Here is a 55,332-nt window from a genome sequence, read left to right on the forward strand (position 1 = left end):
CGGGGCAGTGGCGTACGGTCCGGGGGCGCGATCATGCCCTCCGAGGGTAGTCCAGAGGGCGTACCGGCCCGGCGGAACCGGTCATGGGCGGATCGCGTTCGTACCGGTCGAGGATTCTTTCGTTAAGGGAGTGCCATGGCGTTCAAGAAGCTGCTCGCGAGCCTGGGGGCCGGCGGCGCGTCGGTCGAGACGGTGCTGACCGAGGTCAACGTGGTGCCGGGCGGTGTCGTCCAGGGTGAGGTGCGGATCCAGGGCGGTTCGGTGAACCAGGCCATCGAGGGGCTGTCCGTCGGTCTCCAGGCCAAGGTCGAGGTGGAGAACGGCGACCAGGAGTACAAGCAGGACATCGAGTTCACCAAGGTGCGGCTCGGCGGTGCCTTCGAGCTCCAGGCGGGTGCCGTGCACGCGGTGCCGTTCGGGCTGGAGATCCCCTGGGAGACGCCCGTCACCATGATCGACGGGCAGGCGCTGCACGGGATGCACATCGGTGTGACCACCGAGCTGGCGATCGCGCGGGCCGTGGACTCCGGCGACCTGGACCCGGTCAACGTGCATCCGCTGCCGGCGCAGAAGGCCATCCTGGACGCCTTCGTCCAGCTGGGCTTCCGCTTCAAGAACGCGGACATGGAGCGCGGCCACATCCGCGGTACGCGGCAGAAGCTGCCGTTCTACCAGGAGATCGAGTTCCTCCCGCCGGCGCAGTACCGGGGCCTGAACCAGGTCGAGCTGAGCTTCGTGGCGGACGAGCACGCGATGGACGTCGTGCTGGAGATGGACAAGAAGCCGGGGCTGTTCAGCGAGGGCTCGGACACCTACCGGTCCTTCCAGGTGGGCCTGAACGACTGGCAGGGGACCGACTGGGCGGCTTACCTCAACCAGTGGCTGTCCGAGGTCGGCAGCAAGCGCAACTGGTTCTAGGCTCGGAGCTGCTGGTTCCAGCTCATCGATCAGGAGGTACCGAGGTGACCGAGCTCAAGCGGCGGCCGCTCCCCCATGACTTCCATCCGCCCGTGCCGTCGTTCACGGTGACGAGCGAGGAGGTCCGGGAGGGTGCCACGCTGGGAAGCGCCCAGGTGTACGCGGAGGGCAACACCTCGCCGCAGCTGCGCTGGGAGGGCTTTCCGGCGGAGACCAAGAGCTTCGCCGTGACGTGTTACGACCCGGACGCGCCGACCGGCAGCGGGTTCTGGCACTGGGTCCTGTTCGACATCCCGGCCTCGGTGACCGAGTTGCCCGCGGGTGCGGGCAGCGGCAAGTTCGAGGGCCTGCCCGAGGGTGCCGTGCACGCGCGGAACGACTACGGGACGAAGGACTTCGGCGGTGCCGCGCCGCCGCCCGGGGACGGCCCGCACCGGTACGTCTTCACGGTGTACGCGGTGGACCAGGAGAAGCTGGGTCCGGACGCGGACGCCTCGCCGGCCGTGGTCGGCTTCAACCTCCGGTTCCACACGCTCGCGCGCGCGCAGCTGATCGGCGAGTACGAGATCCCCGCCGAGAGCTGAGCGCCGTACCGCGATCCAGTTCGGCGTTCACTGAACGTTTGCCCGCCTCCGGTCTTGGAAGTGATCGGAGGCGGGCATTTTTATTGCGTTGTCCATCTCGGCGTGCCCGTCCAGAGTTGATCCAAGCCCGCCGGGGGGTGGGCAGGCGCACACGGGAGGTGGGCTGGATGCGTGACACGTTGGTCCTGAACGCGAGTTTCGAGCCGCTGTCGACGGTGTCCCTGAACCGAGCCGTGGTCCTGGTGCTCCAGGACAAGGCCGTGGTCGAACAGGCCCACCCCGAACTGCGGATGCGCGGTGCGGATGTGGACATCCCCGTGCCCCGGGTGATCCGGCTGTGCCGGTATGTACGGGTGCCGTTCCGAAGACGAGCCCCGTGGTCGCGGCGGGGGGTGCTGGTGCGGGACCGGCACCGGTGCGCGTACTGCGGGCGCCGGGCCACGACCGTGGACCATGTGGTGCCGCGGGCGCAGGGCGGGCAGGACACGTGGCTGAACACGGTGGCCGCGTGCGCGGAGGACAACCACCGCAAGGCGAACCGGACTCCGGAGGAGGCCGGGATGACGCTGCTGCGGCAGCCGTTCGAACCCACGCCTGCCGACGCGATGTTGCTGTCGCTGGGGCAGGAGGAGATCGCCGCGCTCCCCGAGTGGCTCGCCAGGGACGCGGCCTAGGCGTCTGCCGGGTTGCTCCGGGTGCGCGGCCGCGGGTCCCCGCGCCCTTTGGGGGCGCGGGGTGCACGGGGTCAGTCGATCGGGGGCTTCTCCCGGCGTTCCGTACCGCCGTTGCCGCCGCTGTTGCCCGAACCGCCGCCCAGGGAGCCGAAGTTGCCGACGGCTCCGGAGAGGCCCTTGAGGGCGTCGCCGATTTCGCTGGGGACGATCCAGAGCTTGTTGGCGTCGCCCTCGGCGATCTTGGGGAGCATCTGGAGGTACTGGTAGGAGAGCAGCTTCTGGTCCGGGTCGCCGGCGTGGATGGCCTCGAAGACCGTACGGACGGCCTGGGCCTCGCCCTCGGCGCGCAGGGCCGCGGCCTTGGCCTCACCCTCGGCGCGCAGGATCTGGGACTGCTTCTCGCCCTCCGCGCGCAGGATCTCCGACTGCCGGACACCCTCCGCCTGGAGGATGGCGGCGCGCTTGTCGCGGTCGGCGCGCATCTGCTTCTCCATCGAGTCCTGGATGGAGGTGGGCGGTTCGATGGCCTTCAGCTCCACGCGGTTGACGCGGATGCCCCACTTGCCGGTGGCCTCGTCCAGGACGCCGCGCAGGGCCGCGTTGATCTCCTCGCGGGAGGTCAGGGTCCGTTCGAGGTCCATGCCGCCGATGATGTTGCGCAGGGTGGTGACGGTGAGCTGCTCGATCGCCTGGATGTAGCTGGCGACCTCGTAGGTGGCGGCCCGGGCGTCGGTGACCTGGTAGTAGATGACCGTGTCGATGTTCACGACCAGGTTGTCCTGGGTGATCACCGGCTGCGGCGGGAACGGTACGACCTGTTCCCGCAGGTCGATGCGGTTGCGGATGGTGTCGATGAACGGGACCACGATGTTGAGGCCCGCGTTCAGCGTCCGTGTGTAACGGCCGAAGCGCTCGACGATGGCGGCGCTGGCCTGTGGGATGACTTGGATCGTCTTGATCAGGGCGATGAAGACCAACACCACCAGGATGATCAGGACGATGATGACCGGTTCCATCGTCGCTCCCCGTACCCTTCTCCGCCTCGGCGCCTTCGGCAGATCTCATGTCTGTTGAGGATCTTGCTGGTCGAGTCTGTCAGACCGTCGCGCAACTCGTCTGCCGTTCCCGGTGAGTTGTCCTCACAGGACGATCGCGGTGGCCCCTTCGATGTCCACGACGTCCACCTCCTGGCCCGCCTCGTAGGTCCGGCCGGTGTCGAGGGCGCGGGCCGACCAGACCTCTCCGGCGAGCTTGATCCGGCCGCCGGATGCGTCGACCCGTTCCAGGACGACGGCTTGCCGGCCCTTCAACGCATCGACGCCGGTGGCCAGTTGCGGTCGTTGTGCGCTGTGCCGGGCGGCGATGGGCCGCACGACGGCGATGAGGGCGACGGAGACGACGACGAACGCCAGGACCTGGACGACGGCGTCGAAGCCGAGGGCGGAGGCGACCGCCGCCGCGACGGCTCCCACCGCGAGCATGCCGAACTCCGGCATGGCGGTGACCACGAGCGGGATACCGAGCGCCGCCGCGCCGACGAGCCACCACACCCATGCGTCGATGTTCACATGGTCATGGTAGGGCCGCAGGCGGGCGGCGGACAGGGCGCGCAGGGGGGAGCGGCGGGGTCAGGACAGGGGCAGACCCTGGGCGGTCCAGCGATCGCCGACCTGCTCCACGACGAGCGGGAGGCCGAAGCACAGGGAGAGGTTGCGGGAGGTCAGTTCCAGCTCGACGGGGCCGGCGGCGAGGACCTTGCCCTGGCGGATCATGAGGACGTGGGTGAAGCCGGGGGCGATCTCCTCGACGTGGTGCGTGACCATGATCATCGAGGGGGCGATGGGGTCGCGGGCCAGCCGGCCGAGACGGCGCACCAGGTCCTCGCGGCCGCCGAGGTCCAGGCCGGCGGCGGGCTCGTCCAGAAGGAGCAGCTCGGGGTCGGTCATCAGGGCGCGGGCGATCAGGGTGCGCTTGCGCTCGCCCTCGGAGAGGGTGCCGAACTTCCGGTCCAGGTAGTCGCTCATGCCGAGGCGGTCGAGGAAGGCGCGGGCGCGCTGCTCGTCGACGTCCTCGTACTCCTCCTGCCAGCCGGCGGTCATGCCGTAGGCGGCGGTGAGGACGGTCTGCAGGACGGTCTGGCGCTTGGGGAGCTTGTCGGCCATGGCCATGCCGGCCATGCCGATGCGGGGGCGCAGCTCGAAGACGTCGGTGCCGGGCTTGCCGAGGGTCTCGCCGAGGATGGTGGCGGTGCCGGTGCTGGGGTAGAGGTAGCTGGACGCGACGTTCAGGAGGGTGGTCTTGCCGGCGCCGTTGGGGCCGAGGATGACCCAGCGCTCGCCCTCCTTCACCGACCAGGAGACCTGGTCCACCAGAGCCCGGCCCTCGCGGACCACGGATACGTCCTGAAGCTCCAGAACATCGCTCATGAGCGCGTTGTCTCCCCTTGCAGTGTGGCCGGTCTCGGCTGTCGCGTACGCCTGTGACGGGGTCTCGCGCCGGTGGGCGCAGCCCTTATGAAATCTACGCCACGAGTGCCCCGCTCCATTCCATCGGTCCGGTCCTTAGGGTGGGGGCATGCTCTCGGAACCGCGTTCAGGACGCCTCGCAGCTTGGGGAAATGCCCTTTTGGCCGGACTTGTCTCTCCGGACGACGCCGTCCTCGCCATCGTGGGCGAGGACACGGTGCACCGGGTGGACGGGCTGCCCGGTGAGGCGGCGCCGGTCGGGCTGACGCTCGCACTGGGGCGGCTGCGCGCGCTGGGGGTGACTGGGCTGCGGGTGGCGCTGCCGGCGCCGGGGCATCCGCTGGGGCTGAGCGGGCCGCCGGAGTTCAACACGCGGGCGCTGGAGGCCGGGGAGGCGGTGGTCTGTCACGGCGCCGCGTTCGGGCTGGTGCCGGAGGCGTACGAGGCCGGGCCCGAGGGCGATGTGCACGCCGAGGTGGTCTGGCGGGTGCTGCCGGTGCGGGAGGCGCCGCCGGCCGACGTGCCGTCGCTCGGTGAGGCCGAGCGGGAGCTGGCGGAGGCGCTGCGGGAGGCGACCGAGGTGCTGTCGAAGCTGGACGTCGCCGGGTCGGGGCCGGTGGCGGAGGCGGCGATCGACGCGTACCGGGCGCGGGCCGAGCGGGGCCGGGAGGTACTGGCGCCGGGCTATCCGCCGCGCGCGGTGCGGGTGCTGGAGCTGGCGCAGCGGGTGGGCCTGCTGGTGTCCCTGGCGTACGGCAACGGGCACGGGGGCGCGGTCAGCTCCGCCGAGATGCGAGCGAGGACCGAGGCACTCCGACCGGTGGAACGAACGGCACGGCGGGCCCAGGTGGCGGCGTACAACGCGTATGTGGAGGAGCGGGAGCGCGGGGGGCGGTGACCGGTCGCGGAGCGACGGTGACGGGGGCGGTGCTACGGAGGGGTGGGAGCGCCGGGCGCGGCGACCGGTCGCGAGGGCTCGGCTGCGGGCGGCGGGGGCCCGTACGGGGGGGGCGGTCTGCGGGGCCCGGCCGCCCGGCGGGCGCGGCGGCCTCGGTGGCGGGCGGATGCCGGGGGCGAGGACGCGGGACCGCGGGAACGCGGCCGCGAAGAAGCCGGAGCGCGGCACGCCGTGACCGACCGCCCGGGGCGCTGCTGCGGAATCAGCTGGACGCCGTGACCGTCCGCCGAGGAGGGCTACGGAACGGGAGCGCAGGGGCCGTGACCGCCTGCGGAGGCACGGCTGCGGGCGGCGGCGGGCCCATAAGGGATCGGCCGACGGGGCCCGGCCGCCCGGCGGGGCCGGCGGCCTCGGCGGCGGGCGGATGCCGGGGGGCCAAGGCGCGGGAACGCGGCCGCGAAGAACCCGGAACGCGGCACACCGTGACCGACCACCCGGGGCGCTGCTACGGAAACAGCTGGACGCCGTGATCCCGTGCGGGGGCTCGGCTGCGGGTGTCGGCGGGGCCCGTAAGGGAGCGGTCGGCGGGTGGGCGCCTGGGTGGTGCGTTTCTCGGTGTCCGGGTGGGGAACCGGCGAGGCCTCCCGGTGGGGCCGGGAGGCCTGGGGTGCTGTGCGGTCCCGGGTCAGCTGTTGACGCCGAGGTTGCCGAACGCCGGGTTCAGCACGCCGATGACGTTCACGCTGTTGCCGACCGCGTTCACCGGGACGTGCACCGGCACCTGGGCGACGTTGCCCGAGGCAACACCCGGGGACCCGGCGGCCTGGCCGGCGGCGCCGCTGTCGGCGGAGGCGAGCCCCGCGCCGGCGGCCACCAGGCCACCCGCCACCATCGTCACGGCCGCCGCCTTCTTCAGGTTCTTCATGGTCTACCCCTCCTGGATGTCCACCGCGGCGATCACCGCGGCACGCACTGGAGAACGGCGGAGATCACCGGAGGATGCGCCGTCCGGGTGACATTCCCACTACGGTATGAATCTCAGTCCGGTCCGTGACGCTCCGTGTTGCCGGGGCGGGTCAGCCGGCGACACCGTGGCGTACGGCCCACAGCGCGGCCTGGGTGCGGTCGGCGAGGTCGAGCTTCATCAGGATGTTGGAGACGTGCGTCTTGACGGTCTTCTCGGACAGGACGAGGGCGCGGGCTATCTCCCGGTTGGAGCGGCCGTCCGCGATCAGGCCGAGCACCTCGCGCTCCCGCTCGGTGAGCGAGCCTCCCCTGCCCTGTCCGCCGCCCGCCTCCTCCCGGGCGAGCAGGGCGTCGGCGACCTCCGGCTGGAGCAGGACGTGCCCGGCGTGCACGGAGCGGATGGCACCGGCGAGGGCGTCGGGGTCCACGTCCTTGTAGACGTACCCGGCGGCGCCCGCGCGCAGGGCCGGGACGACCGTGCGCTGCTCGGTGAAGCTCGTGACGATCAGCACGCGCGCGGGGTTGCCGAGTTCGCGGAGTCTGCGCAGCGCGTCGATGCCGTCCATGCCCGGCATCTTGATGTCCATGAGGACGATGTCGGGCCGCAGCTCCTCGGCGCGGGCGACTCCCTCGGCGCCGTCGGCGGCCTCGCCGACGACCTCTATGTCGTCCTGCACCTCCAGGAAAGTGCGCAGGCCCCGGCGGACGACCTGGTGGTCGTCGACCAGCAGCACCTTGACCGGTTCACCCACCGGGGACCTCCATCTCGATCGTGGTGCCCTTGCCGGGCGCCGATTCCACGGTCAGCGAGCCGCCGACCCCGCCGGCCCGGTCCCGCATGGAGACGAGGCCGAGGTGGCGTCCGGCGCGGCGGACCGCCGTGGGGTCGAAGCCGCTGCCGTCGTCGGTGACGCGCAGGACGGCGCCGCTGCCGCGCCGCTTCACGCTCACGTCCACGTGTGCCGCGCCGGAGTGCCGCAGGGCGTTGTGCAGGGCCTCCTGGGCGACCCGGAGCATGGCCTCCTCCTGGGCCGCGGGCAGGGCGCGCAGTCCGGCGCCGGTGAAGGTGACGCGGGCGGTGTGGGCGCGGTCGAGGACCTGTATCTGGGTGCGCAGGGTGGCGACCAGGCCGTCCTCCTCCAGCGCGGCGGGCCGCAGCTCCACGACGGCGGCGCGCAGTTCGTCGGCGGCCTCGGCGGCGAGCGAGGCCACCTGGTGCAGCTCGTCCTTGGCGCGGGCGGGGTCGCGGTCGACGAGCGCCGCCGCGGCCTGGGCGGTCAGGCGCAGCGAGAACAGTTTCTGGCTGACCGCGTCGTGCAGTTCGTGGGCGAGGCGGGACCGTTCCTCGGCGATGGTCAGTTCGCGGCTGCGCTCGTAGAGCCGGGCGTTGGTGAGGGCGATGGCGGCGTGCTGGGCGAGGATGGAGAGCAGTTCCTCGTCCTCCTGGGTGAAGCCGCAGCTTCCCTCCGGCTTGGGGCAGCGTTTGTTCGCGAGGAAGAGCGCCCCGATGATCTCCTCGCCGTCCCTGATCGGCAGGCCCAGGAAGTCGACCAGGTCGGGGTGGGCGTCCGGCCAGCCCTCGAAGCGGGGGTCCTTGCGCACGTCGGCGAGGCGCTCGGCCTTCGCCTCGTGCAGCATCGCGGCGAGGATGCCGTGCTGGCGCGGGAGCGGGCCGATGGCACGCCACTGCTCCTCGCTGACGCCGTCGACGACGAACTGGGCGAAGCCGCCGTGGTCGTCGGGGACGCCGAGGGCGGCGTACTGGGCGTCGAGCAGTTCGCGGGCGGAGGCGACGATCGTCTTGAGGACGTCACGCACCTCCAGATGCCTGCTCATGGCCAGCAGCGCGGAGCTGACCGCGGCGAGGCCGGACCGGGGGCCTTGACTCATGTCCTCACGGTACCGGCGGGGTCCGACAGTGCGGATCGGGCCGGTGACGGCGGGGCCTGGTCCCCTGGTCCTAGGCCCTGGCGGCTGTCTCATACCTGGGGAGGAGGAGCCTCACGCTGGGCGTTGCGATGGCAACTGACCGTGAGGACGGCTGGTATTCCATGTGAGCCCGCGCATAGGGCCTACATCACGTACGAACGCGCATAGGAGAGGCACCCGCCCGCATGGCCGGGATCGACGGTCCCGTCTGTCCTATTTTGCCCTTCCCTGATCCACTACCCAGCATCGTATTGGGCACCTTTGCCTGGGCTTTTTGCGCCCGCTAAGAATTGCCTCGTCGCTCAGCGCCGCGGGTTCCCACCGCGGCGTTCGTGCGGGAGGAGCCGATTCCCCCGGCGGACGCAGGAGCGACCTCCGCGCTATCGAAGAGGTCCATCAGCCATGCCCAAGAACATGCTCAACCGCGCTCATAGTCGTCCGCTGACCAAGCAGCGCAAGATCGCCGCCGTCGCGGGTGTCGCCGCGTTCGGCACCGCCGCCCTCGCCCTCTCGGCCACCGTCGGTCACGACGGCACCGTCACCACGGGCGCCCCGGCCACGACCGCGCAGGTCTCCTCCGGCACCGTGCTGAAGAACGTCAAGGGCTCCGTCACCGGCCGGCTCGCCGCCGACAACGTCAAGCTGGACACCCTCGCGGCGCGGAAGAAGGCCGCGGACGCCGCTGCCGCCGCCAAGGCCGACAAGGCTGCCGCGCAGAAGCAGGCCGCCGCCCGCCAGGCCGCGCGGCAGCACTCCGCCGTCCAGGCCGCCACCCGCTCCACCCAGCGTCTGGACATCCAGCCGGTCGCCGCCAAGACGTACGCCAACAACCTCGACGGCTGGATCCGGCAGGCCCTGTCGATCATGAAGGCCAAGGGCATCCCGGGCAGCTACAGCGGTCTGCACCGCAACATCATGCGGGAGTCCTCCGGCAACCCCCTCGCCATCAACAACTGGGACATCAACGCCGTCAACGGCATCCCGTCCAAGGGTCTGCTCCAGGTCATCCCGCCGACCTTCAGCGCCTACCACGTCCCCGGCACGTCCTGGAACATCTACGACCCGGTCGCCAACATCACCGCCGCCGCCAACTACGCGGCCCACCGGTACGGCTCGATCGACAACGTCAACAGCGCGTACTGAGGCCCTGGCGCGGGACCTCAGCGACGTGACGCCGAAGGGCGGCACCCCGGTCACGGGGCGCCGCCCTTCGGCGTCACGCGGGCGCGTACGTACGAGGCCCGGTTACTTGCGCATGACCTCCGGCTCGTGGCGGCGCAGGAAGCGGGAGACGAAGAAGCCGCAGACCGCGCCGAGCGCGAGCAGCGCGAGAATGTCCAGGCCCCAGGCCGAGGCGGCGTGGTCCCACAGCGGGTCGGTGCTGCCCGGGTCGTCGGTGTTCGGGGCGATGTTGTTGAAGTCCAGCGTGGTGCCGGCCGCGGCCACCGCCCAGCGGGACGGCATCAGGTACGAGAACTCGTTCACGCCGAGCGTGCCGTGCAGGGTGAACAGGCAGCCGGTGAAGACGACCTGGACGATCGCGAACATCACCAGCAGCGGCATGGTCTTCTCGGCGGTCTTCACCAGCGAGGAGATCACCAGGCCGACCATCATCGAGGTGAAGCCAAGCGCCATGATCGGCAGGCACAGCTCGACCAGGGTGGAGCCGCCGAGCACCAGGCCCTCGCCGGGGATCTCACGGCTGGTGAAGCCGATGACGCCGACCAGCAGGCCCTGGAACATGGTGACGGCGCCGAGCACGACCACCTTGGACATCAGGTACGCCGAGCGGGACAGGCCGGTCGCGCGCTCCCGCTCGTAGATCACCCGCTCCTTGATCAGCTCTCGGACCGAGTTCGCGGCGCCCGCGAAGCACGCGCCGACGGCGAGGATCAGCAGGACGGTGGTGGCGGTGCCGTTCGGGGCGGGCAGGTGGGTCTTGGGGTTGACCGGGTTCGGCAGCAGTCCGCGGTCGGGCTGGATCAGCAGGCTGACCGCGCCGATGACCGCCGGCAGCAGCACCGTCAGCGCCAGGAAGCCCTTGTCGGAGGCGATGACCGAGACATAGCGCCGGACCAGGGTCGTCAACTGCGAGCCCCAGCTCTGCGGCTTGGGCGGCCGCAGCGCCTGTGGCAGGGGTATGGGGCCGGTCTGCGGGGCTCCGGCGTCGATCTCCGCCGCGTACATCTGGTAGTGCTGCGAGCCCTTCCAGCGGCCCGCCCAGTCGTAGTCGCGGTAGTTCTCGAAGGCGGAGAAGACATCGGCCCAGCTGTCGTAGCCGAAGAAGTTCAGCGCCTCCTCGGGCGGGCCGAAGTAGGCGACCGCGCCGCCCGGGGCCATCACCAGGAGCTTGTCGCACAACGCCAGCTCGGCCACCGAGTGGGTGACGACGAGGACCGTACGGCCGTCGTCGGCGAGACCGCGCAGCAGCTGCATGACGTCCCGGTCCATGCCCGGGTCGAGGCCGGAGGTCGGCTCGTCGAGGAAGATCAGCGACGGCTTGGTGAGCAGCTCCAGGGCGACCGAGACGCGCTTGCGCTGGCCGCCGGAGAGCGAGGTGACCTTCTTGTCCTTGTGGATGTCGAGCTTCAGTTCGCGCAGCACCTCGTCGATGCGGGCGTCGCGCTCCTTCGCCGTGGTGTCGGCGGGGAAGCGGAGCTTGGCCGCGTACTTCAGGGCCTTCTTCACGGTCAGCTCGCGGTGCAGGATGTCGTCCTGCGGCACCAGGCCGATGCGCTGGCGCAGCTCGGCGAACTGCTTGTACAGGTTCCGGTTGTCGTACAGCACCTCGCCCTGGTTGGCGGGCCGGTAGCCGGTGAGCGCCTTGAGCAGGGTGGACTTGCCGGAGCCGGACGGGCCGATCACGGCGATCAGCGACTTCTCGGGCACGCCGAAGGAGACGTCCTTCAGGATCTGCTTGCCGCCGTCGACCGTGACGGTCAGGTGGCGGGCCGAGAAGGAGACCTCGCCGGTGTCGACGAACTCCTCCAGCCGGTCGCCGACGATCCGGAAGGCGGAGTGGCCGACGCCGACGATGTCGGCCGGTCCCAGCTGTACGGAGCCGCCCTTGGGGATCGGCTGGCCGTTGACGTAGGTGCCGTTGTGGGAGCCGAGGTCGCGGATCTCGAAGCGGCCGTCGGGCGTGGCGTGGAACTCGGCGTGCTGGCGGGAGACCTGGAGGTCGGAGACGACCAGGTCGTTCTCCAGGGCACGGCCGATGCGCATCACGCGGCCGAGCGCGAACTGGTGGAACGTGGTCGGGCTGCGGTCGCCGTAGACCGGCGGCGCCCCCGCGCCACCACCGGGCGTCTTCTGCGCGTACTGCTCGGCGGGCCCGGTCTGCTGCCAGTCCGCGTGCGGGGCCTGCTGGTGGGCCGGGGCCTGGTGGGGTACGCCCTGCTGGGGCATGGCCTGCTGGGCCCAGTCGGGGGCGGCGGGGCTCTGGGGCGCGTACGGTGTGGCCGCCTGCGGCTGGGGCTGCGGCTGTGAGTACGGCTGCGGCTGCGGCTCGTGGGCCGGGCCGCCGACCGGTACGGCGGTCGCCGAGAAGTTCACCCGCGGGCCGTCGGTCGCGTTGCCGAGGTGCAGAGACGAGCCGGGGGCTATCTCCGTGTACTGGACGCGCTGACCTTGCACATACGTGCCGTTGGTGCTGCCGTGGTCCTCGATGACCCAGCTGTGGCCGTTGAAGCTGACCGTGGCGTGCCGCCAGGAGACCCTGGCGTCGTCGAAGACGATGTCACCCTGCGGATCACGGCCGAGGGTGTAGGGCCTGGACGGGTCGAGCGTCCAGGTCCGTCCGTTTGATTCCAGTACGAGTTCCGGCACTCCATGCCCCACTGAGTTGTCCCCCGAATTGCCCCCGTGGCGGGGAGTCTAGGGATGTCGAACATCGTGGGGAACTATTCCAGGCGCGGCCCCCTGACCGAAACCCGGGCCTTGCCGAGCGGTCCCGGGCGCGGTCTACTTCGCCCTGGTGACGGGGGTGAAACCGGGCCGGACGGTGGCAATCGCGGCGAGGGGCGCAAGCGGGGCCGACGGTTTCGCGTGACCGGTGGGAAGCCTGTGACGGGAGGGGCTGCCGCAGGCCGGTCCGGCAGCTCATTGAAGGCCGCCGATACCCGCAGGGCCGTCGGGATCACGCCACCGGGCGCGATCGGGCGGGCGCCCCGTTCCGGTCGTGGTTCTGTCCGGTCGTGGTTCTGCTGGTCGCGGTTTTGGTGGTCGTGGTTCTGCTGGTCATGGTTCTGATGGAGGCGAGCTGCGGATCGCCCTTCGCGGGCCGGCGTGGCACGCTCGGGATGGGGGCCGGGCGATGTCCGGGGCCCGCGCGCCGCGCCGGCCGGCCGGCCGCAAGGTCCCCGACACCGGGGCGTCGGCCATTGTTCCGTGTCCGTCAGGCGGACCTCGGCGGCGCGAGGCACTGGGTGCCGGATACGGTGGTGACACCATGAGCGCTTCGCAGACCTCAGCTTCGCAGACCTCCGAGGCCCCCACCCTCCTTGTCAAGATCTTCGGCAAGGACCAGCCGGGCATCACCGCGGGTCTCTTCGACACCCTCGCCGCCTACCTCGTCGACGTCGTCGACATCGAGCAGGTCGTCACCCGGGGCCGGCTGGTGCTGTGCGTCCTGGTGACCCAGCCGCCGGCCGGTCTGGAGGGCGACCTGCGGGCCACCGTGCACAGCTGGGCCGAGTCGATGAAGATGCAGGCCGAGATCATCTCCGGACACGGCGACAACCGTCCGCGCGGCCTCGGGCGCTCCCTGGTGACCGTGCTGGGCCACCCGCTCACCGCCGAGTCGACGGCCGCGATCGCCGCCCGGATCGCGAAGGCCGGCGGCAACATCGACCGTATCTTCCGGCTCGCCAAGTACCCGGTGACGGCGGTGGAGTTCGCCGTCTCCGGCGTGGAGACCGGGCCGCTGCGCACGGCCCTGGCCTCCGATGCCGCGGCACTGGGTGTCGACATCGCCGTGGTCTCGGCGGGCCTGCACCGGCGGGCTCAGCGGCTGGTGGTCATGGACGTGGACTCGACCCTGATCCAGGACGAGGTCATCGAGCTGTTCGCCGCGCACGCCGGCTGTGAGGACCAGGTCGCCGAGGTGACGGCCGCGGCGATGCGCGGGGAGCTGGACTTCGAGCAGTCGCTGCACGCGCGCGTGGCGCTGCTGAAGGGGCTGGACGCGTCGGTGGTGGAGAAGGTGCGCGAGCAGGTCCGGCTGACGCCGGGCGCGCGCACCCTGATCCGCACCCTGAAGCGGCTCGGCTACCAGGTGGGGGTCGTCTCCGGCGGCTTCACCCAGGTCACCGACGATCTCAAGGAGCGGCTGGGTCTGGACTTCGCCCAGGCCAACACGCTGGAGATCGTCGACGGCAAGCTGACCGGCCGGGTCGTCGGCGAGGTCGTGGACCGGGCGGGCAAGGCGCGGCTGCTGCGCCGGTTCGCCGCGGAGGCCGGGGTGCCGCTGTCGCAGACGGTGGCGATCGGCGACGGCGCCAACGACCTGGACATGCTGAACGCGGCGGGGCTGGGCGTGGCCTTCAACGCCAAGCCGGTGGTACGGGAGGCGGCGCACACCGCGGTGAACTTCCCCTTCCTGGACACGGTCCTCTACCTCCTCGGCATCACCCGGGAAGAGGTCGAGGCGGCGGACACCCACGACGAGGGCTGAATCGGGCCGGGAGGGCAGGGCCGGGTGGTGCCGGGCCGGGTCGGCCTGCGGGTGGCCGCAGGCGATCCGTCTACCGAGGGGTCGGCGCCCGGTGAGGTCGGCCACCGACGGATTCGCCCACCCACGGGTCGGCCCCCAGTCACGCCGCCACCGGCGCATTTCGCCCACCCACGGGTCGGCCCCAGTGACGCCGCCACCGGCGCGTCCGCCCGGTGACGCCGACCCACCGACGCATTCGCCCACCCACGGGTCGGCCCCCAGTAACGCCGCCACCGGCGCGTCCGCCCGGTGACGCCGACCCACCGACGCATTCGCCCACCCACGGGTCGGCCCCCAGTAACGCCGGCACCGGCGCGTCCGCCCGGTGACGCCGACCACCGCCGCGTCGGCCCCCGTGAGGCCGGCCACCAGCAGAGCGGCCCCCAGTGACGCCGACCCACCGACGCATTCGTCCACCCACGGGTCGGCCCCCGGTGAGGTCGGCCACCGGCGGAATTCGTCCACCGGAGGGGGCGGCCCCCGGTGACGCCGACCACCGCCGCGTCGACCCCGTGAGACCGACTACCAGCGGAGCGGCTCCCAGTGACGCCGACCACCGGCGGATTCGCCCACCGGCGGGTCGGCCCCCAGTGACGCCGCCACGGGCGCGTCCGCCCGATGACGCCGACCACCGCCGCGTCGACCCCCGTGAGGCCGGCCACCAGCAGAGCGGCCCCCAGCGACGCCGACCACCGACGCATTCGCCCACCCACGGGGCGGCCCCCAGTGACGCCGCCACCGGCGCGTCCGCCCGGTGACGCCGACCACCGCCGCGTCGACCCCCGTGAGGCCGGCCACCAGCAGAGCGGCCCCCGTGAGGTCGGCCGCCGGTGAGTCGGTCGCGGAGGGCTTGGGCGCCCACAGCCGCGTTGTCGGCAGGGCCCGGCGTCCCGCCCGGGTTCCGGGCCCTCCCGCCTACGGCGTGCCGGGGCGGCGGCGGGTCACTCGGAGGGGGCCCAGTAGTCCGTGAGCGTGGCCACGCCGGGCTCGACGCCCTTCCAGTGGCCGTCGTAGGAGAGCAGGGCGAAGGCGGCTGCGGGGAAGCCACGGCGGTTCATCCGGGCGCGCGCGTCGCCCTCGGCCGAGCCGGCCAGGATGTCGGCCAGGCCGTGCACGCCCGGGTTGTGGCCGATGAGGATCACGCTCCGCACCTCGTCGGGCAGCTCGTTGAGCACGGCGATCAGCTCGCCCGGCGATGCCTCGTAGATCCGCTCCTCATAGACGGTCCTCGGCCGGTGCGACAGCTCCTGGACGGCGAGCTTCCAGGTCTCGCGGGTGCGGACCGCCGTGGAGCACAGGGCCTGGTCGAAGGTGATGCCGGTGTCGGCCAGCTTGCGTCCGGCGACAGGGGCGTCCTTGCGGCCCCGCTCGGCGAGTGGGCGCTCGTGGTCGGGAACCTGGGGCCAGTCGGCTTTCGCATGCCGGAAGAGGACGATCCTGCGGGGTTCTGCGACGCTCATGAGATCCAGCTTCGCATGAAACGGGCCACCCGGCGCAGGGAGTTGACCATGCGGATTCATCGCGTGAGGGGGCTTGCCGTCAGCGGGCGACGAGCTGCTGGACGCGCTCCAGCAACCGCGCGATCGCCGGGTCACCGCCGGCCGCGTGGGCGTCCGACGGGTTGAGTATCAGCGCGAGCAGCGCCACGAAGGCGAGGGCGGGCAGGGCGAGCGCCCACCAGGGCAGTCGGGTGCCGGCGCCGCCCGTGGTCGCCGGGTGGGGCCGGGAGTGGGTGCGGGCCGGCATGGTCGCCTCCGGGAGTGAGTCTTCGAGGGTGCCGTGACCGCCTCGCGCGGTCACATCTCGAAGCTACGGAATCCAGGGCCGCCAACCCATCCGGATTCCCACCCAGTTGACCCTGACCCTGGCCCCCTAGGGGATGGGGGGGCCAGCACCACCATCCGCCCCGGAGCAGGACCAGGAAGGGCCCCGCCCGGAGCAGGACGGGAGGGAGCTCGGTGTCACGGGGACGCGATGGTCGCCACCACGGCGATGATCACGAAGATGGCGAGGAACGAGCCGAAGACGAGCAGCATCTTCTTCTGGCCGTTCTTCGGGTTCGGGTCGAGCACAGGCTGCATGCGTCCAGTCTCGCACCTCGCCTCCCCCGCGACGGCGCCGGGGCACCCCGGTCGGGTCAGTTCGTCGCCTCGTCCTCGACCGTCCGGTCACGCCCGGCGATGAAGCCCACCACCATCTGCGGCACCATCAGCGCCGCCATCAGGGCGATCGGCAGTCCCCAGCCGCCGCTCTGCTGGTAGAGCACGCCGACCAGCAGCGGGCCGGGGATGGAGATCAGGTAGCCCGTGCTCTGGGCGAACGCGGACAGCTGGGCCACGCCCGGACCGCTGCGGGCGCGCATGCCGACCATGGTCAGGGCGAGCGGGAAGGAGCAGTTGGACACGCCGAGCAGCAGGGCCCAGGCCCAGGCGCCGCCGGACGGCGCGAGGTACAGCCCGGCGTATCCGGCGAGGCCGCAGACGCCCAGCACCAGCACGATCGGCCCCTGGTGGGACAGGCGGGTGGCGACCCGGGGGATGACGAAGGCCAGCGGCACGCCCATGACCATGATGACGGCGAGCAGCACACCGGCGGTGCCGGCCGGGACACCGGCGTCCCGGAAGATCTGCGGCATCCAGCCCATCGTGATGTAGGCGGCCGTGGCCTGGAGGCCGAAGAAGACGGCGAGCGACCAGGCCGTGCGGCTGCGGGTGATGCGCAGCGGGGCCTGCGCTTCCGCGGTCTCGGGCGCCGGCTCCTGGGGCCGGGCGTCGGCCGGGCCCCGGTCGCGGAGCAGCGGGAGCCAGGGCAGGACGGCGGCGGCGGCGATGGTCGCCCACACGACGAGGCCGGACTTCCAGTTGCCGCCCATGGCGTCGGTGAGGGGGACGGTCAGCGCGGCGGCGAGGGAGGTGCCGGCGGCGAGGGCCATCGAGTACAGGCCGGTCATGGAACCGACCCGGTCGGGGAACCAGCGCTTGACGATGACCGGCATCAGGACGTTGCTGACGGCGATGCCCATCAGGGCGAGCGCGCTGGCGGCCAGGAATCCGGCCGTGTTCCCGACGTAGGGCCGTACGACCAGGCCGACGGCGATGGCGGCCATGCCGGCGCACACCACGGCGGCCGGTCCGAAGCGGCGGGCCAGGCGGGGCGCCATCACGCCGAAGACGGCGAAGCACAGCGGGGGCACGGAGGTGAGCAGTCCGGCCACGCTGCCGCTCATGCCGAGCCCGTCGCGGACCTCTTCGAGGAGGGCGCCGAGGCTCGTGATGGCCGGCCGGAGGTTCAGGGCGGAGAGCATGATGCCCACGACCACCAGCCGGGTGGCCCACGCACGCGTGCGGCCCGCGCCGGGGGTCGTCTCTGGGGTGTTCGTCGCGGCGCCCGCACCGCGTGGGGTCGGTGACATCGCCGTACGGGTCTCCACTGTCCGGATTTCCTCACTAGCCATAAGACCCATCATAGAATCATAGGATGATTGCCTGTCCATCCCCGGAGCGTCCCCGCCCGGTCCTCTCGTGCGAAGGTGAGCCATGCCCTTGAGCCACCCGCGTCGTTCGGCGCTGTCCGAGCAGGTCATCGCCGAACTGCGCAACCAGATCGCCTCCGGCGAGTGGCCGGTCGGCTCCCGCATCCCGACCGAGCCGGAACTGGTCGAGCAGCTCGGTGTCGCCCGCAACACCGTCCGCGAGGCCGTCCGCGCGCTCGCGCACAACGGTCTGCTGGACATCCGCCAGGGCTCGGGCACGTACGTCGTGGCCACGAGCGAGCTGGCCGGCGTGATGCACCGCCGCTTCGCCGACGCCGATCCGCGGCACATCGCCGAGCTGCGCTCCACGCTGGAGTCGGCCGCGGCCAAGCTGGCCGCCGAGAGGCGCACCGAGAAGGACCTCAAGCAGCTGGACGCGCTGATCGTCCGGCGCGAGCAGGCGTGGGAGACGGGCGACACGGAGGCATTCGTGGCGGCCGACGCCACCTTCCATCTGGCGGTGGTGGCCGCGTCCCACAACGACGTGATGACGGCGATGTACGCCGATCTGGGCGAGGTGCTGCGCGACTGGCTGCGCGCGGACGTCGGGGCGGAGCTGACCCCGGAGACCCACATGGACCACGCGCGCCTGGTGGACGCGATCCGCGCGGGGGACGCCGAGGCGGCGGCCGTGGAGGCCGCGAGCTATCCGTACCTGTGCAATCCGGGCCGGTTCAGCGCGCCTTCTGGTGGCTGATCCACACCGAGCGGATCTCCTTCCAGCACCGGCCGGTGAGCCGTACGGTCATGGCCGGCCAGGCGTCCGCCGGGGCGCTGTCGGTGTCGATGTCCCACCAGCGGGCGCACTCTATGTGCAGCCGTACGCGGTCGATGTCGACATAGGGGTTGTGGCAGTAGGCCACCACCTGGGAGCCGTGGACGGAGGTGCGGCAGGAGGCTCCGAACCGGGCCGACGAGGGTGACGCACCGGCCTCCACGCGCGCGTGCGCGGGCACGTCGTGGCGCAGCGCGTCGTACGGCAGCGCGTCGTACGGCAGTGACAGTACGAGGGCCAGGGCCACCGACAGCGGGGCCGGGCCGCGGGACAGGCGCACGAGCGGGACCTCCTCGGCCGGGCTGCGGAGGGGCGTGCGAGCGAACGCGTCGTCCGAAGGCGTACTCCCAGGGTGCGCCGCCGGCCCGGCGGCGGCCCGGCCGGTGGGCCGGACGGGTGACATCCCGGCACGCGTGCCCGGCGTACGGCGACGCCCCGCTCCCCGCGCACGGCGGGAAACGGGGCGTCGTAAGGCTCAGCAGAGCCTCTTGAGGGTCTGGAGGACCTCAGGCGCCGATGGCGTGCAGGCCGCCGTCGACGTGGATGATCTCGCCCGTGGTCTTCGGGAACCAGTCGCTCAGCAGGGCGACGATGCCGCGGCCGGCCGGCTCCGGGTCCTTCAGGTCCCACTCCAGCGGGGAACGGGTGTCCCACACGGAGGCCAGGTCGCTGAAGCCCGGGATGGACTTGGCGGCCATGGAGCCGATCGGGCCCGCCGAGATCAGGTTGCAGCGGATGTTCTGCTTGCCCAGGTCGCGCGCCATGTAGCGGTTGACGGCCTCCAGGGCGGCCTTGGCCGGGCCCATCCAGTCGTACTGCGGCCAGGCGTACTGCGCGTCGAAGGTGAGGCCGACGACCGAGCCGCCGTTCTGCATCAGCGGCAGGCAGGCCATGGTCAGCGACTTCAGGGAGAACGCCGAGACGTGCATGGCGGTGGAGACGGACTCGAACGGCGTGTTGAGGAAGTTGCCGCCGAGCGCGTCCTGCGGCGCGAAGCCGATGGAGTGCACGACGCCGTCCAGGCCGCCCAGCTCCTCGCCGACGACGTCCGCCAGCCGCCCGAGGTGCTCGTCGTTGGTGACGTCCAGCTCGATGACCTTGGTCGGCTTCGGCAGCTTCTTGGCGATGCGCTCGGTCAGCGTGGGCCGCGGGAACGCGGTCAGGATGATCTCGGCACCCTGCTCCTGGGCCAGCTTGGCGGCGTGGAAGGCGATGGAGGACTCCATCAGCACACCGGTGATCAGGACGCGCTTGCCCTCGAGGATTCCGCTCATGGTGATCAGTGACCCATTCCCAGTCCGCCGTCAACCGGGATGACGGCTCCAGTGATGTACGAGGCGTCGTCGGACGCGAGGAAGCGCACCGTCGCGGCGATCTCCTCGGGCTGCGCGTACCGGCCGAGCGGCACCTGGGCGACGATGTTCTGGCGCTGCTCGTCGCTGAGCACCTTGGTCATGTCGGTGTCGACGAAACCGGGCGCGACGACGTTGAACGTGATGTTGCGCGAGCCCAGCTCCCGGGCCAGGGAACGCGCGAAGCCGACCAGCGCGGCCTTGGAGGCGGCGTAGTTCGCCTGTCCGGCCGAGCCGAGCAGACCGACCACGGACGAGATGAGGACGACGCGGCCCTTCTTGGCCCGCAGCATGCCGCGGTTGGCGCGCTTGACGACGCGGAAGGTGCCGGTGAGGTTGGTGTCGATGACCGAGGTGAAGTCGTCCTCGGACATGCGCATCAGGAGCTGGTCCTTGGTGACGCCGGCGTTGGCGACCAGGACCTCGACCGGACCGTGCCGGTCCTCGATCTCCTTGTAGGCCTGCTCCACCTGCTCCGGGTCGGTGATGTCGCACTTGACGGCCAGGAAGCCGGCCGGCGGCTCACCCGAGCGGTACGTGATCGCGACCTTGTCGCCGGCGTCGGCGAAAGCGCGGGCGATGGCGAGGCCGATGCCCCGGTTGCCTCCGGTGACGAGAACCGAGCGGCTCAACAGATCACCCTTTCGATAGCGGTCTTACATATCCGCCCGGACTCCTGGGCGGCAGGCGGCTTCATCGGAAACCTATCGGTACCGCCGCGTCCGCGGGCAATCGGGCACCGACAGTGCCTCATGCCGCACACTGTGGGGTCCCTACAGTCGGCGCACCGCCGAACACCCTCGGACTCGGTCCGCCGTACCGGGCGCGCGGGCGGAAAGCGCGGCCGCCCGGGGAGTCGAGGAAGATCAACGGTCGCGATCTCGCCTTGGGCCCGGCCCGCCCCCGCTGTCAGCACCCGCCGGCGGCACCTCGCACTCCGCCCACACCGTCTTGCCCGGCCCCCGCCGCTCTCCGACACCCCAGCGGGCGGCGACGGCCGCCACGAGGAGCAGCCCCCTGCCGCCCTCGGCGTCCGGAGGGCCGCACGGGGTTTCCGGCCCAGGAGGCTCGGGCCGCCCGGGGTGGGTGTCGGACACCTCCACGCGTACGACACCGGCGGCGCGGTCGAAACTGAGGCGCAGCTCGAAGTCACGGCCCGGGACGCGGCCGTGGAGCACGGCGTTGGCGGCGAGTTCGGCGACGACGAGAGTGACGGCGTCCGAAGCGGGGCCGCCGTACGGCATGCCCCAGAGGTGGAGACGGTGTGCGGCGAGCCTGCGGGCGAGGCGGGCCCCTCGGCGAGTGGCGGAGAAGCGCTGGACGAACACACTTACGGTTACGGCCACTTGGGCCTCTGGTGCTGACATGGGGCCAGCGTTCTGCTCACGTCCGCGCCGCCAACAGGTACGACGCCCATACAGTCGCGGCTGTATCAGTGCACACTCTGGACTGGGTGGGTAACTCCCCGTGACCCTGGGTGGGCGGGCGGGGTTTCGGTGAGAGCACGGAGACGTGAGCACAGGAGGCACGTGGCGATGACGGTGGACCACGGCGGAGGCACTGCGAACAACACTGAAGCCGAACTTTCCGACAGCCTCAAGACCTTCGGCGCGGTTCTGAAGGCGCTACGGGAGGAAGCCGGCCTGACCCAGGAGGAGTTCGCGCCGCGCGTACGGTACTCGGCCGCGTACATCGCCAAGATCGAGCAAGGGAAGCGGTTCCCTCCGGCGGATCTGCCGGCACGGGCGGGTGAGGTGCTGGGGCCGGTCGGGGCGAAGGTCCTTACTGCGGCGGCGGAGAGTCTGACGAGGAAGACGCTGCTGGCGTCCTGGTTCCGGCAATGGGCCGGGATCGAGGAGGAGGCGATCACCCTGTACGCCTATGAATGCCGGGCGGTTCCGGGGTTGTTGCAACCGGAGGCGTACATTCGGGCGATTTTCGACCGGCGGCTTCCGCCAGCATCCGAGGAGCAGATCGAACGCCAGGTCGCATCCCGGTTGGACCGACAGCACATCATTTCCGCCAACCAGAACACCGCGGTTTCGTCATCGAGCAGGCCGTGCTGGAGCGCCGCATGGGAGGACGCGGTGTCACCAGGCAAGTGATCACTCATCTCCTTGAGATGAGCACGCGTCGCAACGTGGAGATCCAGATCATGCCCGCCGTCCAGGAGGACCACTGCGGTATCGACGGTCAGATGTACCTGGCCGAAACGCCTGCTCACCAGTGGATCGGCTACACGGAAGGACAGCGATCGAGCAACCTGATCTCCGCGCCGAAGGACGTGAGTGTCCTGCTCCAGCGCTATGGCAAGCTGCGTTCCCAGGCATTGGACTGCCAGGCGACCGTAAAGCTGCTGGAACAGATGCGAGGAGCGCTATGAGCACCACCGACGAGCTGAGCTGGTTCAAGAGCAGCTACAGCGGCAGCGAGAACGACAACTGCGTCGAGGTCGCCATGCTCCCCGCAGCGGTCCACATCCGCGACTCCAAGGACAAGGGCATCCGTCCTCTGGTCGTCACCTCGGCCGCCTGGACAGCCTTCACCGCGCTCGCAACGGGCGACTGGTTCAAGAGCAGTTACAGCGGCAGCGAGGGCGACAACTGCGTCGAGGTCGCCCTGCGTCCCGAGGCCGTCCACGTCCGCGACTCCAAGGACAAGGACATCCGCCCCCTCACCGTCACCCCCGCCGCCTGGACGGCCTTCACCGCGCTCCTGGACGGCTGAGTTCGCGGCTAGGGATTCTCCCGGGAGTGTGACCTGCGCGGCATGATTCACTGCCTGCGAAGGTCACCACAGGCAAGCGCCCGAAGGGTTCCTACCGATGCCCCACGAAATCGATCATTCTTTCCTGGCGCTCCCCCTACGCGCCCTCGCCGACGCCGCGCTGGCGCGCGCGCGTGCGCTGGGTGCCGAGCACGCGGACTTCCGGTTCGAGCGGGTGCGCAGCGCCTCCTGGCGGCTGCGGGACGCGCGGCTCGCCGGATCGTCGGACACGACCGACCTCGGGTACGCGGTCCGGGTGGTGCACGGCGGCACCTGGGGCTTCGCCTCCGGCGTGGACCTGACCATGGACGCCGCCGCCCGGGTCGCCTCGCAGGCGGTGGCCATGGCCAAGCTGTCCGCGCAGGTGATCAAGGCCGCCGGGTCGGACGAGCACGTGGAGCTGGCCGACGAGCCGGTGCACGCCGACAAGACGTGGGTCTCGTCGTACGAGATCGATCCGTTCTCGGTGCCGGACGAGGAGAAGTCGGCGCTGCTGGCGGAGTGGAGCAGCCGGCTGCTGAGCGCGGACGGCGTCAATCATGTCGACGCCTCGCTGCTCACCGTCCACGAGAACAAGTTCTACGCGGACACCGCCGGGACGGTGACCACCCAGCAGCGCGTACGGCTGCACCCGCAGCTGACGGCCGTGTCGGTCGACGAGGCGAGCGGCGAGTTCGACTCGATGCGCACCCTCGCCCCGCCGGTGGGGCGCGGCTGGGAGTACCTGACCGGGACCGGCTGGGACTGGGACGACGAGCTGGCCCGGATCCCGGAGCTGCTCGCCGAGAAGATGCGGGCGCCGAGCGTGGAGCCGGGCGTGTACGACCTGGTGGTGGACCCCTCCAACCTGTGGCTGACCATCCACGAGTCCATCGGCCACGCCACCGAGCTGGACCGCGCCCTCGGCTACGAGGCCGCCTACGCCGGCACCTCCTTCGCCACCTTCGACCAGCTCGGCAAGCTGCGGTACGGCTCCGAGCTGATGAACGTCACCGGTGACCGCACCGCCGAGCACGGCCTGGCCACCATCGGTTATGACGACGAGGGCGTGGCGGCGCAGTCCTGGGACCTGGTGAAGGACGGCACGCTGGTCGGCTACCAGCTGGACCGGCGGATAGCGCGGCTGACCGGGTTCGAGCGGTCCAACGGGTGCGCGTACGCCGACTCCCCCGCGCACGTTCCGGTGCAGCGCATGGCCAACGTGTCGCTGCGCCCGGATCCCGCCGGGCTGTCCACGGAGGATCTGATCGGGGGCGTGGACCGGGGCATCTACGTCGTCGGTGACCGGTCCTGGTCGATCGACATGCAGCGGTACAACTTCCAGTTCACCGGCCAGCGCTTCTTCAAGATCGAGAACGGGCGGATCACCGGTCAGCTGAAGGACGTCGCCTACCAGGCCACGACGACCGACTTCTGGGGCTCCATGGCGGCCGTCGGCGGTCCGGGGACGTATGTCCTCGGCGGTGCCTTCAACTGCGGCAAGGCCCAGCCGGGCCAGGTCGCCGCCGTGTCCCACGGCTGCCCCTCGGCCCTCTTCAAGGGCGTCAACATCCTCAACACCACGCAGGAGGCCGGTCGATGAGCGCCCGTACCCACAAGCCGCACGAGATCGTCGAGCAGGCGCTGGCGCTGTCCCGGGCGGACGGCTGTGTCGTCATCGCCGACGAGCACTCCACCGCCAATCTGCGCTGGGCGGGCAACGCGCTCACTACCAACGGGGTGACCCGCGGCCGTACGCTCACCGTGATCGCCACCGTGGACGGCGCCGAGGGCACCGCCTCCGGTGTGGTGTCCCGGTCGGCGGTCACCGCCGAGGAGCTGGAGCCGCTGGTGCGGGCCGCCGAGGCCGCCGCGCGCGGTGCCGGGCCCGCCGAGGACGCGCGGCCGCTGGTCGGCGGGGTGCCCCAGTCCTCCGACTTCACGGACGCGCCCGCCGAGACCTCCTCCGCGGTGTTCGCCGACTTCGCGCCGGCGCTCGGCGAGGCCTTCGCCCGCGCGCGTGCGGGCGGCCGGGAACTGTACGGTTTCGCCAACCACGAGCTGGTGTCGACCTATGTGGGCACGTCCACCGGGCTGCGCCTGCGGCACGACCAGCCCACCGGCACCCTGGAGCTGAACGCCAAGTCCCCCGACCGCACCCGCTCGGCGTGGGCCGGCCGCTCCACCCGGGACTTCAAGGACGTCGACCCCGGCGCGCTCGACGCCGAGCTGGCCGTACGGCTCGGCTGGGCCGAGCGCCGCGTCGAACTGCCCGCGGGCCGGTACGAGACGCTGCTGCCGCCGACCGCGGTCGCGGACCTGCTGATCTACCAGCTGTGGTCGGCCTCCGGCCGGGACGCCGTCGAGGGGCGGACGGTGTTCTCCAAGCCGGGCGGCGGCACCCGGATCGGGGAGCGGCTCTCGGAGCTGCCGCTCACCCTGCGCAGCGACCCGAACGAGCCGGGCCTGGAGTGCCCGCCCTTCGTGATCTCCCACTCCTCCGGCGGCGACGAGTCCGTGTTCGACAACGGGCTGCCCACGCACGCCACGAAGTGGATAGACCGAGGCGTGCTGAAGCACCTGACGACGACCCGGCACAGCGCGGCCCTGACCGGGCTCCCGGTCGCCCCCGCGCTCGGCAACCTGATCCTGGACGGCGGCAACCGCTCGCTGGAGGAGATGGTCGAGGACACCGAACGCGGGCTGCTGCTGACCTGCCTGTGGTACATCCGTGAGGTCGATCCGGCGACCCTGCTGCTCACCGGCCTGACCCGGGACGGCGTCTACCTGGTGGAGAACGGCGAGGTGACCGGGCAGGTGAACAACTTCCGGTTCAACGAGTCGCCGGTGGACCTGCTGGGCCGGGCCACCGAGGCCGGGCGGACGGAGCGGACGCTGCCGCGCGAGTGGAGCGACTGGTTCACCCGCGCCGCGATGCCCGCGCTGCGGATCCCGGATTTCAACATGAGCTCTGTCAGTCAGGGCGTATAACCTCGTAGGCGTTCGTGGTCGGGTGTCACCCGGCTGCCGGAAGATCATCAAGGAGACACGAGAACCGTGACGGACATCGTCGACGAGCTGAAGTGGCGCGGGCTGTTCGCCCTGTCCACCGACGAGGACGCATTGCGCAAGGCGCTCGCGGACGGTCCCGTCACGTTCTATTGCGGTTTCGACCCGACGGCGCCCTCCCTGCACGTGGGGCACCTGGTGCAGGTGCTCACCGTGCGCCGGCTCCAGCAGGCCGGGCACCGTCCGCTGGCGCTCGTCGGCGGGGCCACGGGCCTGATCGGCGACCCGCGTCCGACGGCCGAGCGCACGCTGAACGACCCGGAGACGGTGGCCGGCTGGGTGGACCGGCTGCGCGCCCAGATCGAACCGTTCCTGTCCTTCGAGGGCGAGAACGCGGCGATCATGGTCAACAACCTGGACTGGACCGCGGGCCTGTCCGCGATCGAGTTCCTGCGGGACATCGGCAAGCACTTCCGCGTCAACAAGATGCTGACGAAGGACTCCGTGGCCCGCCGCCTGGAGTCCGACCAGGGCATCAGCTACACCGAGTTCAGCTACCAGATCCTCCAGGGCATGGACTTCCTCCAGCTCTACCGGCGCTACGGCTGCACGCTCCAGCAGGGCGGCAGCGACCAGTGGGGCAACCTCACGGCCGGGCTGGACCTGATCCACCGGCTGGAGCCGGACGCCTCGGTGCACGCCCTCGCCACCCCGCTGATGACCAAGGCGGACGGCACCAAGTTCGGCAAGACCGAGGGCGGCGCCGTCTGGCTCGACCCGGAGCTGACGACGCCGTACGCGTTCTACCAGTTCTGGCTGAACGTGGACGACCGGGACATCTCCCGGTACATGCGCATCCTGTCCTTCAAGTCCCGCGAGGAGCTGGAGGAGCTGGAGCGGCAGACCGAGGAGCGTCCGCAGGCCCGGGCGGCGCAGCGGGCGCTCGCCGAGGAGCTGACCACGCTGGTGCACGGCGCCGACCAGACGGCCGCGGTGATCGCCGCGTCCGGGGCGCTGTTCGGCCAGGGCGAGCTGGCGGAGCTGGACGAGCGGACGCTGGCCGCGGCGCTGTCGGAGGTGCCGCACGCCCGGGTCTCCGAGCTGGCCCCGGTGGTCGACCTGCTCGCCGAGGTCGGCCTGGTGCCCAGCAAGTCCGCGGCCCGGCGGACGGTGAAGGAGGGCGGGGCCTACGTGAACAACGTCAAGGTCACCGCGGAGGACGCCGTGCCCGCCCGGGAGGACCTGCTCCACGGGCGGTGGCTGGTGCTGCGGCGCGGGAAGAAGAACCTGGCCGCGGTGGAGGTCGTCGCCGGCTGACGCCGTGCGGTGTGGGGGCGCGGGACGCCCGCGCCCCTACGCCCGGGCCCGGTGCTTCCTCTTGCCCAGCGTCGCCATGTAGAGGGCGTCGACGGCCGCGACGATGATGATCGCCGCCACCAGTTGGAAGATGTGCCGGCTCCAGTCGATGCCCTTGGTCTCCGACACGCCGACCGCGCGGGCGACCGCGTTGCCCACGATGGCGCCGAGGATGCCGCAGATGGTGGTCAGCCAGAGGGGGCTGTGCTGCTTGCCCGGAATGACCGCCTTGGCGATGATGCCCAGCACGAATCCCACGATGATCGCCCACAACCAGCCCATGGCTGCCTCCTCGTACGGCTCGACGTGAGCATTACGGCCAGTGTGGGGCGGTGCGCCGTACGGCGCACGTCGGATTGCCCCGTACGCGCCGGGGCGGCGGGCGTCGTCGCAGGCAGGGGGCGACCCGGCCTCGATCGCGGCGCGGGGGCGGCGTAACGTGGGGGGTGGCCCGGCAGGGTTCCCCGCCGGATACGGACGAGGGTGCGGGCCGGGACGGGTCCGATGCGGGCGGATGGTGAATGGTGATGCGGAAACAGCACGGCGGTGGCGTCCAGGTGTTCCGGATCACCGGCGCGCGGACCGGACTCGCCGAGGACGTCCGGGGCCGGCAGCGCCGGTACGTGATCTCGATGTCGGTCCGTACCGTGTCGGTGATCCTCGCGGCCTCCCTGTGGAACGTCGAGCGGTACGTCGCGATCGTGGCGCTCGTGCTCGGCGCGGTGCTGCCCTATATCGCCGTGGTGGTCGCCAACGCGGGCCGTGAGCGGCCGCCGTCGCTTCCGTCGACGTTCGTCACCACGCCGCTGCGTCCGATGATCGCGGCCCCGCCGGCCGAGGACCAACGGGCGGACTCGGTACGGGATTCCGCGCCGCGCGACGTGCCGACGAACCAGGCGGCCGGGGCGGCCGGCGAGCGCCCCGACCCCGTCTGAGCACGGCGGACGCGGGGACCGCCGGGGCCCCCACCTGGGAGCTCAAGAAAACCTCAGATCAATCTAGCTGTTCCGGTCCCGGGCGATGGGGTAGCCGTGACATACTGCGTAGGCGCTCCGCATCCCCCGTCGGAGCGACGGACCGACGCCGGGCAGCTCCCCCCGTGGCTGCCCGGCGTCGCCTTGTTTACCGCCCTTTCGTTTTCCGCCCCTCGATGAGACGAACCGAGACGAAACCGTGAGTGACGAGACCCCGATCTGCTCGGCCAAGGGCTGCCGCACCGCCGCCGTGTGGGTGCTGGCGTGGAACAACCCCAAGGTCCACACGCCGGAGCGGCGCAAGACATGGCTGGCCTGCGAGGAGCACCGCGAGCATCTGTCGCAGTTCCTCGGCGTGCGGGGGTTCCTGAAGGACGTCGTACGGTTCGAGGAGTGGCGGTCCGCCGAAGGGGCCGGGGCGTAGAGCCGGGGCACCGCGCCCGGTTCAGCCGCCGATCGCCGACATGGGCCGGTCCGGCTGGACGAACGACGGGTCGTCCAGGCCCGCTCCGGCCTTCTTGCCCCACATCGCCAGCTTCCAGACGCGGGCGATCTCCTCGTCCGGGGCGCCCGAGCGCAGGGCCGCGCGGAGGTCGGTCTCCTCGGTGGCGAACAGGCAGGTGCGTATCTGGCCGTCGGCGGTGAGGCGGGTGCGGTCGCAGGCCGCGCAGAACGGCCGGGTCACCGAGGCGATCACGCCGACCCGGTGCGGGCCGCCGTCCACCAGCCAGCGCTCCGCGGGGGCGGAGCCGCGGGCGTCGGCGCCCTCGGGGGTGAGATCGAAACGGGTCCGCAGGGAGGCGAGGATGTCCCCCGCGGTGACCATGCCCTCGCGCTTCCAGCCGTGCTGGGCGTCCAGCGGCATCTGCTCGATGAACCGCAGTTCGTAGTCGTGCTCGATCGCCCAGGCGAGCAGGTCCGGGGCCTCGTCGTCGTTCAGGCCCGGCATCAGGACCGAGTTGACCTTGACCGGGGTCAGGCCGGCCTCGCGGGCGGCGGCCAGGCCGTCCAGGACGTCCTGGTGGCGGTCGCGGCGGGTGAGGGTCTTGAAGACGTCCGGGCGGAGGGTGTCCAGGGAGACGTTGACCCGGTCCAGGCCCGCCTCCTTCAGCGCGGTCGCGGTGCGGACCAGGCCGATGCCGTTGGTGGTCAGGGACATCCGGGGGCGCGGGTCGAGGGCGGCGACGCGCTCCACGATGCCGGGCAGGCCGGGGCGCAGCAGGGGCTCGCCGCCGGTGAAGCGGACTTCCTCGATGCCGAGGGTGCGCACCGCGATGTCGATGAGGCGGACGATCTCGTCGTCCGTGAGCAGGTCGGGCTTGGCCAGCCACCGCAGGCCCTCCTCGGGCATGCAGTAGGTGCAGCGCAGGTTGCACCGGTCGGTCAGCGAGACCCGCAGATCGGTGGCCACCCGGCCGTAGGTGTCGATGAGCACGTGGGCCCCTCCCTCTCCCGGTCACCCATTCTGGGTCGCGGATGCCCCGTCCGTCACCTGCGAGCGTACGTGACCCCGCTGACATCGACAGCGGCCCGATCCCACGAGGTACGGCGCGACCGCGTCGTAGGACCGTACAGTCCCGGCCGACGCGGTCGTCCCGTGGGCCGTCTCAGTGGGCTCCGGTGCCGGTCAGGGACCGCACCTCCAGTTCCGCGTACTTGGCGGCGTCCGGGGTCTCCTTCGACAGCAGGGTGCCCACCACGCCGAGCAGGAAGCCGACCGGGATGGAGATGAGGCCGGGGTTCTCCAGCGGGAACCAGTGGAAGTCCACGCCGGGGAACATCGAGGTGGGCTTCCCGGAGACCACCGGGGAGAACAGCACCAGGCCGACCGCGGTGACCAGGCCGCCGTAGATCGACCACAGGGCGCCGGCGGTGGTGAACCGCTTCCAGAACAGGCTGTAGAGGATGGTCGGCAGGTTGGCGGAGGCGGCGACCGCGAAGGCGAGGGCGACCAGGCCGGCCACGTTCAGATCGCGGGCCAGGGCGCCGAGGACGATGGAGACCGCGCCGATGCCGACGGTCGCCCAGCGGGCCGCACGCACCTCCTGCTGCTCGGTGGCCTGGCCCCGCTTGATGACGTTGGCGTAGATGTCGTGCGCGAACGAGGACGACGAGGCCAGGGTCAGGCCGGCGACGACCGCGAGGATCGTGGCGAAGGCGACCGCGGAGATGGTGGCGAGCAGGACGGCCCCCCAGTTGGAGTCCACTCCGCCCAGGTGGAGCGCCAGCAGCGGGGCCGCCGTGTTGCCCGCCTTGTTGGAGGCGATGATCTCGTCCGGCTTGATCAGCGCGGCGGCGCCGAAGCCGAGGGCGAGGGTCATCAGGTAGAAGACACCGATCAGGCCGATGGCCCACAGGACGGACTTGCGGGCGGCCTTGGCGGTGGGGACGGTGTAGAAGCGGATCAGGATGTGCGGCAGGCCGGCCGTGCCCAGGACCAGGGCGATGCCGAGGGAGAGGAAGTCCAGCTTGGTGGTGCCGGTCGCGCCGTACTTCAGGCCGGGCTCCAGGAAGGCGCTGCCCTTGCCGCTGTTGTCGGCGGCGCTGCCGAGCAGTTCGGAGATGTTGAAGTCGAACTTCAGCAGGACGAGGAGGGTCAGCAGCACGGCGCCGGCGATGAGCAGCACCGCCTTGACCATCTGGACCCAGGTGGTGCCCTTCATGCCGCCGATGGTGACGTACACGATCATCAGCAGGCCGACCAGGGCGACGATGCCGATCTTGCCGCCGTCGCTGGTGATGCCGAGGAGCAGGGAGACCAGCACGCCGGCACCGGCCATCTGGGCCAGCAGGTAGAAGATCGACACGACGATGGTGGAGGTGCCGGCCGCGGTGCGCACGGGGCGCTGGCGCATGCGGTAGGCGAGCACGTCACCCATCGTGTAGCGGCCCGAGTTGCGCAGTGGTTCGGCGACCAGCAGGAGGGCGACGAGCCAGGCGACGAGGAAGCCGATGGAGTACAGGAAGCCGTCGTAGCCGAAGAGGGCGATGGCGCCGGCGATGCCGAGGAAGGACGCGGCGGACATGTAGTCACCGGAGACGGCGAGGCCGTTCTGGAAACCGGTGAACTGCCGTCCGCCCGCGTAGAAGTCGGCGGCGTCCTTGGTCTGCCGGCCCGCCCAGACGGTGATGACGAGGGTCGCGGCGACGAACACCGCGAACAGGGTGATGATCAGCGTCCGGTGCTCGCTCGCCTCGCCGGCGGCCAGCAGGGTGTTGGGTACGGCGTTCATGCTCCGCTCTCCATCCGGGACTTGATGGCCTCGGCCCGGGGGTCGAGCCGGGTGGCGGCGCGGCGCGCGTACCACCAGGCGATCAGGAACGTGGTGAGGAACTGGGCGAGGCCCAGGACGAGGGCGACGTTGATGTGGCCGGCCACCTTGATGCCCATGAAGTCGCCCGCGTAGTTGGACAGCAGGACGTACAGCAGGTACCAGGCGGCGAAGGCGATCGTCAGGGGGAAGGCGAAGGAGCGGTGGGCGCGGCGCAGTTCACCGAACTCCGCGCTCTGCTGCACCTCGGTGAACTCCTCGGCGGAGGGAAGGCGGGTCGGGGTCTGCGCGGGTGGCGGTGTCTCGGTAGCCACGGAGTCTCCTCGCGTCACGGACGTGCGCTTGCTCATCTCACAGGGACGGGAGCCACATTACAGCGAGTCACCACGTGACTGCATCGGGTGAATCCCGTAGGGGGCCTGACCTTTCGGGCCTCCTGTCCACGGTCACGGCGCCGCCCGGAGGGTGGTTCAAGTCGGCCCGGGCCTTTCGGAGATCAGCGCCGGGGGATAGCTTCGGCCCAGCACCACCTCGTCATGTACCTGCCCGGGCAGTCACCGGTGTTCCGGGCGGTTCCGTATCCGGATGATGTGGAGATCCCATGGCTCATCTGCGCTCCAGACGCCGACTGGCGCTCGTCGTACCGGCCGCGCTGTCGCTGACCGCCACGCTCGGCTTCCTGCCGTCGGCGGCCTCCGCGGCGGCCCGGACGGACCCGGCGGCCACGGCGGCGCGGGCGGCGGACGGCCCCACCCTGTCGTACGTGGTGAACACGCGGACGGACCGTTCCACGATCGAGTCGGTACGCCGGGCGATCGCCCGCAACGGCGGTACGGTCGTGACGAGTTACGACCGGATCGGGGTGATCGTGGTGCACTCCGCGAATCCCGGGTTCGCCGAGGCGATCCGTGCCGTGCGCGGTGTCGCCTCGGCGGGTGCCACGCGCAACGCGCCGCTGCCCGCCCAGTCCACCACCGACGTGGGCACGCCGAAGGCGCTGAGCGCGGCGGAGGCCGCCGGTGTCCGGGCCGCCGCCGGCCAGGACCCGCTGGAGCCGCTCCAGTGGGACCTGCCGGCCATCAAGGCGGACAAGGCGCACGAGAAGACCCTGGGCAGCCGGGACGTCACGGTCGCCGTCATCGACACGGGCGTCGACGACACCCACCCGGACATCGCGCCCAACTTCGACCGGGCGGCCTCCGTCAACTGCGTGTCGGGCAAGCCGGACACGACGGACGGCGCCTGGCGGCCGGGCGCCTCGGAGAGCCCGCACGGCACGCATGTGGCCGGTGAGATCGCGGCGGCGAAGAACGGCGTGGGGATGACGGGTGTGGCGCCGGGGGTGAAGGTCGCCGGCATCAAGGTGTCCACCCCGGGCGGCTACTTCTACACCGAGGCCGTGGTGTGCGGCTTCGTGTGGGCGGCCGAACACCACGTCGACGTGACCAACAACAGCTATTACGCCGACCCGTGGTACTTCAACTGCACCACCGACCCCGACCAGAAGGCGCTCGTGGACGCCATCGCCCGGGCCTCGCGTTACGCGGAGGGGAAGGGCACGGTCAACGTCGCGGCCGCGGGCAACCAGAACTACGACCTCGCGTCCCACGCGATCACCGACGAGGACTCGCCGAACGACGGCACCCCGTCGGACCGGGTGATCGACCCGCACGAGTGCTTCGACATACCGACCCAGCTGCCGGGTGTCGTCACGGTCACGGCGACCGGCGCCAAGGGGCTGAAGTCCTCGTTCTCCAACTACGGTCTGGGCGTGGCCGACATCGCCGCGCCCGGCGGCGACCAGTACCAGCCGCCGCAGGCACCGGCGACCAGCGGCCTCATCCTGGGCACGCTGCCGGGCGGCAAGTGGGGCTACATGGCCGGGACGTCCATGGCGACCCCGCACGTCGCCGGCGTTGCCGCATTGATCAAGTCAACCCATCCGCATGCCCCGGTGGCGGCCGTGAAGGCGCTGCTGTACGCGGAGGCCACCGCCACGCCCTGCACGAACCCGTACGACATCAACGGCGACGGCAAAGTGGACGCGGTGTGCGAGGGGACGAAGAACCGCAACGGCTTCTACGGCTGGGGCGTCGCGGACGCGCTGGCCGCAGTGACCAGATAGGCGCGGTGTCCAGGTAGACGTCGCCCGGAGGTCTCCGTAGGCTCCACGCAATATATTGATTGAATCAATAATGCATAGTGCAGTCATGACTGCACTCATGTACGCGTGGTCCTCGCTGGGCGGCGATCCCGCCCGGCTCTCCCGGCTCACCACCGTCCCGCGGGAGGGCGTGCTCACAGCGCGCCTTCCCGTGCGGGAGCTGGCCCGGGCGTGCGTCGGCGCCTGCGGGCTGGCCGCGGCGGAGCTGGCGGCCCGCCGGACCGGGCTCGCCGAGGCCCCGGACGTCCGGGTCGACGACGGCGCGGTGGCGGCGGCCTTCCACAGCGAGCGGCTGCTGCGGGTGGACGGCCGGGCGCCGGTCTCCTTCGCGCCCCTGTCCCGGTTCTGGCGGACGGCCGACGGCTGGGTGCGCACCCACGCCAACTACCCGCACCACCGGGCCCGGCTGCTCGGCGCGCTCGGGCTGCCCGAGGACGCCCCGGCGGAGCGGGTCGCCGGGCTGCTCGCCGGGCGCGCGGCCGTGGAGGTGGAGGAGACCGTGTGCGGCGCGGGCGGACTCGCCGTGGCCCTGCGCACGCCGGAGCGGTGGCGGGCGCACGAGCAGGCGGCCGAGATCGCCGCCCGCCCGCTGGTCGAGCGCGAGCGGCTGGACGCGGCGCCCCCGCGGGAGTTCCCGCCGCTCGACCCGGGCGCCGGCGCCGTGCTGCCCGCCGCCGGGCTGCGCGTCCTGGACCTGACCCGGGTCCTGGCCGGCCCGGTCGCCACCCGCACCCTCGCCCTGCTCGGCGCGGACGTGCTGCGCGTGGACGCCCCCTGGCTGCCGGAACTGCCGGACCAGCACGCCGACACCGGCTTCGGCAAGCGGTCCGCCACGCTGGACCTCGGCACCGGCCGGGACGTCCTGGAAGACCTGCTGAGCACGGCGGACGTCGTGGTGACCGGCTACCGGCCGGGCGCCCTGGACCGGTTCGGGCTCTCCCCCGAGGCGCTGAGCGCGCGCCACCCCGGCCTGGTCGTGGCGCAGGTGTCGGCGTGGGGCGCGTACGGGCCCTGGCGCGGGCGGCGCGGCTTCGACAGCCTCGTGCAGGTCGCCACCGGCATCGCGGTCACCGAGGGCACGGCCGGTGAACCCGGCGCGCTGCCCGCGCAGGCCCTGGACCACGGCACCGGCTATCTGCTGGCGGCGGCCGTGCTGCGGGCGCTGACCGAGCAGTCGTACGACGGCGGGAGCCGGCTGGTACGGCTCGCGCTGGCCCGGACCGCGCACTGGCTGACCTCGGGCATCCGCCCGGAACCGGCCGGCGGGGAGCCGTACCCGGGCCCGGACGCCTGGCTGGCGGAGACCGGCGGTGCGCCGGGCCGGCTGCGGTACGCCCGCCCGGCCGTGTCCTTCACGGGCGGCCCCGCCGACTGGGCCCGGCCCCCGGTGCCGTGGGGCTCGTCCCCGGCCCGCTGGGCGGCCGCGCCGGTCGCCGGCGGGTGACGGACGCGATCAATGATCGGCGCGGTCACCCGGTCGACTCGGTCAACTGTTGACGCGGTCAGCGGTTGACGCGGTCAGCGGTCGTTGGTGACCAGTACCTTCAGGGCCGTGCGCTCGTCCATCGCCTTGTAGCCGGCCGGCACGTCCTCGATGCCCACGGTCATGTCGAACACCGGGGACGGGTCGATCGTGCCGTCGAGGACGTCGGGCAGCAGGTCGGGGATGTAGGCGCGGACCGGGGCGACGCCGCCGCGCAGGGAGATGTTCCGGTCGAACATCACGCCGAGGTCCAGGCCGGTGCCGCTGCCGTGGGGCACGCCCACGAAGCCGATGGCGCCGCCGTCGCGGGTGATGCCGACGGCCGTCCGCATGGACTGCTCGGTGCCGACCGCCTCCACGACGGCGTGCGCGCCCTGGCCCCGGGTCAGCTCGCGGACGGCCTCGACGGCCGCCTCCCCGCGCTCGGCGACGACGTCGGTGGCGCCGAACCGGCGGGCTATGTCGGTGCGCACCTGGTGCCGGCCCAGGGCGATGATCCGCTCGGCGCCGAGCCGCTTGGCGGCCAGGACGGCGCACAGCCCGACCGCGCCGTCCCCGACGACGGCGACCGTGGCGCCGGGCCGGGCGCCCGCGCCGAGGGCGGCGTGGTGGCCGGTGCCGAGCACGTCGGACAGGGTCAGCAGGGCGGACAGCAGGTGGTCGTCCGTGGCCGCCTCCTTGGGCAGCCGGACGAGGGTGCCGTCGGCGAACGGCACGCGGACGGCCTCGCCCTGGCCGCCGTCGTAGCCGACGGAACCCCAGAAGCCGCCGTGTTCGCAGGACGTGGTCAGGCCCTCGCGGCAGTAGTCGCAGACCCCGTCGGACCACATGAAGGGCGCGACCACCAGGTCACCGCGGCGGACCGTGGTCACCTCGGAGCCGGTCTCCTCCACGACGCCGAGGAACTCGTGCCCGATCCGCTGACCCGGCTGCCGGGCCGCCTCGCCCCGGTAGGCCCACAGGTCGCTGCCGCAGATGCAGGCGCGCAGCACCCGTACGACGGCGTCGGTGGGCAGCTGCGCCACGGGGTCGGGAACGTCTTCCACGCGCATGTCGTACGGGGCGTGGATGGTGGTGGCGCGCATGACGGGGGTCCTTCTCGTGCAAGGGGCGGGCGGGGCCGGTCCGCCCACGGTGACGGGCGTACTTCACGGTACGTCGTGCCCGCGGCGGCCCGCGCGGCCGGGCCCCGCCGTACTCACACCCCGGCCGCCCCGAGCAGGCTGCCCGCCGCGTAGGTCACCGCCATCGCCAGTGCCCCGCCGGCCACGTTGCGCGGGATCGCGCGCCGGGGATCGGCCGCGCCGAGGCGGGCGCTGCTCCAGCCGGTGAGGACCAGGGCGGCGAGGACGCAGCACACGGTGACGGGGAGCCGCGCGCCGGCCGGGGGCAGCACGATGGCCAGCAGCGGGAGCAGCGCGCCGACGGTGAAGGCCAGGAAGCTCGCCCAGGCCGCGTGCCAGGGGTTGGTCAGCTCGTCGGGGTCGATGCCCAGCTCCACGCGCGCGTGGGCCCTCAGCGCGTCCCGCGCGGTGAGCTGTTCGGCGGCCTCGCGGGCCACCTCCCGGGACAGGCCGCGCGAGGCCAGCAGGTCGGTCAGCTCCCGCAGTTCGGCCTCCGGCCGGTCGCGCAGCTCCCGTCGTTCCAGGGCCAGCGCGGCCATCTCGGAGTCGCGCTGGGTGGAGACGGAGACGTATTCGCCGGCCGCCATGGACATCGAGCCGGCGAGCAGCCCGGCCAGGCCGGCGGTGAGCAGGGCGGAGCGGCTCTCGGTGGCGCCGGCCACGCCGACGACCAGGCCGGCGGTGGAGACGATGCCGTCGTTCGCGCCCAGCACGGCGGCCCGCAGCCAGTTCAGCCGGGAGCCGAGGGCGCCGCCGTGGGCCTCGTCGTGGGTGGGTTCCGTCACAGCAGGGAGGATCCCACCGCCGGGCCCCGGCCCGCCGTCACCACACGCGGACCGACGCTCCCCCGTCGCACCCCCGCTCCCCCGGCCCGAACCGAAGTCCCCGGGCGGAACCGAAGCTCCCCCGCCGCCGTACCGGCTCCTCCAGGCGCATGGCGGCGACCTCGGCCGCGAACCGCCGGGCCATCGCGAGCCCGATGCCGCTCGCCGCCCCGGTGTCGACGGCGACCTGTCCCGCCCGGAGGTCCATCAGCGGCTGCCGGTCGCGGCGGGCGGCGCGTCGAGGGCCTGGAGCGGGTCGTCGTAGCGCTGGTGCAGGAAGGGCAGCAGGGCGCGCGGGTCGACGCGTTCGACCACCCGGCCGCGCTGGTCGCCGGTCTTCTCCCCGATGGTGATCTCCACCAGGCGCCGGACCGGGAAGTCGGCGACGGGGTCGTACACCGACTCGCGCAGGACGACGTCTCCGGTGACCCGTTCCAGCCGGCGCACGTTCTCGTCGCGCTCGCAGTGCACGAGCAGGGGGTCGCCGTCGAAGCCCCGGCCGTCCACCGCCGGCAGGAACTTGAAGTAGAAGTCGGTGCGGCGGACGGGGCCGGGCAGCGGCAGCGGGCCGCTCACCGCGCCGCGCACCTCCACGAAGGCGATGCCGTGCCGGGCCATCGACGCCCGGACGACGAGCCCGTCCCGCTCGACGGTGACCTCGCCGAGCTTCTTGGGCTCCCCGAACACCTCGCGCCCGCCGGTCAGGTCCCGCTCCCGGGTCATCGGCATCACCAGCGGGTACCAGCCGTCGACCGGGCCGTGGGCCGCCGCGACCGCGAAGGAGCCCGCGCCGAGCGGCTGTCCGCGCAGGTCGACCCTGCTGATGGCGGCCCGCACCAGCGGCCGTGCGGTGGGCTTCAGGGGGCGCGGCAGGACCGCCGCGACCGCGTCCGGGTCGGTCTCCCAGACGGCCACCACCCCGGTGGACCACAGGTCGGTGAGCCGTGCGCCCGCGGTGCGCGTGGCGGCGATCTCCCGCCCGGTCCGCGCGCCGTACCGTACGCGTGCCATACCGTACCGCCCTTCGTCGGGGTAACTGACGGGCCGTCACCTGTAACACAGTTACAGCAGTCCCGGTGCGGGGTAAACAGGCGCGCACCGGAGGAAGTCGGCCGTCGCGGCGAGTCGGACACGAGAGTTCCGTACGCCTTCTTTCGCGCGGGCGCGCGCGTGTGCGGGAGGCGAGCGGGCGGTCGGGCCGGGGGCGCGGGTGCCGGACCTGGGGGACGGTGTTGTCAGTGGCGGCCCGTATCCTCAGTGACCATGCTCGAAGACCGTGCGACCGCAGCGCCCTCCGCCACCCCGTGGCCGGCCGCGTATCCGAAGGGATACGCGGTCGTTGACGTGGAGACCACCGGACTGGCCCGGGACGACCGGATCATCTCGGCGGCCGTGTACCGGCTTGACGCGCGCGGCGAGGTCGAGGACCACTGGTACACGCTGGTCAACCCGGAGCGCGATCCCGGGCCCGTGTGGATACACGGTCTGACGAGCGAGACGCTCGCCGGCGCGCCGCTGTTCGCGGAGGTCGCCGAGGAGTTCGCGGCCCGGCTGGACGGCCGGGTGCTGGTCGCGCACAACGCGGTCTTCGACTGGCAGATGATCGCGCGGGAGTACGCGCGCGTGCGGCGCGAGGCGCCGGTGCGGCAACGGCTGTGCACCATCGCGCTGTCGAAGGAGCTGGGGCTGCCGCTGCCCAACTTCAAGCTGGAGTCGCTGGCGGCGCACTTCGGGGTGGTACAGCAGCGGGCGCACCACGCGCTGGACGACGCGCGCGTGCTGGCGGAGGCGTTCCGGCCCAGTCTGCGGGCCGCGGCGGCGGGCGGGGTACGGCTGCCGCTGCTGGAGTGCCGGCCGCTGACGGAGTGGTCGGACCGGCCGGTGCCCCGGCAGGCGACGGGCGGCTACGGCGGCTATCGGGCGGCGAGTTGGCGCCCCTCCCGCAAAAGGCCCGCATGCCCCTATCCCAACCCAGGTCGCTATGAAGACGGCAAAAGGCTCAAACAGGGCATGCGGGTCGCCTTCTCGGGTGACACGTCGACGGAGCGCGAGCTGCTGGAGGACCGCGCCACCGAGGCCGGGCTGCACGTGGCCACCAGCATCTCCCGGCTGACCAGCCTGCTGGTGACGAACGACCCCGACTCGGGCACGTCCAAGACGGTCAAGGCCCGGCAGTACGGCACGCCGATCGTGGACGAGGCCGCGTTCGGCCAGTTGCTGCGGGACGTGGAGCCCGCCGACGAGTAGCCGCGGCCGCCCCCCCCCTGCCGTTCATCGTACGAACGGGTGATTGCCCCACGACTCACCCGGCGCCGGCTCGCCGGGGGTTCGGTGACGGCTCACCCTGTGGCGCATGGCGACATGCGAAGTTTGCGGCAATGACTACGGAATGACCTTCGAGGTGCACGCGCAGGGCGCCGTGCATGTCTTCGACTGCTTCTCCTGCGCGATCCACCGCATGGCCCCGATCTGCGAGCACTGCCGGGTGCAGATCATCGGCCAGGGCGTGGAGGTGGAGGGCCACTGGTTCTGCGGCGCGCACTGCGCCCGGGCCGAGGGGAGGGCCGGCATCGTCGACCGGGTCTGACCCGGTACCCGCCTGAACGCACCCCACGGCGCGGAGGTACCGTCGTGGGGTGCACCGCTACCGCTTCCTGCTGTCCCGCCAGTGGGTGATCCTCACGCTCGTCGCGATCGCGCTGATCCCTACGATGATCCGGCTGGGCTTCTGGCAGCAGCACCGTTACGAGCAGCGCACCGCCCGCAACGACCTGGTCTCCGCCGCGCTGCACGCCGATCCGGTCCCGGTGGAGCGGCTCACCTCCCCCGGGCACACGGTGACCCGCGCCGAGAAGTACCGCACGGTCACCGCGACCGGCACCTTCGACACCGCCAGGGAGGTCGTGGTCCGCCGCCGCACCAACTCGGACGGCGAGGTCGGCTTCCACGTCCTCACGCCCTTCGTCCTCGAGGACGGCAAGGTGCTGCTCGTCAACCGGGGCTGGATCCCCGCGAACGGCGCGCAGACCGACTTCCCCGAGGTGCCCGCGCCGCCGGCCGGGCGGATCACCGTCACCGGACGGCTGATGTCCGACGAGACGACCGCCGCGAGCGGCATCAAGAACGTCAAGGGCCTGCCCGACCGGCAGATCATGCTGATCAACAGCGAGGAGGAGGCCCGGCGGCTGGGCGCCCGGGTGCTCGGCGGCTACATCCAGCAGACCGCGCCGCAGGCGAAGGACGGCTCCCCGGAACAGATCTCCGACCCGGGCAACGAGGACGCCCCGCTGAACTACGCGTACATGATCCAGTGGTGGCTGTTCGCGGCGGCCGTCCCGGTCGGCTGGTGGTTCCTGGTCCGGCGCGAGCTGCGGGACCGGGAGGAGGCTGCGGCGGAACAGCGGGCCGAGGAGGCGGAACCGGCGTCGGTCTGAGCCCGGCACGGGCCCACGGCACCACCCCGCCCCGGCGACCGGCCCCACACAGCCCGCCTCACACAGCCCGCCTTTCGCTCGCCCCGGCCCCCTGGTCGGCTCACTCCCCCGGCGGACCACCTGGTTGGCCCCCTGGTCCGGCGGGAAACCGCATCCCGTGAACGCGCGCATCGAGGACTACGCCCTCATCGGGGACGAGCAGACCGCGGCCCTGGTCGGCAAGGACGGCTCGATCGACTGGCTGTGCCTGCCGCGCTTCGACTCCGGCGCCTGCTTCGCCCGGCTGCTGGGCGACGAGGACCACGGCCACTGGCGGATCGCGCCCGAGGGGGCGGACGTCTGCACCCGCCGCGCCTACCGGCCCGACACCCTCGTCCTGGACACCGAGTGGGAGACGGCGGACGGGGCGGTACGCGTCACCGACCTGATGCCGCAGCGCGAGCGCGCCCCCGACGTCGTACGGATCGTGGAGGGCCTCAGCGGCCGGGTCACCGTCCGCAGCACGCTGCGCCTGCGCTTCGACTACGGCTCGATCATGCCGTGGGTGCGCCGCGCGGACGGCCACCGGGTGGCCGTCGCCGGGCCGGACTCCGCCTGGCTGCGCGCCGAGCCGGCCGTACCCACCTGGGGCGAGGAGTACGGCACCCACTCCGAGTTCACCGTCACCGCGGGCGAGCGCGTCGCGTTCGTGCTGACCTGGCACCCCTCGCACGAGAAACGCCCGCCGCTCATCGACCCGTACGAGGCGCTGGAGACCAGTGTCGCCGACTGGCGGTGCTGGGCCGGGCGGTGCCGTTACGACGGGCCGTACCGGGACGCGGTGGTGCGCTCCCTCATCACCCTCAAGGCCCTCACCTACGCCCCGACCGGCGGGATCGTCGCCGCGGCGACCACCTCCCTGCCCGAGAAGCCGGGCGGCGTGCGCAACTGGGACTACCGCTACTGCTGGCTGCGCGACTCCACCCTCACCCTCGGCGCGCTGCTCGCCGCCGGCTACCAGGAGGAGGCCGAGGCCTGGCGGGACTGGCTGCTGCGCGCGGTGGCCGGCAACCCGGCCGATCTGCAGATCATGTACGGCGTGGCGGGCGAGCGGCGGCTGCGGGAGACGGAACTGCCGTGGCTGCCCGGCTTCGCCGGCTCCGCCCCCGTGCGCACCGGCAACGGCGCCGTCGACCAGCTCCAGCTGGACGTGTACGGCGAGGTGATGGACTCCCTGTCGCTGGCCCGCTCCTCGGGTCTGCCCACCAAGCCGCACATGTGGGCCATGCAGCGCTCCCTGATGAGGTTCCTGGAGTCGGCGTGGCGGCGGCCGGACGAGGGCCTGTGGGAGGTGCGCGGCGGCCGGCGGCAGTTCGTGCACTCCAAGGTGATGGTGTGGGTGGCCGCCGACCGGGCCGTCAAGACGCTGGAGCGGCACCACGAGCTGAGCGGCGACCTGGCGCGCTGGCGCCGGCTGCGCGACGAGGTCCACCGGGAGGTGTGCGAGAAGGGCTACGACAAGGAGCGCAACACCTTCACCCAGTACTACGGCTCCCGGGAACTGGACGCCTCGCTGCTGCTCATCCCGCGCGTGGGCTTCCTGCCGCCGGACGACCCCCGGGTGGTCGGCACGGTCGACGCCATCCGCGACGACCTCGGGCACGGCGGCTTCCTGCGCCGCTACGACACCGGGGACTCGGTGATCGACGGGCTGCCGGGCGGCGAGGGCGCCTTCCTCGCCTGTTCCTTCTGGCTGGCCGACGCGCTGCACATGACGGGCCGCACCCGGGAGGCCCGCGAACTGTTCGACCGGCTGGTGGGCCTGTGCAACGACGTGGGCCTGCTGGCCGAGGAGTACGACCCCGTCGACGGCCGCCAGCTGGGCAACTTCCCGCAGGCGTTCAGCCATGTCGGCCTGGTGAACACGGCGCTCACGCTCTTCGGGGAGGACGGGGCAGGATAGGGCCATGGATCTTGGACTGAAGGACCGGGTGTACGTCGTCACCGGAGCCACCCGGGGACTGGGCAACGCCACCGCGCGGGAACTCGTCGCGGACGGGGCGAAGGTGGTCGTCAGCGGCCGGGACGAGCGGCGGGTCGCCGAGGCCGCCGCCGACCTGGGCCCGAACGCGGTGGGCGTGGCCGTGGACAACGCCGACCCGGACGCCCCCGAGCGGCTGATCGCGGCGGCCCGGGAGAACTTCGGCGGCTTCCACGGGGTGCTGGTGAGCGTGGGCGGGCCGGCGCCCGGGTTCGTCGCCGACAACACCGACGAGCAGTGGCGGGACGCGTTCGAGTCGGTCTTCCTCGGCGCGGTACGGCTGGCCCGCGCGGCGGCGGCCGAGCTGCCGGAGGGCGGGGTCATCGGGTTCGTGCTGTCCGGGTCGGTGCACGAGCCGATCCCGGGGCTGACGGTGTCCAACGGGCTGCGGCCGGGACTCGCCGGGTTCGCCAAGTCGATCGCCGACGAGCTGGGGCCGCGCGGTATCCGGGTGGTGGGGCTGCTGCCGGGCCGGATCGACACCGACCGTGTGCGTGAGCTGGACGCGCGGTCCGCCGATCCCGAGGCCACCCGGACGGCGAACGCCTCACGGATTCCGCTGCGCCGCTACGGCCGGCCCGACGAGTTCGGCCGGACCGCCGCGTTCCTGCTGTCCCCGGCCGCGTCGTACCTGACCGGCGTCATGGTCCCGGTCGACGGCGGCATGCGGCACGGATTCTGAGGGCGGCGGCGGACGCCGGGTCCGCCGGGCCGTGGGCATGGCCCGGCGGATCCGCGCGGCCACCAGTGCACCGCGCGGTCGCGGGAACACCGTACGGAACGCTGTCCGGGGCGCACGTCGAGACGTACGCCCGCACGCCGGGGTCTACTCTCCGAGGCCGGCCAAGTCGCGCAGGCGGCGGGCCTGGGCGGCGCGTTCGGCCGTGCGCTGCTCCTCGTAGGTACGGTCGAGGGCGCCGCGCAGCAGCGCCTTGGTCTCCACCACGGCGTCGCGCGGCGCGGCCAGCAGCGCCGCCGCCAGGTCCCGTACCGTCGCGTCCAGGTCGGCCGCGGGCACGGCGAGGTTGGCCAGCCCGCTGGCCACCGCCTCCTCGGCCCCGACGAACCGCCCGGTCACGCAGATCTCCAGCGCGCGGGCGTACCCGACGAGGCCGACCAGCGGATGGGTGCCGGTCAGGTCGGGAACGAGGCCGAGGCTGGTCTCGCGCATGGCGAACTGGACGTCGTCGGCGACGACCCTGAGGTCGCAGCCGAGCGCGAGCTGGAAGCCGGCCCCGATGGCATGGCCCTGGACGGCGGCGATGGACACGAGGTCGGTGCGCCGCCACCAGGTGAACGCCTCCTGGTATTCGGCGATGGTCGCGTCGATCCCGGCGTCGTCGCGGCGCGCGAGGTCGACGAAGGTCGGCTCGCCCGGAATCCCCTCCGGGGTGAACATGCGACGGTCCAGCCCGGCGGAGAAGGACTGCCCCTCGCCGCGCAGCACGACCACCCGGACGGAGCCCGGCAGCAGCCGCCCGGCCTCGGCGAGCGCCCGCCACAGGGCGGGGGTCTGCGCGTTGCGCTTGGCCGGGTTGGTCAGCGTCACCGTGGCGAGGGTGTCCTCGACGGTGAGCCGTACGCCGTCCATGTCGAGTGCGGGAGCGAGGTCCTGGTCGGGCGAAGCCATGGGGTGCCTCCGATGGGTGCGGTCAGCAGAGCTGAGCTAAGTGACTGCACAGTAACCACCCGGCCGGTCGGTCCGCCGACCGGGTGGCCACCATCGAAGCCGATGGGCCGCCCGGAGTCAGGACGAAGCGGCCTTCTTACCCCGGGTCGCTCCGCCACGCCCACGGAGCGTGACGCCCGACTCGCTGAGCATCCGGTGCACGAAGCCATACGAGCGGCCGGTCTCCTCGGCCAGCGCCCGGATGCTCGCACCGGAGTCGTACTTCTTCTTCAGGTCTGCCGCGAGCTTGTCGCGCGCGGCGCCGGTCACCCGGCTGCCCTTCTTCAGAGTCTCGGCCACCCGTGCCTCCTCATGGGAAGTGCGCTCTGGTCTCCTCATGATCACCCCTCCTGGGCGTGATGGCCACCCATTCGGCAAGGTCGGTGAGACATCGTTGTGACGACAGGAGGGGTTCCCCACAACCGGAATACGTGATTCCAGCGGGTGCGGTCCAGGGGGCCGTACGGGTGGATTCGCGAAGTACCAGGTCAGGAACGCCGAGCGGCCGGCCCCCGGCTACTGGGGGGGTCGGCCGCGAAATGCGTGTATGACACACCTCGATACGAGGAGATCTCACACAGATGATGGATCACGGATCGGCCGAATGATCCATGCGCGATGGATCAGGCCCGTCGATCACGCCAGCGTCACGAGATCCGCGTAGTCGGAACCCCACAGGTCCTCGACGCCGTCCGGGAGCAGGATGATCCGCTCCGGCTGGAGCGCCTCGACGGCGCCCTCGTCGTGGGTGACGAGGACGACCGCGCCCTTGTAGGTGCGCAGGGCGCCCAGGATCTCCTCGCGGCTGGCCGGGTCCAGGTTGTTCGTCGGCTCGTCCAGCAGCAGCACGTTCGCCGAGGAGACGACCAGCGTGGCGAGGGCGAGCCGGGTCTTCTCGCCGCCGGAGAGGACACCGGCCGGCTTGTCGACGTCGTCGCCGGAGAACAGGAACGAGCCGAGCACCTTGCGGACCTCCACCAGGTCCATGTCCGGGGCGGCCGAGCGCATGTTCTCCAGGACCGTGCGGTCGGGGTCCAGGGTCTCGTGCTCCTGCGCGTAGTAGCCGAGCTTCAGGCCGTGGCCGGGGACGACCCGGCCGGTGTCCGGCGTCTCCACGCCCGCGAGGAGACGCAGCAGCGTGGTCTTGCCGGCGCCGTTGAGGCCGAGGATGACGACCCGGGAGCCCTTGTCGATGGCGAGGTCGACGTCGGTGAAGATCTCCAGCGAGCCGTACGACTTCGACAGGCCCTCGGCCATCAGCGGGGTCTTGCCGCAGGGCGCGGGCTCCGGGAAACGGAGCTTGGCGACCTTGTCGGACATCCGGATGTCCTCGAGGCCGGAGAGCAGCTTCTCGGCTCGGCGGGCCATGTTCTGCGCGGCGACGGTCTTGGTGGCCTTGGCGCGCATCTTGTCGGCCTGGGCGTTGAGCGCGGCGGCCTTCTTCTCGGCGTTGGCGCGCTCGCGCTTGCGGCGCTTCTCGTCGGCCTCGCGCTGCTGCTGGTACAGCTTCCAGCCCATGTTGTAGATGTCGATCGTGGAGCGGTTGGCGTCCAGGTAGAACACCTTGTTCACGACCGTGTCCACGAGGTCGACGTCGTGGGAGATGACGATGAAGCCGCCGCGGTAGGACTTCAGGTAGTCCCGCAGCCAGATGATCGAGTCCGCGTCGAGGTGGTTGGTGGGCTCGTCCAGCAGCAGGGTGTCGGCGTCGGAGAACAGGATCCGGGCCAGCTCGATACGGCGGCGCTGACCGCCGGAGAGGGTGTGCAGCGGCTGGCCGAGCACCCGGTCGGGCAGGTTCAGCGCGGCGGCGATGGTGGCGGCCTCGGCCTCGGCGGCGTACCCGCCCTTGGTGAGGAACTCCGTCTCCTGGCGCTCGTACTGCTTCAGGGCCTTCTCGCGGGTGGAGCCCTTGCCGTTCGCGATGCGCTCCTCGTTCTCCCGCATCTTGCGGATCAGCACGTCGAGGCCGCGCGCGGACAGGATGCGGTCGCGGGCGAGGACGTCGAGGTCGCCGGTGCGGGGGTCCTGCGGGAGGTAGCCGACCTCGCCGGAGCGGGTGATCGTGCCGGCGGCCGGGATGCCCTCGCCGGCCAGGCACTTGGTGAGGGTGGTCTTGCCTGCGCCATTGCGGCCGACGAGGCCGATGCGGTCGCCCTTGGCGACACGGAAGGTGGCGTTCTCGATGAGGACGCGCGCACCGGCGCGCAGCTCGATACCGGAGGCGGAGATCACGGACAGACTCCAGGGCGTACAGGGATTGGCGGGTGGGCGGCTGAGGACGTTCCCGCCGTCTAATGCGCGAGGAGAATGGCCATGGGGCCAAGTCTAACGGGGCGGTGCAAGCGGTTTTCCGGCGTCCTGGCGACCGGGGCGCGGTGCGGGCGGGACACGGCCCAGGGGGTCGCGGCCGGGGATGCTCCGGCCCAGGCCGTCCGGGGCCGCGAGCCGGCCGGTCCGGGCGGTGTCCGCGCACGGCCGGGCGAGCGGCAGGACCGGACCGCGCCACCGGGGCGGAAAGCGCAGCCGTCACGGGCGGGCAGGCTCCAGGGCGGATCGCCGTGGTCGGTGCGGTGGGCGGCGACGCGGCGCGGGTGACGACCACCGGGAGGATGCCACGGCCGGGGGGACGCCGGCGCCGCCGTGTGCCGGAAGCCACTCGGCCGTGCCGGGCAGGGCCCGTGCCGGCGCGCGGTGCGGCCGTCGGTGGCGGTGAGCAGCCCGCCGTCCCGGAGCGTGCTCGCCGTCCCGCGCGCGGGAAGCACGGGTACGGGCTCTCCGTGAGCGGCGCCCGGCCCTCATCGCCTTCCCGCGCGCGGGGAGCACGGCGGCGGGGCGGTGCCCTACGCGCGCGTACCGCCGGCGCGGGGCACCACCGCGGGTGTCGTCCCGACCACGACGGTGCCGCGCATCCAGGGGCGGGGGCGCCTGAGGGGCGTGCGGGGCGCGTCGGGCGTCCGCCGGTGGCGGGGCTGGGGCCTCTTCCCCCTCGCTGTCTCGTGGGCTTGGCCCGGGCTCGGCTTGGTGACGGCGGGCGCGGTGGGCGCGTCACCCGGGCGGGTTATGCCCGTACTCGGCGGGATGGGGCGGTTTCGGGTGTTGTGTGCGGTGGGAAGCGAAGACGCGTGCGGTGCGACGGCCGCCGGAGGACGACGGAATCGGTGCGCGAGGGAGTGGTCGGCATGGCGGGCACGGGCGGCGGCGGACGGCCGGGCATCTGCCCCACACTGCTGTACACGGACGCGAAGGCGGCGATCAGGCAGCTCACCGAGGGCCTGGGCTTCACCGAGCTGTCGGTGTACGAGACGGCGGACGGCACGGTCCTGCACGCCGAGCTGGCCCAGGCCGGCGGCGTGGTGATGGTCGGCTCCAAGGGCCGCGGCGGCCCCTTCGACGCCGCCCTGGAGCAGGCGGGCCCCGCCGGGGTGTACGTCGTGGTGGACGACGTGGACGCCCACCACGAGCGGGCCGTGGCCCATGGGGTGGAGATCCTGATGCCCCCGGCGGACCAGGACTACGGTGCCCGGGAGTACCTGGCCCGGGACGCCGGGGGGAACATCTGGAGCTTCGGGACGTACGCCCCGGAGACCGGGGCCTGAGCCGCCCCGGTGGTACTCAGCCCCCGGTGTGCACCTGGAACGCGGCCCGGCGCACGGCCTTGGCCAGCGCCGGGTCGGGGTGCGCGGCGGCGAGCGCGACCAGCACCTGCACGGTGCGCGGGTGGCCGACCGCGCGGACCTCTTCGAGCAGCTGGGGCACGGTGGGCTGCACCGCGGACTCCAGGTGCCTCACCAGCATCGGCGCCTCACCGTGGTCGGCGACCGCGGCGGCGGTGTCCACCCACAGCCAGGTGGCCTCCTGACGGGTGAGCACCTCGTGGGCGTCCTCCGGGTCGACCCCGTCGTGCTCGGCGAGCCACAGCAGGGCGTACGGCCGCAGCGCCGGCTCGCCCACCACGGCCCGTACGTCGGGCTCGGCGGGCGCGCCGACGACGCGCAGCGCCTCGAAGGCCAACCCGCGCAGCAGCGCGTCGTCGCCGCGGGCGGCGTCGATCAGCTCGGTGACGGCGCTGCCGACGGGGCGGGCGGCGAGCCAGGCGCGGTACTCGGCGCGGGCCGCGTTGGGGCGCAGCTGGGCGCAGCCGCGCAGCATGTCCTCGGCGGACTGCTCGATGTTGCCGGCGGGGCTCTGGGCGGCCACGCAGATCTGCTCCAGCTTGACCCACACCGCCCAGCTGCCCAGCGGGGTGAGGGTGGCCTGGCCGCCGCCGTAGGTGAGGGCGCCGACCGAGGCGAGGGCCCGCAGCGCCCAGTCGAGCAGCGGGGCGAGCGGGGCGTCGGCGGCGGGCGCGGCGGCCGCCGGGGCGGGGGATCCGGCGGGCCGTCCGGTGCCGGGTTCGTAGGCGACCTCGCAGCGTTCGGTGCGCAGTTCGGTGACCCGCTGCTGGAGCAGGTCGAGCAGCTGCTCCACCGGGACCGGGCCGGCCGACAGCTGGAGGAAGGAGAGCACCTGGGGCATGGCCGAGACGACCTCGGCGACGGCGGCCGGCTCGTGTTCCGCGGGCTCGGGGAAGGCGAGCGACCAGGCGTCGAAGAGGGCGACCCAGCCGCGCAGCACGGCGCTGTCGTCGCGGTCCCAGGCGCGCAGCCGCCAGCCGGGCCGGGCGCTGTCGCCGTGCACCTCGACGAGTCCGGCGAGGCGGGCGGTGTCCCAGTCGGCGCGGACCTGGGCGACGCTCAGGCCCAGGTCGGCGGCGGCGCGTTCGGCGGTGGCGTCGGAAAGCGTCGCCTTGCCGTCGGCGGTGGCACCGTGCCGGCCGGGGCCGAGGGCGGCGTCGGCCCAGCGGGCGACGCGGACCGCGCCGGCCAGACCGGCGCGGGCCATTCCGGCCAGTTCGGCGGGGGCGGGCGTGCCCTCGGGCGGCCGGGGTGCCGGGCGGCGCGGGCGCCGCTGGTTCACAGCTCTGGGGGCGGCGGCCAGGGGTCGAGGTCGGACGAGTCGGAGCCTGGAGTCGCGCGGGATACGGGACGTCACGGGTGCAGTCTTCCGGTTGACGGTCCGAAAACCCAAACGGAATGTCAGGGCGGGCACCGGGGCCGGCCGGGGCACGGGGCGCGGGGCGGTGGGACGGACCGGATCGAGCCAGTCGTACGCCGGTGGCCGGATCGGCTCCGCGCCCGTAACCGGAATGCCGGCCACCGGCGCGCGCGGGCCCCGGCGCCCGGGGTCACAGCAGCGGGGTGAGGAACCGGCGCAGCCGTTCCTCGTACTCCTCGGGGTCCGCGTTCCACATCGCCGCGTGCGGGGCGTCCGGGACGGTGTGCAGGGTGACGAGGCCGGGCCGGCGCCGGGCGAGCCGGCGGGAGTACTCCCAGGGCGCGACCCGGTCGTCCGGGCCGTGCACGAGCAGGGTGGGCACCTGGAGCCGGTCCGGGCCGCCGGGCTCGGCGAGTCCGTCGGCGTGCAGTCCGGCCCGGCCCTGCGCGGCCCGCACCGCGAGCGGCAGCAGCGGCTCGGGGGTGCGCCGGGCCCGGGCCAGCGCGCGCAGCGTGGCGGGCCAGCTCAGGACCGGGGAGTCCAGGACGAGCCCGGCGACGCGGTCGCGGACCTGGGAGTGCTCGGCGGCGCGCAGGGCCATGGTGGCGCCGGTGGACCAGCCGAGCAGGACGACCCGGCCGGCGCCGTGGCGGACGGCGTACCGGATGGCCGCCTCGACGTCCCGCCACTCCGTCTCGCCGAGGTGGTTCAGCCGGTCCGGCGGGCGGGGGGCACCGGGGTCGCCGCGGTAGGCGAGGGCGAGGACGGGCAGCCGGCGGGCGTGCAGGAAGCCCATGAGGTTCAGGGCGTGCTCCCGGGTGGTGCCGAGGCCGTGTACGGCGATCACCCAGGTGTCCCGGTCGCCGGGGACGAACCAGGCGGGCAGGGCACCGAGTTCGCCGGGCACCTCGACGTCGGTGTGGTCCAGGCCGAGGGCGGTGCGGGGGTTGCCGACGTACAGGTTGGGGGTGAGCCAGGCCGCGTCGCCGGCCGTGAGGGTGCCGTGGGTGACGCGTTCCAGGCGCCGTACGACGGTGTCGGCGGCGTGCGGGGTGTCCTCCAGGACGGGGCCGACGACCGCGTGCGATCCGTCGCCGGCGAGGCCGTAGACGCCGGGGCGCAGGGTGGCCAGGTCGCGGGTGAGCGTGATCCGGCCGGCGTCCGTGCCGTGCACGGTGAGCCGGGGCTCGGTGGGCAGCGGGCCCGCGGACACCTTGAGCGCGGCGTCGCTGGCGAGCCGGCCGACGACCACGGAGGCCGTGCCGGCGGCCAGGACGGCGGTGACCGCGCCGGCGGTCGCTGAGACGGTGCGCACGGAACCAGTGTCACGGGGGCGGCGGGCGGCGGCCAGCCGAAGCGCCGGGAGGGGTGAGGAGGGCGGGCGGGGCGCGGAGCGCGGGAGGGGCGGGAGCGGGCGCGCGGGCGGGGTGCCGACGCGCCGGGACGGGGTGCCGTCGCGCCGGAGCCAGGACCAGGTACCGGCGGGCCAGGGCCAGGCGCCGACGCGCCGCAGCCGGGTGTCGGCGGGCCAGGGCCGGGGGGCGTCCCGGCCGGCCGGGACGGGCCGGGACGCGAGGGCGCGGCGGAGTACGGCGAGCGGAACCGGCCGGACCCGGCGGAGCAGAGCCAGTGCGGCCGGCACGGTCCGGTCATACGCGGCGTACGCGGCCGGCAGGGTGCCGTGGAGCGGGGCCGGTGTGCCCGGACGGGCCCGGCGGAGCGGGGTGTGCGGGGTGCGGGGCGGGCTGCTGTTCGGCAAAAGGGGTCACCTCCGTTGGCCGTACCCCTTCAAACGTTCCCCGACCTCCGCCACTTGTGCCTCGGTGAGCAGGGACGGGCTCAGGCCCGGCACCGACGACGCCGTCAGCCACAGGCGGCACATCCACTCCAGCTGGGCGGTGCGGTCGTAGGCCTGGTCGAGGGTGGCCCCGTAGGTGACCGTGCCGTGGTTGCGCAGCAGGCAGCCGGAGCGGCCGGCGAGGGCGCCGAGCATGTTCCGGGCCAGCTCGTCGCTGCCGTAGGGGGCGTAGGGAGCGACCCGTACGGGTCCGCCGAGGGCGGCGGCCATGTAGTGGACCAGCGGCAGCTCGGGGACGAGCGTGGAGACCGCGGTGGCGTGCACGGCGTGGGTGTGGACGACCGCGCGGGCGTCGGTGGTGCGGTAGACGGCGAGGTGCATGGGCAGCTCGCTGGTCGGCACGAGGGTGCCGAGCACCTGGCGGCCGGTGAGGTCGACGCCGGTGAGGTCGGCGGGGGTGAGCCGGTCGTAGGGCACCCCCGAGGGGGTGACCAGTACGAGGTCGCCGAGGCGGGCGGAGACGTTGCCGGAGGTGCCGACCACCAGCCCGTCGGCGACGGTCCGCCGCGCCGTGGCGACCACCTCCGCCCAGAGCCGCGCCACGTCCTCCCCGGTGTCCGGCACCTTGCCCTCCCCCAGCACCGCGCTCTCCCCCGCGCCCCGGCGCACGCTCCCCCGCTCGTCCGGGGAGTCGTCCAGTCGCCCGTCGTTCGCGTTCCGTCCCGGTTCAGCCATGCGGTGATCCTGCCAGCCGGAGGGACGGGGTGCGGGCGGGCCGGTGGATCCGGCCGGAAGCCGTGGGGCCGAACGAGGGGATTTCGGGGTGAAACGCCTGAAATCGCCCAGTTTTCTGTGTTCGACGGACCTTGAATGACTCCCTCCTGCCCACCCACGGGCGCCGCCGCCCGCGAGGGCCGGCGCGCCCGTCGTCCGCCACCCCCGGGGGGAGCCCGTATGGCCCGTGTACCCACCCTCGCCCGCCGCCGCGTGAGCGTCCTCGCGGCGGCCGTGGCGGCGGTCCTCGCCCTCACCGGCCCCGCGACCGCCGCCGCCAAACCGCCCAAGGGCCACGACGTGTCGTCGCACCAGCGGCACGTGAAGTGGCCGGACGCACGGAAGAAGGGAGCGCGGTTCGTCTACGTGAAGGCCACCGAGTCCACCGGTTACCGCAACCCCTACTTCGCCGAGCAGTACTCCGGCGCCCGCAAGGCGGGCCTGATCCGGGGCGCGTACCACTTCGCCCGCCCCGACCGGTCCTCCGGCGCCAAGCAGGCCGCGCACTTCGTGCGGCACGGCGGCGGCTGGCGGGGGGACGGCTGGACGCTGCCGCCCGCGCTCGACATCGAGTACAACCCCTACAGCTCGCGCAAGTGCTACGGGCTGGGCAAGAAACGCATGGTCGCCTGGATCCGTTCGTTCAGCGACGAGGTCCGGCGCAAGACCGGCCGCCGTCCGGTGATCTACACGACCACCCAGTGGTGGAAGCTGTGCACCGGCAACAGCCGCGCGTTCTCGAAGGACCACCCGCTGTGGATCGCCCGGCACGGCACCGCCCGGCCGGGGCCGCTGCCGGGCGGCTGGAAGTACTGGACGTTCTGGCAGTACCGCACGAAGGGCGCGCTGCCGGGTGACCAGGATCTCTTCAACGGCACCCTGGACCGGCTGCGGATCTTCGCGCGGGCCCGGTAGCCAAGGGGGGCCCGGCCCGGCGCAGCGGAACAGAACCCCGGTATGGGATTGCCGACACCACCCTGCCCGTCCCAGTTCATCTTCCGTTCACCCAGGTTGCCTACGTTCATCCAGCCAACGACCTCGAACGATTGCCTGGGTAAATGGAAAGCTTCTCGCTGATCCTCGCGATTGTGGTGGTAACCGCTCTCGCGTTCGATTTCACGAACGGTTTCCACGACACCGCGAACGCGATGGCCACCACCATCTCCACAGGCGCCCTGAAGCCCAAGATCGCGGTGACCATGTCCGCCGCCCTCAACCTTGCGGGCGCCTTCCTCTCCGTGGAGGTCGCGAACACGATCTCCAAGGGTCTCGTCGACGAGACCGGCATCCGTCCCGAGGTCATCTTCGCCGCCCTGGTCGGCGCGATCCTCTGGAACCTGCTGACCTGGCTGGTGGGCCTGCCCTCCAGTTCCTCGCACGCCCTGATGGGCGGCCTGGTCGGCGCCACCGTCGCCTCCGCCGGCTTCGACGCCGTCCACGGCGGCGTCCTGGTCACCAAGGTGCTGCTCCCCGCCGTCGCCGCGCCGGTCGTGGCGGGCCTCGCCTCGTTCCTGGCCACCCGGCTCTCCTACGGCATCGGCGGCACCGGCGACGACGAGGCCACCCGCAAGGGCTACCGCGCCGGCCAGATCGCCTCCGCCGGCCTGGTCTCGCTCGCGCACGGCACCAACGACGCCCAGAAGACGATGGGCATCATCACCCTCGCGCTGATCGCGGGCGGCTCCCTCGCCCCCGGCGCCAACCCTCCCACCTGGGTGATCCTCTCGGCCGGCCTGGCCATCGCGCTCGGCACCTACATCGGCGGCTGGCGCATCATCCGCACCATGGGCAAGGGCCTGACCGACCTGGAGCCGCGCCAGGGCTTCGCCGCCCAGACCGGCGCCGCGACCGCCATCCTGGCCTCCTCCCACCTCGGCTTCTCCCTCTCCACCACCCACGTCGTCTCCGGCTCGGTGATGGGCGCGGGCCTCGGCCGCAAGGGCGGCGTGGTCCGCTGGTCCACCGCGACCCGCATGGCCGTCGCCTGGGTGCTCACCCTGCCGGCCGCCGCGCTGGTCGGCGCGGGTGCCGAGTCCGTCACCGACCTCGGTGACTGGGGCACCGCCGCCGTCGCCGTCTTCCTGGTCGCCGCGAGCGCCGCGATCTGGAAGATCTCCCGCCGCGAGGTCGTGGACCACACCAACGTGGTCGAGGAGACCGGCGAGCCGGCCGGTGTCGTCACCGCCGCCATCGCCGCGGTCACCCCGCCGCCCGCCGGCCCGATCGCCGACAGCCTGACGGTCCCGGCCGCCGGGAAGCCGATCTCCGCGGACCTGGCCACCGCCGATCTGACGACCGCCGATCTGACGGCCGGCGATCTGACGGCCACGATCCCCGCCCCGGCCGCCGAACCGGCCCCCGCCGCCCCGCCGGCCGCCACGGTCTGACCCGCCCGCACGGTTACTGAAGGAAGCAATCCCATGAAGATCGACTGGGCGGCCCTCGGCTCCGTTCTGGGCGTCAGCGTCGTGTTCACGGTGTGCCTGGTGGCCCTGTTCACCCTCGGCATCAACGGCCTGTCCCGCCGCGAGCGGGCCGCGGCCCAGGGCGGCTCCGCCGCGCTCGCCGTCACCGGCGCCTACGTCTGCTTCGCCGCCTGCGCGGCGGCCGTGGCCTACGGCATCTACCTGATCGTGGCCTGACCGCAGACCCCGATCCCCGCCTCCGCCCCGCCGACCGGCCCACCCGCCGGACCCGGCGGGGCGGACGCATGCTCGCGGCGGCCCCGAAGACCCGTCCGGCGCCCCGGCGATGTGGGCCTCAGCACAGTCGGGCATCCCAGGTCAAAGGCAAGTTGACGGCCCTTCCGGGCACGTGGTGGACTGCCCAGGCCATGTACGGCGGCAGCAGAGGAAGCCAGTGCGAATCCGGCGCGGTCCCGCCACTGTCACCGGGGAAGAACCCCCCGGGAGCCAGGAACTCTCGCCGCCGGAATCCGTCGAACCAGGGCGTGGACACCCTGAGTGAGGACATGAATCGCCATGCTCGGCTGCCGAAGGACCCGTACCGGGAACGCCCCTGTGCCCACGGCCGGCTGAGCCGATGGGTGCCGACCGCACATACGCGTACGGCGCCGCCGCCGGCGTCCTCGGTGATCTGCTCCTCGGCGATCCCCGCCGCGGGCACCCGGTCGCCGCGTTCGGCCGCGCGGCCACGGCCGTGGAAGGCGCGCTGTGGCACGACCACCGCGGCTGGGGCGCCGTGCACACCGCCGTATGCGCCGGTGGCGCCGTCGTGCTCGGGGCGCTGGCCGCACGCGCCGTACGCCCCTCCCGTACCGCCTCCGTCGCGCTGACCGCCGCCGCCACCTGGGCCGTCGTCGGCGGCACCTCGCTCGCCCGCGAGGCCGACGCGATCGGGCGCGCCCTGGCCGCGGGGGACGTCGAGGCCGCCCGCGCCCGGCTGCCCCACCTGTGCGGCCGCGACCCGCAGGCGCTGGACGCCGACGGAATGGCCCGGGCCGTGGTCGAGTCGGTCGCCGAGAACACCTCCGACGCCGTGGTGGGCGCCCTGGTGTGGGGAGCCGTGGCCGGGGTGCCGGGGCTGCTCGGGTTCCGGGCCGTCAACACCCTGGACGCCATGGTGGGTCACAAGTCACCCCGCCACCGCCGCTACGGCTGGGCCTCCGCCCGCCTCGACGACGTCGCCGGCTGGCCGGGCGCCCGGCTCACCGCCGTACTCGCCACCGTCGCCGGACCCGACCCGCGCGGCGCCCTGCGCGCCTGGAAGGCCGACGCCCGCAAGCACCCGAGCCCCAACGCCGGTCCCGTGGAGGCCGCCTTCGCGGGCGCCCTCGGCGTCCGGCTGGGCGGAACCCTCTCCTACGGCGGCCGGGTCGAACAC

Annotated in this window: 55 protein-coding genes, 2 pseudogenes and 1 riboswitch (2 of these 58 running past the window's edge); of the genes and pseudogenes, 27 read left to right on the top strand and 30 right to left on the bottom strand. The window is 72.6% G+C overall.

Going from position 1 to position 55,332, the window contains the following annotated elements; all coding sequences use genetic code 11:
* Positions 1-35 carry the 5' end (the start) of a DNA-3-methyladenine glycosylase gene (locus HB370_RS10200; RefSeq protein ID WP_030791039.1) on the bottom strand. The gene continues 616 nt to the left of window position 1, outside the view, so only the first 35 of its 651 coding nucleotides appear in the window; its start codon is at positions 33-35; its stop codon lies beyond the left edge, outside the window.
* A gap of 100 nt (positions 36-135) precedes the next feature.
* On the opposite strand from HB370_RS10200, the gene HB370_RS10205 reads away from it, so the two are divergent.
* From HB370_RS10205 to HB370_RS10215, 3 genes are all read left to right on the top strand, one after another.
* Complete coding sequence (locus HB370_RS10205; protein ID WP_030791042.1) at positions 136-918, top strand: sporulation protein; 783 nt, start codon at positions 136-138, stop codon at positions 916-918.
* Positions 919-962: 44 nt separating this feature from the next.
* Positions 963-1,502 (top strand): YbhB/YbcL family Raf kinase inhibitor-like protein, encoded by a 540-nt coding sequence (locus HB370_RS10210; RefSeq protein ID WP_030791045.1) that lies wholly within the window; start codon positions 963-965, stop codon positions 1,500-1,502.
* 167 nt (positions 1,503-1,669) lie between these two features.
* Positions 1,670-2,176 (top strand): HNH endonuclease, encoded by a 507-nt coding sequence (locus HB370_RS10215; RefSeq protein ID WP_030791048.1) that lies wholly within the window; start codon positions 1,670-1,672, stop codon positions 2,174-2,176.
* Between the two features lie 71 nt (positions 2,177-2,247).
* On the opposite strand, the gene HB370_RS10220 is transcribed toward HB370_RS10215, so the two are convergent.
* The 3 genes from HB370_RS10220 to HB370_RS10230 all read right to left on the bottom strand — a co-directional run bounded on the left by HB370_RS10220 (position 2,248) and on the right by HB370_RS10230 (position 4,602).
* Positions 2,248-3,192 carry an SPFH domain-containing protein gene (locus tag HB370_RS10220; protein ID WP_030791050.1) on the bottom strand — a complete coding sequence of 315 codons (945 nt, stop codon included), beginning with the start codon at positions 3,190-3,192 and terminating at the stop codon, positions 2,248-2,250.
* A 123-nt stretch (positions 3,193-3,315) separates the two neighbouring features.
* Positions 3,316-3,744: an NfeD family protein gene (locus tag HB370_RS10225; RefSeq protein ID WP_030791053.1), complete on the bottom strand. Its 429-nt coding sequence runs from the start codon at positions 3,742-3,744 to the stop codon at positions 3,316-3,318.
* Positions 3,745-3,804: 60 nt separating this feature from the next.
* Complete coding sequence (locus tag HB370_RS10230) at positions 3,805-4,602, bottom strand: ABC transporter ATP-binding protein (protein ID WP_030619876.1); 798 nt, start codon at positions 4,600-4,602, stop codon at positions 3,805-3,807.
* Positions 4,603-4,750: 148 nt separating this feature from the next.
* On the opposite strand from HB370_RS10230, the gene HB370_RS10235 reads away from it, so the two are divergent.
* On the top strand, positions 4,751-5,539 hold the full coding sequence (locus tag HB370_RS10235) for a hypothetical protein (protein ID WP_078637754.1): 789 nt from the start codon (positions 4,751-4,753) through the stop codon (positions 5,537-5,539).
* Positions 5,540-6,224: 685 nt separating this feature from the next.
* Here the strand turns inward: HB370_RS10235 and HB370_RS10240 are convergent.
* The 3 genes from HB370_RS10240 to HB370_RS10250 form a co-directional block, all read right to left on the bottom strand.
* A complete protein-coding gene (locus HB370_RS10240; protein WP_030791059.1) occupies positions 6,225-6,464 on the bottom strand; it encodes a chaplin in 240 nt (79 codons plus the stop codon).
* Positions 6,465-6,615: 151 nt separating this feature from the next.
* A complete protein-coding gene (locus tag HB370_RS10245) occupies positions 6,616-7,257 on the bottom strand; it encodes a response regulator transcription factor (RefSeq protein WP_030791061.1) in 642 nt (213 codons plus the stop codon).
* Positions 7,250-8,395, bottom strand: a complete 1,146-nt coding sequence (locus HB370_RS10250) for a GAF domain-containing sensor histidine kinase (protein WP_030791063.1) — start codon at positions 8,393-8,395, stop codon at positions 7,250-7,252. Before HB370_RS10250 ends, HB370_RS10245 begins: the two co-directional genes overlap by 8 nt.
* A 441-nt stretch (positions 8,396-8,836) precedes the next feature.
* Here HB370_RS10250 and HB370_RS10255 point away from each other — a divergent pair, with 441 nt between their 5' ends.
* Positions 8,837-9,577 carry a transglycosylase SLT domain-containing protein gene (locus tag HB370_RS10255; protein ID WP_030791065.1) on the top strand — a complete coding sequence of 247 codons (741 nt, stop codon included), beginning with the start codon at positions 8,837-8,839 and terminating at the stop codon, positions 9,575-9,577.
* A gap of 102 nt (positions 9,578-9,679) precedes the next feature.
* Here HB370_RS10255 and HB370_RS10260 read toward each other — a convergent pair whose 3' ends face one another.
* Positions 9,680-12,262, bottom strand: coding sequence for an FHA domain-containing protein (locus HB370_RS10260; protein ID WP_030791067.1), 2,583 nt, complete (start codon positions 12,260-12,262; stop codon positions 9,680-9,682).
* Positions 12,263-12,884: 622 nt separating this feature from the next.
* Here HB370_RS10260 and serB point away from each other — a divergent pair.
* The gene (serB, locus tag HB370_RS10265) at positions 12,885-14,108 is read left to right on the top strand and encodes a phosphoserine phosphatase SerB (protein ID WP_030791069.1); all 1,224 of its coding nucleotides are present in this window, start codon (positions 12,885-12,887) and stop codon (positions 14,106-14,108) included.
* A 980-nt stretch (positions 14,109-15,088) separates the two neighbouring features.
* Here serB and HB370_RS10270 read toward each other — a convergent pair.
* The 4 genes from HB370_RS10270 to HB370_RS10280 all read right to left on the bottom strand — a co-directional run bounded on the left by HB370_RS10270 (position 15,089) and on the right by HB370_RS10280 (position 17,613).
* On the bottom strand, positions 15,089-15,607 hold the full coding sequence (locus tag HB370_RS10270) for a histidine phosphatase family protein (protein WP_030791071.1): 519 nt from the start codon (positions 15,605-15,607) through the stop codon (positions 15,089-15,091).
* Positions 15,608-15,686: 79 nt separating this feature from the next.
* Positions 15,687-15,893, bottom strand: coding sequence for a hypothetical protein (locus tag HB370_RS10275; RefSeq protein WP_030791074.1), 207 nt, complete (start codon positions 15,891-15,893; stop codon positions 15,687-15,689).
* 215 nt (positions 15,894-16,108) lie between these two features.
* On the bottom strand, positions 16,109-16,228 hold the full coding sequence (locus tag HB370_RS42460) for an SGM_5486 family transporter-associated protein (protein WP_094374424.1): 120 nt from the start codon (positions 16,226-16,228) through the stop codon (positions 16,109-16,111).
* A gap of 56 nt (positions 16,229-16,284) precedes the next feature.
* Positions 16,285-17,613 carry a CynX/NimT family MFS transporter gene (locus HB370_RS10280; protein ID WP_208974382.1) on the bottom strand — a complete coding sequence of 443 codons (1,329 nt, stop codon included), beginning with the start codon at positions 17,611-17,613 and terminating at the stop codon, positions 16,285-16,287.
* Positions 17,614-17,683: 70 nt separating this feature from the next.
* On the opposite strand from HB370_RS10280, the gene HB370_RS10285 reads away from it, so the two are divergent.
* Positions 17,684-18,376 carry a FadR/GntR family transcriptional regulator gene (locus HB370_RS10285; RefSeq protein WP_030791078.1) on the top strand — a complete coding sequence of 231 codons (693 nt, stop codon included), beginning with the start codon at positions 17,684-17,686 and terminating at the stop codon, positions 18,374-18,376.
* Here the strand turns inward: HB370_RS10285 and HB370_RS10290 are convergent.
* From HB370_RS10290 to HB370_RS10305, 4 genes are all read right to left on the bottom strand, one after another.
* A complete protein-coding gene (locus HB370_RS10290; protein ID WP_030791080.1) occupies positions 18,354-18,734 on the bottom strand; it encodes a hypothetical protein in 381 nt (126 codons plus the stop codon). The two genes, HB370_RS10285 and HB370_RS10290, sit on opposite strands and share 23 nt — an antisense overlap.
* Positions 18,735-18,960: 226 nt before the next feature.
* On the bottom strand, positions 18,961-19,728 hold the full coding sequence (gene fabI, locus HB370_RS10295; protein ID WP_030791082.1) for an enoyl-ACP reductase FabI: 768 nt from the start codon (positions 19,726-19,728) through the stop codon (positions 18,961-18,963).
* A gap of 5 nt (positions 19,729-19,733) precedes the next feature.
* Complete coding sequence (gene fabG / locus HB370_RS10300; protein WP_030791084.1) at positions 19,734-20,438, bottom strand: 3-oxoacyl-[acyl-carrier-protein] reductase; 705 nt, start codon at positions 20,436-20,438, stop codon at positions 19,734-19,736.
* Between the two features lie 234 nt (positions 20,439-20,672).
* A complete protein-coding gene (locus tag HB370_RS10305) occupies positions 20,673-21,173 on the bottom strand; it encodes an ATP-binding protein (protein WP_208974383.1) in 501 nt (166 codons plus the stop codon).
* Between the two features lie 168 nt (positions 21,174-21,341).
* Between HB370_RS10305 and HB370_RS10310 the strand changes: the two are divergent.
* From HB370_RS10310 to tyrS, 6 genes and pseudogenes are all read left to right on the top strand, one after another.
* Positions 21,342-22,189 (top strand): annotated as a pseudogene (locus HB370_RS10310) (helix-turn-helix transcriptional regulator).
* A pseudogene (locus HB370_RS42660) lies at positions 22,186-22,344 on the top strand (DUF397 domain-containing protein); the annotation flags it as partial. The pseudogenes HB370_RS10310 and HB370_RS42660, both read left to right, overlap by 4 nt.
* A complete protein-coding gene (locus tag HB370_RS42665; RefSeq protein ID WP_342450997.1) occupies positions 22,318-22,533 on the top strand; it encodes a DUF397 domain-containing protein in 216 nt (71 codons plus the stop codon). The pseudogene HB370_RS42660 and the gene HB370_RS42665, both read left to right, overlap by 27 nt.
* Positions 22,534-22,630: 97 nt before the next feature.
* Complete coding sequence (locus tag HB370_RS10320) at positions 22,631-24,154, top strand: TldD/PmbA family protein (RefSeq protein ID WP_030791094.1); 1,524 nt, start codon at positions 22,631-22,633, stop codon at positions 24,152-24,154.
* Complete coding sequence (locus HB370_RS10325) at positions 24,151-25,542, top strand: TldD/PmbA family protein (RefSeq protein WP_030791096.1); 1,392 nt, start codon at positions 24,151-24,153, stop codon at positions 25,540-25,542. The genes HB370_RS10320 and HB370_RS10325 overlap by 4 nt, the downstream gene beginning before the upstream one ends.
* Before the next feature lie 66 nt (positions 25,543-25,608).
* Positions 25,609-26,877: a tyrosine--tRNA ligase gene (gene tyrS / locus HB370_RS10330; protein ID WP_030791098.1), complete on the top strand. Its 1,269-nt coding sequence runs from the start codon at positions 25,609-25,611 to the stop codon at positions 26,875-26,877.
* 36 nt (positions 26,878-26,913) lie between these two features.
* Here tyrS and HB370_RS10335 read toward each other — a convergent pair whose 3' ends face one another.
* The gene (locus HB370_RS10335) at positions 26,914-27,198 is read right to left on the bottom strand and encodes a GlsB/YeaQ/YmgE family stress response membrane protein (protein ID WP_030791099.1); all 285 of its coding nucleotides are present in this window, start codon (positions 27,196-27,198) and stop codon (positions 26,914-26,916) included.
* Positions 27,199-27,443: 245 nt separating this feature from the next.
* Between HB370_RS10335 and HB370_RS10340 the strand changes: the two genes are divergently transcribed.
* Together HB370_RS10340 and HB370_RS10345 are read left to right on the top strand one after the other, a co-directional pair.
* Positions 27,444-27,851, top strand: coding sequence for a DUF3099 domain-containing protein (locus HB370_RS10340; protein ID WP_030791101.1), 408 nt, complete (start codon positions 27,444-27,446; stop codon positions 27,849-27,851).
* Between the two features lie 238 nt (positions 27,852-28,089).
* The gene (locus HB370_RS10345) at positions 28,090-28,314 is read left to right on the top strand and encodes a hypothetical protein (protein ID WP_030791103.1); all 225 of its coding nucleotides are present in this window, start codon (positions 28,090-28,092) and stop codon (positions 28,312-28,314) included.
* Positions 28,315-28,335: 21 nt separating this feature from the next.
* Here HB370_RS10345 and moaA read toward each other — a convergent pair whose 3' ends face one another.
* From moaA to HB370_RS10360, 3 genes are all read right to left on the bottom strand, one after another.
* On the bottom strand, positions 28,336-29,325 hold the full coding sequence (moaA, locus tag HB370_RS10350; RefSeq protein WP_030791106.1) for a GTP 3',8-cyclase MoaA: 990 nt from the start codon (positions 29,323-29,325) through the stop codon (positions 28,336-28,338).
* A 172-nt stretch (positions 29,326-29,497) separates the two neighbouring features.
* Complete coding sequence (locus tag HB370_RS10355; protein WP_030791108.1) at positions 29,498-31,123, bottom strand: cation acetate symporter; 1,626 nt, start codon at positions 31,121-31,123, stop codon at positions 29,498-29,500.
* Positions 31,120-31,476 (bottom strand): DUF485 domain-containing protein, encoded by a 357-nt coding sequence (locus tag HB370_RS10360; protein WP_030791110.1) that lies wholly within the window; start codon positions 31,474-31,476, stop codon positions 31,120-31,122. Before HB370_RS10360 ends, HB370_RS10355 begins: the two co-directional genes overlap by 4 nt.
* Positions 31,477-31,763: 287 nt before the next feature.
* Between HB370_RS10360 and HB370_RS10365 the strand changes: the two genes are divergently transcribed.
* A complete protein-coding gene (locus HB370_RS10365; RefSeq protein WP_030791112.1) occupies positions 31,764-33,287 on the top strand; it encodes a S8 family serine peptidase in 1,524 nt (507 codons plus the stop codon).
* Positions 33,288-33,372: 85 nt separating this feature from the next.
* A complete protein-coding gene (locus HB370_RS10370) occupies positions 33,373-34,770 on the top strand; it encodes a CoA transferase (RefSeq protein WP_167512959.1) in 1,398 nt (465 codons plus the stop codon).
* 74 nt (positions 34,771-34,844) lie between these two features.
* On the opposite strand, the gene HB370_RS10375 is transcribed toward HB370_RS10370, so the two are convergent.
* The 4 genes from HB370_RS10375 to HB370_RS10390 all read right to left on the bottom strand — a co-directional run bounded on the left by HB370_RS10375 (position 34,845) and on the right by HB370_RS10390 (position 37,768).
* Positions 34,845-35,894, bottom strand: coding sequence for a zinc-dependent alcohol dehydrogenase family protein (locus tag HB370_RS10375; RefSeq protein WP_030791116.1), 1,050 nt, complete (start codon positions 35,892-35,894; stop codon positions 34,845-34,847).
* 113 nt (positions 35,895-36,007) lie between these two features.
* Positions 36,008-36,718, bottom strand: a complete 711-nt coding sequence (locus HB370_RS10380; protein WP_030791118.1) for a VIT family protein — start codon at positions 36,716-36,718, stop codon at positions 36,008-36,010.
* A 37-nt stretch (positions 36,719-36,755) separates the two neighbouring features.
* A complete protein-coding gene (locus tag HB370_RS10385; RefSeq protein WP_030791120.1) occupies positions 36,756-36,965 on the bottom strand; it encodes a hypothetical protein in 210 nt (69 codons plus the stop codon).
* Positions 36,965-37,768 carry an acetoacetate decarboxylase family protein gene (locus tag HB370_RS10390; RefSeq protein ID WP_030791122.1) on the bottom strand — a complete coding sequence of 268 codons (804 nt, stop codon included), beginning with the start codon at positions 37,766-37,768 and terminating at the stop codon, positions 36,965-36,967. The genes HB370_RS10385 and HB370_RS10390 overlap by 1 nt, the downstream gene beginning before the upstream one ends.
* Before the next feature lie 252 nt (positions 37,769-38,020).
* Here HB370_RS10390 and HB370_RS10395 point away from each other — a divergent pair, with 252 nt between their 5' ends.
* From HB370_RS10395 to HB370_RS10415, 5 genes are all read left to right on the top strand, one after another.
* The gene (locus HB370_RS10395) at positions 38,021-39,004 is read left to right on the top strand and encodes a DEDDh family exonuclease (protein ID WP_030791125.1); all 984 of its coding nucleotides are present in this window, start codon (positions 38,021-38,023) and stop codon (positions 39,002-39,004) included.
* A gap of 106 nt (positions 39,005-39,110) precedes the next feature.
* Positions 39,111-39,344, top strand: a complete 234-nt coding sequence (locus HB370_RS10400; RefSeq protein ID WP_078637757.1) for a hypothetical protein — start codon at positions 39,111-39,113, stop codon at positions 39,342-39,344.
* A gap of 49 nt (positions 39,345-39,393) precedes the next feature.
* On the top strand, positions 39,394-40,191 hold the full coding sequence (locus HB370_RS10405) for an SURF1 family protein (protein WP_030791131.1): 798 nt from the start codon (positions 39,394-39,396) through the stop codon (positions 40,189-40,191).
* 157 nt (positions 40,192-40,348) lie between these two features.
* Positions 40,349-42,133, top strand: a complete 1,785-nt coding sequence (locus HB370_RS10410) for a glycoside hydrolase family 15 protein (RefSeq protein ID WP_030791134.1) — start codon at positions 40,349-40,351, stop codon at positions 42,131-42,133.
* A 4-nt stretch (positions 42,134-42,137) separates the two neighbouring features.
* Entirely contained in the window at positions 42,138-42,893 is a 756-nt protein-coding gene (locus HB370_RS10415; RefSeq protein WP_030791137.1) for an SDR family oxidoreductase, read from the top strand.
* 144 nt (positions 42,894-43,037) lie between these two features.
* On the opposite strand, the gene HB370_RS10420 is transcribed toward HB370_RS10415, so the two are convergent.
* From HB370_RS10420 to abc-f, 3 genes are all read right to left on the bottom strand, one after another.
* Positions 43,038-43,841 (bottom strand): enoyl-CoA hydratase/isomerase family protein, encoded by an 804-nt coding sequence (locus tag HB370_RS10420; RefSeq protein WP_030791140.1) that lies wholly within the window; start codon positions 43,839-43,841, stop codon positions 43,038-43,040.
* 117 nt (positions 43,842-43,958) lie between these two features.
* Positions 43,959-44,180: a helix-turn-helix domain-containing protein gene (locus HB370_RS10425; RefSeq protein WP_004002281.1), complete on the bottom strand. Its 222-nt coding sequence runs from the start codon at positions 44,178-44,180 to the stop codon at positions 43,959-43,961.
* A 336-nt stretch (positions 44,181-44,516) separates the two neighbouring features.
* Positions 44,517-46,115 carry a ribosomal protection-like ABC-F family protein gene (gene abc-f / locus HB370_RS10430; protein WP_030791143.1) on the bottom strand — a complete coding sequence of 533 codons (1,599 nt, stop codon included), beginning with the start codon at positions 46,113-46,115 and terminating at the stop codon, positions 44,517-44,519.
* Between the two features lie 947 nt (positions 46,116-47,062).
* On the opposite strand from abc-f, the gene HB370_RS10435 reads away from it, so the two are divergent.
* Positions 47,063-47,479 (top strand): VOC family protein, encoded by a 417-nt coding sequence (locus tag HB370_RS10435; RefSeq protein WP_030791147.1) that lies wholly within the window; start codon positions 47,063-47,065, stop codon positions 47,477-47,479.
* A gap of 16 nt (positions 47,480-47,495) precedes the next feature.
* Here HB370_RS10435 and HB370_RS10440 read toward each other — a convergent pair whose 3' ends face one another.
* The 3 genes from HB370_RS10440 to HB370_RS10450 all read right to left on the bottom strand — a co-directional run bounded on the left by HB370_RS10440 (position 47,496) and on the right by HB370_RS10450 (position 51,450).
* Positions 47,496-48,914 (bottom strand): hypothetical protein, encoded by a 1,419-nt coding sequence (locus HB370_RS10440; protein WP_208974384.1) that lies wholly within the window; start codon positions 48,912-48,914, stop codon positions 47,496-47,498.
* A 193-nt stretch (positions 48,915-49,107) separates the two neighbouring features.
* A complete protein-coding gene (locus HB370_RS10445) occupies positions 49,108-50,232 on the bottom strand; it encodes an alpha/beta fold hydrolase (protein ID WP_030791153.1) in 1,125 nt (374 codons plus the stop codon).
* Positions 50,233-50,682: 450 nt separating this feature from the next.
* The gene (locus HB370_RS10450; RefSeq protein ID WP_030791156.1) at positions 50,683-51,450 is read right to left on the bottom strand and encodes a class II aldolase/adducin family protein; all 768 of its coding nucleotides are present in this window, start codon (positions 51,448-51,450) and stop codon (positions 50,683-50,685) included.
* Between the two features lie 219 nt (positions 51,451-51,669).
* Here HB370_RS10450 and HB370_RS10455 point away from each other — a divergent pair, with 219 nt between their 5' ends.
* The 4 genes from HB370_RS10455 to HB370_RS10470 all read left to right on the top strand — a co-directional run.
* Positions 51,670-52,404 (top strand): lysozyme, encoded by a 735-nt coding sequence (locus tag HB370_RS10455; protein WP_030791159.1) that lies wholly within the window; start codon positions 51,670-51,672, stop codon positions 52,402-52,404.
* A gap of 143 nt (positions 52,405-52,547) precedes the next feature.
* Positions 52,548-53,876, top strand: a complete 1,329-nt coding sequence (locus HB370_RS10460) for an inorganic phosphate transporter (RefSeq protein ID WP_030791160.1) — start codon at positions 52,548-52,550, stop codon at positions 53,874-53,876.
* Positions 53,877-53,909: 33 nt separating this feature from the next.
* Complete coding sequence (locus HB370_RS10465; RefSeq protein ID WP_030791163.1) at positions 53,910-54,131, top strand: hypothetical protein; 222 nt, start codon at positions 53,910-53,912, stop codon at positions 54,129-54,131.
* 159 nt (positions 54,132-54,290) lie between these two features.
* Positions 54,291-54,434: riboswitch (cobalamin riboswitch) on the top strand.
* A gap of 97 nt (positions 54,435-54,531) precedes the next feature.
* Positions 54,532-55,332, top strand: partial view of a cobalamin biosynthesis protein gene (locus tag HB370_RS10470; RefSeq protein ID WP_030791168.1) — the 5' portion only. It continues 144 nt past the right edge of the window; only the first 801 of its 945 coding nucleotides appear in the window; the start codon lies at positions 54,532-54,534; its stop codon lies off the right edge, out of view.

This window comes from Streptomyces sp. DSM 40868 (genome assembly GCF_011820545.1).
GTDB lineage: Bacteria > Actinomycetota > Actinomycetes > Streptomycetales > Streptomycetaceae > Streptomyces > Streptomyces eurythermus.

Excerpts from the sequence above, each read along its gene's own strand:
- HB370_RS10240 (WP_030791059.1), bottom strand. The coding sequence starts at position 6,464 with ATGAAGAACCTGAAGAAGGCGGCGGCCGTGACGATGGTGGCGGGTGGC.
- HB370_RS10390 (WP_030791122.1), bottom strand. The coding sequence starts at position 37,768 with ATGGCACGCGTACGGTACGGCGCGCGGACCGGGCGGGAGATCGCCGCC.
- HB370_RS10220 (WP_030791050.1), bottom strand. The coding sequence starts at position 3,192 with ATGGAACCGGTCATCATCGTCCTGATCATCCTGGTGGTGTTGGTCTTC.
- HB370_RS10340 (WP_030791101.1), top strand. The coding sequence starts at position 27,444 with ATGCGGAAACAGCACGGCGGTGGCGTCCAGGTGTTCCGGATCACCGGC.
- HB370_RS10215 (WP_030791048.1), top strand. The coding sequence starts at position 1,670 with ATGCGTGACACGTTGGTCCTGAACGCGAGTTTCGAGCCGCTGTCGACG.
- HB370_RS10370 (WP_167512959.1), top strand. The coding sequence starts at position 33,373 with ATGACTGCACTCATGTACGCGTGGTCCTCGCTGGGCGGCGATCCCGCC.
- HB370_RS10305 (WP_208974383.1), bottom strand. The coding sequence starts at position 21,173 with ATGTCAGCACCAGAGGCCCAAGTGGCCGTAACCGTAAGTGTGTTCGTC.
- HB370_RS10375 (WP_030791116.1), bottom strand. The coding sequence starts at position 35,894 with ATGCGCGCCACCACCATCCACGCCCCGTACGACATGCGCGTGGAAGAC.
- HB370_RS10455 (WP_030791159.1), top strand. The coding sequence starts at position 51,670 with ATGGCCCGTGTACCCACCCTCGCCCGCCGCCGCGTGAGCGTCCTCGCG.
- HB370_RS10275 (WP_030791074.1), bottom strand. The coding sequence starts at position 15,893 with ATGCCGGCCCGCACCCACTCCCGGCCCCACCCGGCGACCACGGGCGGC.
- HB370_RS10270 (WP_030791071.1), bottom strand. The coding sequence starts at position 15,607 with ATGAGCGTCGCAGAACCCCGCAGGATCGTCCTCTTCCGGCATGCGAAA.
- HB370_RS10400 (WP_078637757.1), top strand. The coding sequence starts at position 39,111 with ATGGCGACATGCGAAGTTTGCGGCAATGACTACGGAATGACCTTCGAG.
- HB370_RS42460 (WP_094374424.1), bottom strand. The coding sequence starts at position 16,228 with ATGCAGCCTGTGCTCGACCCGAACCCGAAGAACGGCCAGAAGAAGATG.
- HB370_RS10335 (WP_030791099.1), bottom strand. The coding sequence starts at position 27,198 with ATGGGCTGGTTGTGGGCGATCATCGTGGGATTCGTGCTGGGCATCATC.
- HB370_RS10465 (WP_030791163.1), top strand. The coding sequence starts at position 53,910 with ATGAAGATCGACTGGGCGGCCCTCGGCTCCGTTCTGGGCGTCAGCGTC.
- HB370_RS10460 (WP_030791160.1), top strand. The coding sequence starts at position 52,548 with ATGGAAAGCTTCTCGCTGATCCTCGCGATTGTGGTGGTAACCGCTCTC.
- HB370_RS10235 (WP_078637754.1), top strand. The coding sequence starts at position 4,751 with ATGCTCTCGGAACCGCGTTCAGGACGCCTCGCAGCTTGGGGAAATGCC.
- HB370_RS10230 (WP_030619876.1), bottom strand. The coding sequence starts at position 4,602 with ATGAGCGATGTTCTGGAGCTTCAGGACGTATCCGTGGTCCGCGAGGGC.
- serB (WP_030791069.1), top strand. The coding sequence starts at position 12,885 with ATGAGCGCTTCGCAGACCTCAGCTTCGCAGACCTCCGAGGCCCCCACC.
- HB370_RS10320 (WP_030791094.1), top strand. The coding sequence starts at position 22,631 with ATGCCCCACGAAATCGATCATTCTTTCCTGGCGCTCCCCCTACGCGCC.
- HB370_RS10450 (WP_030791156.1), bottom strand. The coding sequence starts at position 51,450 with ATGGCTGAACCGGGACGGAACGCGAACGACGGGCGACTGGACGACTCC.
- HB370_RS10385 (WP_030791120.1), bottom strand. The coding sequence starts at position 36,965 with ATGGACCTCCGGGCGGGACAGGTCGCCGTCGACACCGGGGCGGCGAGC.
- HB370_RS10365 (WP_030791112.1), top strand. The coding sequence starts at position 31,764 with ATGGCTCATCTGCGCTCCAGACGCCGACTGGCGCTCGTCGTACCGGCC.
- HB370_RS10285 (WP_030791078.1), top strand. The coding sequence starts at position 17,684 with ATGCCCTTGAGCCACCCGCGTCGTTCGGCGCTGTCCGAGCAGGTCATC.
- HB370_RS10205 (WP_030791042.1), top strand. The coding sequence starts at position 136 with ATGGCGTTCAAGAAGCTGCTCGCGAGCCTGGGGGCCGGCGGCGCGTCG.
- HB370_RS10250 (WP_030791063.1), bottom strand. The coding sequence starts at position 8,395 with ATGAGTCAAGGCCCCCGGTCCGGCCTCGCCGCGGTCAGCTCCGCGCTG.
- HB370_RS10355 (WP_030791108.1), bottom strand. The coding sequence starts at position 31,123 with ATGAACGCCGTACCCAACACCCTGCTGGCCGCCGGCGAGGCGAGCGAG.
- HB370_RS10280 (WP_208974382.1), bottom strand. The coding sequence starts at position 17,613 with ATGATGGGTCTTATGGCTAGTGAGGAAATCCGGACAGTGGAGACCCGT.
- HB370_RS10435 (WP_030791147.1), top strand. The coding sequence starts at position 47,063 with ATGGCGGGCACGGGCGGCGGCGGACGGCCGGGCATCTGCCCCACACTG.
- fabI (WP_030791082.1), bottom strand. The coding sequence starts at position 19,728 with ATGAGCGGAATCCTCGAGGGCAAGCGCGTCCTGATCACCGGTGTGCTG.
- HB370_RS10395 (WP_030791125.1), top strand. The coding sequence starts at position 38,021 with ATGCTCGAAGACCGTGCGACCGCAGCGCCCTCCGCCACCCCGTGGCCG.
- HB370_RS10325 (WP_030791096.1), top strand. The coding sequence starts at position 24,151 with ATGAGCGCCCGTACCCACAAGCCGCACGAGATCGTCGAGCAGGCGCTG.
- HB370_RS10420 (WP_030791140.1), bottom strand. The coding sequence starts at position 43,841 with ATGGCTTCGCCCGACCAGGACCTCGCTCCCGCACTCGACATGGACGGC.
- HB370_RS10255 (WP_030791065.1), top strand. The coding sequence starts at position 8,837 with ATGCCCAAGAACATGCTCAACCGCGCTCATAGTCGTCCGCTGACCAAG.
- HB370_RS10415 (WP_030791137.1), top strand. The coding sequence starts at position 42,138 with ATGGATCTTGGACTGAAGGACCGGGTGTACGTCGTCACCGGAGCCACC.